This is a genomic window from Streptomyces sp. NPDC026377, assembly GCF_055567715.1.
Genome location: NZ_JBVHPV010000001.1, coordinates 548,329 through 603,140 on the forward strand (window position 1 = coordinate 548,329; position 54,812 = coordinate 603,140).

At 72.5% G+C, this 54,812-nt stretch carries 54 protein-coding genes, 1 tRNA gene and 1 pseudogene (2 of these 56 only partly in view); 23 read left to right on the plus strand and 33 right to left on the minus strand.

Features of this window, described 5'->3' with window-relative positions; translation table 11 throughout:
- From ACZ4MU_RS02320 to ACZ4MU_RS02380, 13 genes are all read right to left on the minus strand, one after another.
- A protein-coding gene (locus ACZ4MU_RS02320; protein WP_467869855.1) for an alpha/beta hydrolase crosses the window boundary here: on the minus strand, positions 1-588 show its 5' portion. The gene continues 303 nt to the left of window position 1, outside the view; 588 of the gene's 891 nt are visible here — the first part of the coding sequence; its start codon is at positions 586-588; its stop codon lies beyond the left edge, outside the window.
- Positions 589-1,063: 475 nt separating this feature from the next.
- Positions 1,064-2,254 (minus strand): kynureninase, encoded by a 1,191-nt coding sequence (gene kynU / locus ACZ4MU_RS02325; RefSeq protein WP_467869857.1) that lies wholly within the window; start codon positions 2,252-2,254, stop codon positions 1,064-1,066.
- Positions 2,247-3,245, minus strand: a complete 999-nt coding sequence (locus ACZ4MU_RS02330; RefSeq protein WP_467869859.1) for a tryptophan 2,3-dioxygenase family protein — start codon at positions 3,243-3,245, stop codon at positions 2,247-2,249. The genes kynU and ACZ4MU_RS02330 overlap by 8 nt, the downstream gene beginning before the upstream one ends.
- Before the next feature lie 101 nt (positions 3,246-3,346).
- A complete protein-coding gene (locus ACZ4MU_RS02335; protein WP_467869861.1) occupies positions 3,347-4,117 on the minus strand; it encodes a DUF3152 domain-containing protein in 771 nt (256 codons plus the stop codon).
- Positions 4,118-4,301: 184 nt separating this feature from the next.
- Complete coding sequence (locus ACZ4MU_RS02340; RefSeq protein WP_467869863.1) at positions 4,302-4,715, minus strand: DUF3151 domain-containing protein; 414 nt, start codon at positions 4,713-4,715, stop codon at positions 4,302-4,304.
- Positions 4,716-4,989: 274 nt separating this feature from the next.
- A complete protein-coding gene (locus ACZ4MU_RS02345) occupies positions 4,990-6,447 on the minus strand; it encodes an MFS transporter (protein ID WP_467869865.1) in 1,458 nt (485 codons plus the stop codon).
- 98 nt (positions 6,448-6,545) lie between these two features.
- Positions 6,546-7,577: a class II fructose-bisphosphate aldolase gene (gene fbaA / locus ACZ4MU_RS02350; protein ID WP_467869867.1), complete on the minus strand. Its 1,032-nt coding sequence runs from the start codon at positions 7,575-7,577 to the stop codon at positions 6,546-6,548.
- A 319-nt stretch (positions 7,578-7,896) separates the two neighbouring features.
- Positions 7,897-8,436, minus strand: a complete 540-nt coding sequence (gene pyrE, locus ACZ4MU_RS02355; RefSeq protein ID WP_358832219.1) for an orotate phosphoribosyltransferase — start codon at positions 8,434-8,436, stop codon at positions 7,897-7,899.
- A 10-nt stretch (positions 8,437-8,446) separates the two neighbouring features.
- Positions 8,447-9,253: an aldose epimerase family protein gene (locus ACZ4MU_RS02360; RefSeq protein WP_467869870.1), complete on the minus strand. Its 807-nt coding sequence runs from the start codon at positions 9,251-9,253 to the stop codon at positions 8,447-8,449.
- 70 nt (positions 9,254-9,323) lie between these two features.
- Positions 9,324-10,349: an SRPBCC family protein gene (locus ACZ4MU_RS02365; RefSeq protein WP_467869872.1), complete on the minus strand. Its 1,026-nt coding sequence runs from the start codon at positions 10,347-10,349 to the stop codon at positions 9,324-9,326.
- Between the two features lie 132 nt (positions 10,350-10,481).
- Positions 10,482-12,062 (minus strand): polyamine aminopropyltransferase, encoded by a 1,581-nt coding sequence (locus ACZ4MU_RS02370; RefSeq protein ID WP_467869874.1) that lies wholly within the window; start codon positions 12,060-12,062, stop codon positions 10,482-10,484.
- Positions 12,063-12,206: 144 nt separating this feature from the next.
- Positions 12,207-12,731: a DUF2617 family protein gene (locus tag ACZ4MU_RS02375; RefSeq protein WP_467869876.1), complete on the minus strand. Its 525-nt coding sequence runs from the start codon at positions 12,729-12,731 to the stop codon at positions 12,207-12,209.
- Between the two features lie 340 nt (positions 12,732-13,071).
- Complete coding sequence (locus tag ACZ4MU_RS02380) at positions 13,072-13,359, minus strand: hypothetical protein (RefSeq protein ID WP_467869878.1); 288 nt, start codon at positions 13,357-13,359, stop codon at positions 13,072-13,074.
- 95 nt (positions 13,360-13,454) lie between these two features.
- On the opposite strand from ACZ4MU_RS02380, the gene ACZ4MU_RS02385 reads away from it, so the two are divergent.
- Both ACZ4MU_RS02385 and ACZ4MU_RS02390 read left to right on the plus strand, forming a co-directional pair.
- Complete coding sequence (locus tag ACZ4MU_RS02385) at positions 13,455-14,657, plus strand: pyridoxal phosphate-dependent aminotransferase (RefSeq protein ID WP_467869880.1); 1,203 nt, start codon at positions 13,455-13,457, stop codon at positions 14,655-14,657.
- 110 nt (positions 14,658-14,767) lie between these two features.
- The gene (locus ACZ4MU_RS02390) at positions 14,768-15,904 is read left to right on the plus strand and encodes a hypothetical protein (RefSeq protein ID WP_467870608.1); all 1,137 of its coding nucleotides are present in this window, start codon (positions 14,768-14,770) and stop codon (positions 15,902-15,904) included.
- A gap of 10 nt (positions 15,905-15,914) precedes the next feature.
- Here ACZ4MU_RS02390 and ACZ4MU_RS02395 read toward each other — a convergent pair whose 3' ends face one another.
- Positions 15,915-16,460, minus strand: coding sequence for a YbjN domain-containing protein (locus tag ACZ4MU_RS02395; protein ID WP_467869882.1), 546 nt, complete (start codon positions 16,458-16,460; stop codon positions 15,915-15,917).
- A gap of 114 nt (positions 16,461-16,574) precedes the next feature.
- A complete protein-coding gene (gene clpB, locus ACZ4MU_RS02400; protein WP_467869884.1) occupies positions 16,575-19,172 on the minus strand; it encodes an ATP-dependent chaperone ClpB in 2,598 nt (865 codons plus the stop codon).
- A gap of 116 nt (positions 19,173-19,288) precedes the next feature.
- Here clpB and ACZ4MU_RS02405 point away from each other — a divergent pair, with 116 nt between their 5' ends.
- Positions 19,289-19,741, plus strand: a complete 453-nt coding sequence (locus ACZ4MU_RS02405) for a pyridoxamine 5'-phosphate oxidase family protein (RefSeq protein ID WP_467869886.1) — start codon at positions 19,289-19,291, stop codon at positions 19,739-19,741.
- A gap of 140 nt (positions 19,742-19,881) precedes the next feature.
- Here ACZ4MU_RS02405 and ACZ4MU_RS02410 read toward each other — a convergent pair whose 3' ends face one another.
- Positions 19,882-20,202: a Rieske (2Fe-2S) protein gene (locus ACZ4MU_RS02410; protein WP_283142738.1), complete on the minus strand. Its 321-nt coding sequence runs from the start codon at positions 20,200-20,202 to the stop codon at positions 19,882-19,884.
- Positions 20,203-20,600: 398 nt separating this feature from the next.
- Here ACZ4MU_RS02410 and ACZ4MU_RS02415 point away from each other — a divergent pair, with 398 nt between their 5' ends.
- On the plus strand, positions 20,601-21,530 hold the full coding sequence (locus ACZ4MU_RS02415; RefSeq protein WP_467869888.1) for a helix-turn-helix transcriptional regulator: 930 nt from the start codon (positions 20,601-20,603) through the stop codon (positions 21,528-21,530).
- Positions 21,531-21,612: 82 nt separating this feature from the next.
- Here the strand turns inward: ACZ4MU_RS02415 and ACZ4MU_RS02420 are convergent, their stop codons facing one another.
- Together ACZ4MU_RS02420 and ACZ4MU_RS02425 are read right to left on the minus strand one after the other, a co-directional pair.
- On the minus strand, positions 21,613-22,119 hold the full coding sequence (locus ACZ4MU_RS02420; RefSeq protein ID WP_467869890.1) for a hypothetical protein: 507 nt from the start codon (positions 22,117-22,119) through the stop codon (positions 21,613-21,615).
- Positions 22,120-22,132: 13 nt separating this feature from the next.
- Positions 22,133-22,516, minus strand: a complete 384-nt coding sequence (locus ACZ4MU_RS02425) for a helix-turn-helix domain-containing protein (protein ID WP_467870610.1) — start codon at positions 22,514-22,516, stop codon at positions 22,133-22,135.
- A 398-nt stretch (positions 22,517-22,914) separates the two neighbouring features.
- Between ACZ4MU_RS02425 and ACZ4MU_RS02430 the strand changes: the two genes are divergently transcribed.
- The 5 genes from ACZ4MU_RS02430 to ACZ4MU_RS02450 all read left to right on the plus strand — a co-directional run bounded on the left by ACZ4MU_RS02430 (position 22,915) and on the right by ACZ4MU_RS02450 (position 26,875).
- Complete coding sequence (locus ACZ4MU_RS02430; RefSeq protein WP_467869892.1) at positions 22,915-23,109, plus strand: hypothetical protein; 195 nt, start codon at positions 22,915-22,917, stop codon at positions 23,107-23,109.
- Positions 23,106-23,621 carry a hypothetical protein gene (locus ACZ4MU_RS02435; RefSeq protein WP_467869894.1) on the plus strand — a complete coding sequence of 172 codons (516 nt, stop codon included), beginning with the start codon at positions 23,106-23,108 and terminating at the stop codon, positions 23,619-23,621. Before ACZ4MU_RS02430 ends, ACZ4MU_RS02435 begins: the two co-directional genes overlap by 4 nt.
- Positions 23,618-23,824 carry a helix-turn-helix domain-containing protein gene (locus ACZ4MU_RS02440; RefSeq protein WP_467869896.1) on the plus strand — a complete coding sequence of 69 codons (207 nt, stop codon included), beginning with the start codon at positions 23,618-23,620 and terminating at the stop codon, positions 23,822-23,824. Before ACZ4MU_RS02435 ends, ACZ4MU_RS02440 begins: the two co-directional genes overlap by 4 nt.
- A gap of 288 nt (positions 23,825-24,112) precedes the next feature.
- Entirely contained in the window at positions 24,113-25,543 is a 1,431-nt protein-coding gene (locus ACZ4MU_RS02445; protein ID WP_467869898.1) for a vanadium-dependent haloperoxidase, read from the plus strand.
- 66 nt (positions 25,544-25,609) lie between these two features.
- Entirely contained in the window at positions 25,610-26,875 is a 1,266-nt protein-coding gene (locus ACZ4MU_RS02450) for a lactonase family protein (protein ID WP_467869900.1), read from the plus strand.
- A 138-nt stretch (positions 26,876-27,013) separates the two neighbouring features.
- Here the strand turns inward: ACZ4MU_RS02450 and ACZ4MU_RS02455 are convergent, their stop codons facing one another.
- Entirely contained in the window at positions 27,014-27,889 is an 876-nt protein-coding gene (locus ACZ4MU_RS02455; RefSeq protein WP_467870613.1) for a sigma factor, read from the minus strand.
- 130 nt (positions 27,890-28,019) lie between these two features.
- Here ACZ4MU_RS02455 and ACZ4MU_RS02460 point away from each other — a divergent pair, with 130 nt between their 5' ends.
- Entirely contained in the window at positions 28,020-28,460 is a 441-nt protein-coding gene (locus tag ACZ4MU_RS02460; protein WP_467870661.1) for a hypothetical protein, read from the plus strand.
- A gap of 25 nt (positions 28,461-28,485) precedes the next feature.
- A complete protein-coding gene (locus tag ACZ4MU_RS02465) occupies positions 28,486-28,743 on the plus strand; it encodes a hypothetical protein (protein WP_467869902.1) in 258 nt (85 codons plus the stop codon).
- Between the two features lie 145 nt (positions 28,744-28,888).
- Here ACZ4MU_RS02465 and ACZ4MU_RS02470 read toward each other — a convergent pair whose 3' ends face one another.
- The 6 genes from ACZ4MU_RS02470 to ACZ4MU_RS02495 form a co-directional block, all read right to left on the minus strand.
- Complete coding sequence (locus ACZ4MU_RS02470; protein ID WP_467869904.1) at positions 28,889-29,341, minus strand: heat shock protein transcriptional repressor HspR; 453 nt, start codon at positions 29,339-29,341, stop codon at positions 28,889-28,891.
- Position 29,342: 1 nt separating this feature from the next.
- Positions 29,343-30,521 carry a molecular chaperone DnaJ gene (gene dnaJ, locus ACZ4MU_RS02475; protein WP_467869906.1) on the minus strand — a complete coding sequence of 393 codons (1,179 nt, stop codon included), beginning with the start codon at positions 30,519-30,521 and terminating at the stop codon, positions 29,343-29,345.
- A 45-nt stretch (positions 30,522-30,566) separates the two neighbouring features.
- A complete protein-coding gene (gene grpE / locus ACZ4MU_RS02480; RefSeq protein ID WP_467869908.1) occupies positions 30,567-31,226 on the minus strand; it encodes a nucleotide exchange factor GrpE in 660 nt (219 codons plus the stop codon).
- Positions 31,226-33,079, minus strand: coding sequence for a molecular chaperone DnaK (dnaK, locus tag ACZ4MU_RS02485; RefSeq protein ID WP_467869910.1), 1,854 nt, complete (start codon positions 33,077-33,079; stop codon positions 31,226-31,228). The genes grpE and dnaK overlap by 1 nt, the downstream gene beginning before the upstream one ends.
- A 311-nt stretch (positions 33,080-33,390) precedes the next feature.
- Complete coding sequence (locus tag ACZ4MU_RS02490; RefSeq protein WP_467869912.1) at positions 33,391-34,182, minus strand: FkbM family methyltransferase; 792 nt, start codon at positions 34,180-34,182, stop codon at positions 33,391-33,393.
- Positions 34,179-35,201 (minus strand): MraY family glycosyltransferase, encoded by a 1,023-nt coding sequence (locus ACZ4MU_RS02495; RefSeq protein ID WP_467869914.1) that lies wholly within the window; start codon positions 35,199-35,201, stop codon positions 34,179-34,181. The genes ACZ4MU_RS02490 and ACZ4MU_RS02495 overlap by 4 nt, the downstream gene beginning before the upstream one ends.
- Positions 35,202-35,419: 218 nt before the next feature.
- Between ACZ4MU_RS02495 and ACZ4MU_RS02500 the strand changes: the two genes are divergently transcribed.
- The 3 genes from ACZ4MU_RS02500 (at position 35,420) to ACZ4MU_RS02510 (ending at position 40,038) form a co-directional block, all read left to right on the plus strand.
- Complete coding sequence (locus ACZ4MU_RS02500) at positions 35,420-37,687, plus strand: (Fe-S)-binding protein (RefSeq protein ID WP_467869916.1); 2,268 nt, start codon at positions 35,420-35,422, stop codon at positions 37,685-37,687.
- Between the two features lie 183 nt (positions 37,688-37,870).
- On the plus strand, positions 37,871-38,983 hold the full coding sequence (locus ACZ4MU_RS02505) for an FG-GAP repeat domain-containing protein (RefSeq protein WP_467869918.1): 1,113 nt from the start codon (positions 37,871-37,873) through the stop codon (positions 38,981-38,983).
- Between the two features lie 125 nt (positions 38,984-39,108).
- Complete coding sequence (locus tag ACZ4MU_RS02510) at positions 39,109-40,038, plus strand: Yip1 family protein (RefSeq protein WP_467869920.1); 930 nt, start codon at positions 39,109-39,111, stop codon at positions 40,036-40,038.
- Between the two features lie 75 nt (positions 40,039-40,113).
- Here the strand turns inward: ACZ4MU_RS02510 and ACZ4MU_RS02515 are convergent, their stop codons facing one another.
- The 3 genes from ACZ4MU_RS02515 to ACZ4MU_RS02525 form a co-directional block, all read right to left on the minus strand.
- Positions 40,114-40,611 carry a phosphoribosyltransferase gene (locus ACZ4MU_RS02515; RefSeq protein WP_467869922.1) on the minus strand — a complete coding sequence of 166 codons (498 nt, stop codon included), beginning with the start codon at positions 40,609-40,611 and terminating at the stop codon, positions 40,114-40,116.
- 5 nt (positions 40,612-40,616) lie between these two features.
- The gene (gene dcd / locus ACZ4MU_RS02520) at positions 40,617-41,192 is read right to left on the minus strand and encodes a dCTP deaminase (RefSeq protein ID WP_467869924.1); all 576 of its coding nucleotides are present in this window, start codon (positions 41,190-41,192) and stop codon (positions 40,617-40,619) included.
- A 119-nt stretch (positions 41,193-41,311) separates the two neighbouring features.
- Positions 41,312-41,497 (minus strand): hypothetical protein, encoded by a 186-nt coding sequence (locus ACZ4MU_RS02525; RefSeq protein ID WP_467870663.1) that lies wholly within the window; start codon positions 41,495-41,497, stop codon positions 41,312-41,314.
- Positions 41,498-41,743: 246 nt separating this feature from the next.
- Here ACZ4MU_RS02525 and ACZ4MU_RS02530 point away from each other — a divergent pair.
- Positions 41,744-41,817, plus strand: a tRNA-Gly gene (locus ACZ4MU_RS02530).
- 61 nt (positions 41,818-41,878) lie between these two features.
- On the opposite strand, the pseudogene ACZ4MU_RS02535 reads toward ACZ4MU_RS02530, so the two are convergent.
- Positions 41,879-42,185 (minus strand): annotated as a pseudogene (locus tag ACZ4MU_RS02535) (tyrosine-type recombinase/integrase); the annotation flags it as partial.
- A gap of 8 nt (positions 42,186-42,193) precedes the next feature.
- Between ACZ4MU_RS02535 and ACZ4MU_RS02540 the strand changes: the two are divergent.
- The gene (locus ACZ4MU_RS02540) at positions 42,194-42,325 is read left to right on the plus strand and encodes a hypothetical protein (protein WP_467869926.1); all 132 of its coding nucleotides are present in this window, start codon (positions 42,194-42,196) and stop codon (positions 42,323-42,325) included.
- 457 nt (positions 42,326-42,782) lie between these two features.
- Here the strand turns inward: ACZ4MU_RS02540 and ACZ4MU_RS02545 are convergent, their stop codons facing one another.
- The gene (locus ACZ4MU_RS02545) at positions 42,783-43,211 is read right to left on the minus strand and encodes an STAS domain-containing protein (protein ID WP_467869928.1); all 429 of its coding nucleotides are present in this window, start codon (positions 43,209-43,211) and stop codon (positions 42,783-42,785) included.
- A gap of 327 nt (positions 43,212-43,538) precedes the next feature.
- Here ACZ4MU_RS02545 and ACZ4MU_RS02550 point away from each other — a divergent pair, with 327 nt between their 5' ends.
- The 5 genes from ACZ4MU_RS02550 to ACZ4MU_RS02570 all read left to right on the plus strand — a co-directional run bounded on the left by ACZ4MU_RS02550 (position 43,539) and on the right by ACZ4MU_RS02570 (position 49,487).
- Positions 43,539-44,138 (plus strand): chemotaxis protein CheB, encoded by a 600-nt coding sequence (locus ACZ4MU_RS02550; protein ID WP_467869930.1) that lies wholly within the window; start codon positions 43,539-43,541, stop codon positions 44,136-44,138.
- Positions 44,138-46,018 carry a CheR family methyltransferase gene (locus tag ACZ4MU_RS02555; protein ID WP_467869932.1) on the plus strand — a complete coding sequence of 627 codons (1,881 nt, stop codon included), beginning with the start codon at positions 44,138-44,140 and terminating at the stop codon, positions 46,016-46,018. Before ACZ4MU_RS02550 ends, ACZ4MU_RS02555 begins: the two co-directional genes overlap by 1 nt.
- Before the next feature lie 10 nt (positions 46,019-46,028).
- Positions 46,029-46,883, plus strand: coding sequence for a GAF domain-containing protein (locus ACZ4MU_RS02560; protein WP_467869934.1), 855 nt, complete (start codon positions 46,029-46,031; stop codon positions 46,881-46,883).
- A gap of 11 nt (positions 46,884-46,894) precedes the next feature.
- Positions 46,895-47,626, plus strand: coding sequence for an ANTAR domain-containing protein (locus ACZ4MU_RS02565; RefSeq protein WP_467869936.1), 732 nt, complete (start codon positions 46,895-46,897; stop codon positions 47,624-47,626).
- Between the two features lie 601 nt (positions 47,627-48,227).
- Entirely contained in the window at positions 48,228-49,487 is a 1,260-nt protein-coding gene (locus tag ACZ4MU_RS02570; protein ID WP_467869938.1) for a hypothetical protein, read from the plus strand.
- On the opposite strand, the gene ACZ4MU_RS02575 is transcribed toward ACZ4MU_RS02570, so the two are convergent.
- Positions 49,458-51,584 (minus strand): ATP-binding protein, encoded by a 2,127-nt coding sequence (locus ACZ4MU_RS02575; RefSeq protein WP_467869940.1) that lies wholly within the window; start codon positions 51,582-51,584, stop codon positions 49,458-49,460. The two genes, ACZ4MU_RS02570 and ACZ4MU_RS02575, sit on opposite strands and share 30 nt — an antisense overlap.
- Before the next feature lie 217 nt (positions 51,585-51,801).
- The gene (locus ACZ4MU_RS02580) at positions 51,802-52,446 is read right to left on the minus strand and encodes a helix-turn-helix domain-containing protein (protein WP_467869942.1); all 645 of its coding nucleotides are present in this window, start codon (positions 52,444-52,446) and stop codon (positions 51,802-51,804) included.
- Between the two features lie 133 nt (positions 52,447-52,579).
- Here ACZ4MU_RS02580 and ACZ4MU_RS02585 point away from each other — a divergent pair, with 133 nt between their 5' ends.
- Positions 52,580-53,251 carry an FMN-dependent NADH-azoreductase gene (locus ACZ4MU_RS02585; RefSeq protein WP_467869944.1) on the plus strand — a complete coding sequence of 224 codons (672 nt, stop codon included), beginning with the start codon at positions 52,580-52,582 and terminating at the stop codon, positions 53,249-53,251.
- A 2-nt stretch (positions 53,252-53,253) separates the two neighbouring features.
- Positions 53,254-53,574 (plus strand): DMT family transporter, encoded by a 321-nt coding sequence (locus ACZ4MU_RS02590; protein ID WP_467869946.1) that lies wholly within the window; start codon positions 53,254-53,256, stop codon positions 53,572-53,574.
- Here ACZ4MU_RS02590 and ACZ4MU_RS02595 read toward each other — a convergent pair whose 3' ends face one another.
- Positions 53,575-54,812: the 3' portion of a cryptochrome/photolyase family protein gene (locus tag ACZ4MU_RS02595; RefSeq protein WP_467869948.1), read on the minus strand. 127 nt of this gene lie beyond the right edge of the window; 1,238 of the gene's 1,365 nt are visible here — the last part of the coding sequence; its start codon lies beyond the right edge, outside the window; the stop codon is at positions 53,575-53,577. It lies immediately after the preceding gene.

The window sequence follows — 54,812 nt, forward strand, 5'->3', positions numbered from 1 at the left end:
CTCGCACACGTCCAGCGCCAGAGCGGTGGCGAAGTCGGCGATGGGCGCGAGGGCGACGACGCCGCGGAGGGGGACGGGGGCGGGCGCGTGCCACGGGGAGGTGGGCGGCAGGACGTGGCGGGCGGCGGCCCACAGGGCGAGGTGGCCTCCGGCGGAGTGGCCGGTGAGGACCGTACGGCGCGGGTCGGCCGTGGGGAGGTGGGTGCGTACGAGGGCGGGGAGCGAGTCGAGGGCGGCGGCCACGTCGTCGAACGTGTCCGGCCAGCGTCCGGCGACGGGGGTGCCGCCGCCCTGTCTGGGCAGCAGCCCGCCGCGTCGGTACTCGACGTTGGCGACGGCGAAGCCGCGGCGGGCGAGGAAGTCCACGAACGGGGTGAGATGCCCCCGGTCGTACCGCTCGCGCCAGGCGCCACCGTGGAGGGCGACGACGAGGGGGGCGCCCGGGGTGTCGTGGCGGGGGGCGTAGAAGTCGATGACCTGGTCGGGGTGGGGGCCGTAGGGGGCGGTGGTGTCCGGGGGGACGTGGGGGTGCGAGAAGGCGGAGGCGGCTTCGGCGGCGTCCCTGGGGGTGGGGTCTTGGTCTTGCATGGGGCACCTTTCTTGGGGCGGGGGGGGCGGGGGTTCGTCTGCGGGTGGGGGTGGGTTGCCCGCGCCGTTCCCCGCGCCCCTGATAGGCCGGGGACTCGTCTGCCGGTCGTGGTCGGTTGCTCGCGCCGTTCCCCGCGCCCCTGATAGGGCCGTGCTTGTGTCGTTCCTCGTGCCCCTTGCGGGGCCCGGGCTTCGTCTGGAGGGTCCTGCTCCTGGAGGGTGGGGGGCGGAGCTTGAGTTCCAGGTGTGGGCCGTCCCCCTTGGGGGCGCGGGGAACCGCGCGACCAGCCCGCCACGGTCCGCAGGCGAAAACGGGCCCGGGGCGCAGCCCCTGGGCGGGGTGCAGGGGCCGCAGGCCCCGCCCGGAGACACGGGGACGGGGCCGGGGCACAGCCCCGGCCCCGGGGGACTGAGGCTGAGCCCCGGAAGCCCCCCCCCCGCCCCCGGCAGGGTTCAGGGAAGGGGCGGGGTGGGGCTAACCCAGGGCCAGGGACAACGCCCGCGCCGCCCTCTCCGCATCCCCAAATCCCACATACAGCGGTGTGAACCCGAACCGCAGCACATCAGGACGCCGATAGTCCCCCACCACCCCCGCGGCTATGAGCGCCCGCATCACATCCCCCGCCCCCTCACACCGCAACCCCACCTGGCTCCCCCGCTCCGCATGCGCGGACGGCGTCACCGACTCCACCCGCCCCGACGGCACGTACTCCGCCACGCACTCCAGGAAGAAGTCCGTCAGCGCCAGCGACTTGGCGCGGACGGAGTCGATGGAGACGCCCGTCCAGACGTCGAGGGCCGACTCCAGGGCCAGCATGGACAGGATGTCCGGCGTGCCGACCCGGCCCCGCACCGCGCCCGCCCCCGGCACGTACTCCGCCCGCATCCCGAAGGGGTCCTCGTGCGAGTTCCAGCCGGGCAGGGGGGAGTCGAACGAGGCCTGGTGGTCGCCCCGTACGTACAGATACGCCGGTGAACCCGGCCCCCCGTTCAGGTACTTGTAGGTGCAGCCCACCGCGAAGTCCACCCCGTGCGCGTCGAGCCCGACCGGCAGCGCGCCCGCACTGTGGCACAGGTCCCACACGGTGAGCGCGCCCGCCTCGTGCGCGGCGGCCGTGATGCCGGGCAGGTCGTGCAGCCGGCCCGTGCGGTAGTCGACGTGGTTGACCAGGATCGCCGCCGTACGCGGCCCCAGCGCCGACACCATCTCGCCGGGCGCGACCGCCCGCACCGACCGGCCGGTCATCCGCGCCGCCGACCCCGCCACGTACCCGTCCGTCGGGAACGTCGACTCGTCGACGAGGATCTCGTCCCGGTCCGACGGCGCCCGGCGCACCGCCGCCACCAGGGCCTTGAAGACGTTCACACTCGTGGAGTCGCCCACCACGACCCGGCCCGGCGCGGCCCCGACGATCGGCGCTATCCGGTCGCCGATCCGCTCCGGCGCCGTCCACCAGCCGCTCTCGTCCCAGGAGCGGATGCGCAGCTCGCCCCACTCCCGGGTGATGACCTCCTGCATGCGCGCCGGGACATGGCGCGGCAGCGCGCCCAGCGAGTTCCCGTCGAGGTAGACCGTGTCGTCGTCGAGGGCGAACAGCTCGCGGTGCTTGGCGAGTTCGTCTGCGGCGTCCAGCGCCGCGGCCTTGCCGGCCAGGGACTCAGACATGGCTGCGCGCCGTCCACAGCTCGGGGAACACGCTCTTCGTGGCGCGCTTCTCCAGCCAGGCCACGCCCGCGGAGCCACCCGTGCCGGTCTTCGCACCCATCGCTCTCCTCGTCGCCACCAGATGGTCGTTGCGCCAGCGCCACACCAGCTCTCCCACATCGGTCAACGCCTCGCCCAGGCGCACGAGTTCCCCGTTCTGGTCCCCGGCGTAGAGCTCCGCCCAGACCGCCTCGACCTCGGGCGAGGGCTCGTACCGCCGGGACAGGTCGCGCTCCAGGACCGCGGCCGGGACGGCGTGCCCGCGGCGGGCGAGCAGGGCGAGCACCTCGTCGTACAGGCTCGGCTCCTGGAGCGCCTTGTCCAGCTCGGCGTACACCCGCGGCGCGCCCCGGTGCGGCACCAGCATGGACGCCGACTTCTCCCCCAGCAGGAACTCCATCCGCCGGTACATCGCGGACTGGAAGCCAGAGCCCTCCCCGAGGGCCGAGCGATAGGAGTTGAACTGCGCCGGGGTCAGCTGGGCGAGCGGCGTCCAGGACGCGTTGAGCGCCTCCAGCTCGCGTACGGACCGCTTGAGCGCGTCCACGGCCACCTGCACGCGGTCCTCGCGCAACGCGCGCGTGGCGGTCTCCCACTCGTGGACGATGACCGTGAACCACAGCTCCATGACCTGGGTGGTGACCAGGAAGACCATCTCGCCGGGGTCGTCCGAGCGCAGGTGCTGGAGGTGGGTGAGCACGTCCGCCTGGACGTAGTCCTCGTACGGGGTCGTGCCCGCGAAGTCCAGGTTGGGGGCGTCGACCGGGTCGGCGACGGAGGCGGAGGCGGAGGCGGAGGTTCCGGGTGCAGGTGCGGGCACGGCCGCGTCGGCGGGTGCGGATGCGGGCGCGGCTGCGGCGGCGGGTGCGGGCGCGGCTCCGGACGGGGCGGCTTCCGCGGATCGGGCGGCGGCTCCGGCATTTTCGGCCGGTTCGGACATCTTTGATGACATCGCTGTCTCCTCGACGTGTCCGGGTAGCGGTCCGCCCCTTCCTTCATCGGCATCGGAGCCCCGGTCCCCACCCGCATCATAAGCACGCCCCTCCACCCTCGTCAGGGCACGGACGGGCCCTCCACGAAGCGGCCGGACTCGGTGTACGGCCAGGCGTTGGACCTGCACCCGTTCAGGCCCTTGATCTGCTGCTGCATCACCGGGGCGGCCTTGCCCGGCCCCGGGCAGGCCATGTGCCGGCGGAAGCCGATCAGGTGGCCGATCTCGTGGTTGATGATCAGATGCCGGTACGCGGCGGGCGGCCCGTCGTACTGCGGCGAACCCGCAACCCACCGCTTGAGGTTGACCACGACACCACCGGCGACCTCGCAGTTCAGCTCGCCGTGGGTGTCGCCGTTGACCGCGCACAGCTTGTCCGTGGTGGCCGGGGTGGCGATCTTTATGGTGACGTCGGCGGCGCTGTCGCCGGAGACCAGCTGGAACCGGCCGCGGCCGTGCGCGGCCCAGCCGCGGGGGTGGGCGAGTATCGCCTGGATCTCGGTGGCGGCCCGGGCGGGCGAGACGTCGGAGCCGTTCTCGACGAGGACCCGGTAGCGGCGCAGGGGGCCTCCGGTGCCGACGACGGCGCCAAAGGCGCGGGCGGCGGTGAAGGTGCCGGGCCCGGAGGCGGGCACACCGGCGCCGTCGGTCGCGGCATCGTTGTCACCCGGGCGGCACGCGGTCAGGACCGCCGCGCAGACGAGGGCGAGGCCGAGGAGACCGCCGATACGGAGAGCGCGCGGGCCGCGCCGGGCCGCGCCCGCACCATCGCTACGGGGTCGGGCCCGGCCATGTGCGCGACCGGTTCCGTTGCGGGCTGCTCGCTTGCCCAAGACAGACTTCTCCCCTGGTCCCGGCTGGAGTTGGGGGGAGAGGTGTGGGGCCTCGTGCGCCAGCGCGTCTGCGGTGCTCGCTCATCGATGAGCGATGTTCTTCGTTCGATTGTCCGGTATTCGATACCACGTGCGATCGTACCGCCCGTACGCCAATTGTCCGGGCGGTACGTATACGCGCAGATCAGCTCAGCGTGTCGGCGGCGAGCTGCGAGGAGTCCCGCAGGAACGTCGTGCAGCGCTCGAACTCGGCCTGCTCGCCGATGGCCTGGGCGGCGCGGGCCAGGGCGTGCAGCGCGCGCAGGAAGCCGCGGTTGGGCTCGTGCTCCCACGGCACCGGGCCGTGGCCCTTCCAGCCCGCGCGGCGCAGCGAGTCGAGGCCGCGGTGGTAGCCGGTGCGGGCGTACGCGTACGACTCGACCGTGCGGCCCGCGTCGAACGCGTCGTCCGCGAGCTGGGCCCAGGCGAGGGAGGACTGGGGGTACTTGGCGGCGACGTCGGCGGGGGCGGTGCCCTGCGCGAGGAGCTCGCGGGGTTCCGGGTCGTCGGGGAGGTGGGTGGGGGCGGGGCCGCCGAGGAGGTTTTCATGAATGGACATGGAGCCAGTCTGCCGCGTCCGGCCGGCAACCGGGTCTTCTCCCCCACGCTGCCCGCTCCCGCGCCCCTCCGGGGTTGCCCCTTCCGGCCCGGAGTTCGTCTGCGCCCCGGTGGGGGCTGATCGCGCAGTTCCCCGCGCCCCTATGGGTCCGCCGCCCCCGAAGAGCGAGCTCGGCCCCCCACCTCCCCGGGGCGCGGCGAACCGCTCGACCAGCCCACCGCCGCCTGCGGGCACAAACGAAGCCCTGCCCCCGATCCCCCCGCGAACAACCCCCTCACCCCTCACGGTCGCGTTCCAGCGGCGGCCCCGTCACCCCGCAACACACCCGGCACTCCGCGTGGCACCCCGTCCGCGGGCGCCGCACCGTCGTGTACGCCAGCACCGCCCCCACCACCAGCACCCCCGCGCACACCGGCATCGCCCGCCGGAACGTCGAGCCGAACTCCGTCGCCGAGCGGTACGCCGACGGGGACATGCCCGCCACCAGGGGCAGCGCCGCCACCGCGATCAGGCCCGCCGCCCGGGCGGCCGCGTTGTTGATGCCGCTCGCCAGCCCCGCCCGCCCCGCGTCCACCGACCCCAGCACCGTCGCGGTGAGCGGCGCGACCAGGGTCACCATGCCGAGGCCGAGGACGACGACCGCGGGCAGCACGTCCCGCGGGTACGACGCGCCCTCCCCCACCCGCAGCATCAGCAGCATCCCGCCGGCGCACAGCAGCGGCCCCACCGTCAGCGGCAGGCGCGGGCCGATCCGCTCGCCCAGCGCCCCGGAGCGGGCCGACAGCAGCAGCATCAGGACCGTGGTCGGCAGGAGGGCCGCGCCCGCGCCCAGCGCCGAGTACCCCGCGACCACCTGGAGCTGGAGCGCCGCCAGGAAGAAGAAGCCGCCGAACGCCGCGTACACGCACACCGTCACCACGTTCACCGCCGTGAACTGGCGCGAGGCGAAGATCTGGGGCGGCAGCATGGGGTCGGGCAGACGCCGTTCGAGGCGGAGGAAGGCGAAGCCCGACAGCACGCCCGCCGCCACCGCGCCCAGCACCAGCGGGGAGGCACCCTGCCCGGGCGCCTCGATCAGCGCGTACGTCACCAGCGCGAGCGCCAGCGCCCCCAGCGCCGCGCCCGTCACGTCGAAGCGGGCCGTGTGCACGCGCGCGTCCCTGGACTCCGGGACGTGCCGCAGCGCCACCGGCACGCACAGCGCGGCCAGCGGAACGTTCAGCAGGAAGACCCAGCGCCAGCCGGGGCCGTCCACCAGCCAGCCGCCCAGGAACGGCCCCACGGCCGCCCCGACGCCGCCCAGGCCGGACCAGACGCCGACGGCCGCCGCCCGGTCCTCGGGGGCGAAGCTCGCCTGGATGAGGGCGAGGGAGCCGGGGGTCAGGAGCGCACCGCCGATGCCCTGGAGGGCGCGGGCGGCGATCAGAACGCCCGCGTCCGGCGCGAGCCCGCACAGCAGGGAGCCGGCGGCGAACCAGACGACGCCGACGACGAAGACCCTGCGGCGGCCGTACCGGTCGCCGAGCGCCCCGCCCAGCAGGATCAGCCCGGCGAGGGTGAGCATGTACGCGTTGACGGTCCACTGGAGCACCGCCATGTCCGCGTCCAGGTCGGCGCCGATGCGCGGCAGGGCCACATTGACCACCGTCGAGTCGAGCATCGCCATCCCCGACCCGAGCACGGTCGTGAACAGCACCCACCGCCCCGCCGCCGTCCCCATCGTCACGTTCATGCACTCCACTCTCGCCGAACGCACAAGGCCCGGCACCCCCCGCGTGGGGGATACCGGGCCTCGGACGGGGGAGCGCGGGCCATGGGCCCGCGCGCCCGTTACTTCAGCTTCGTGCCGGTCGAGCGCAGGTTCGCGCACGCCTCGGTGACGCGCTTGGCCATCGACGCCTCGGCGAGCTTGCCCCAGGTGCGCGGGTCGTACGTCGACTTCTTGCCGACCTCGCCGTCGACCTTCAGAACGCCGTCGTAGTTGCGGAACATGTGGTCCGCGACCGGACGGGTGAAGGCGTACTGGGTGTCGGTGTCCAGGTTCATCTTCACGACGCCGTTCTCCAGCGCGGTCGCGATCTCCTGCTCGGTGGAGCCGGAGCCGCCGTGGAAGACGAAGTCGAAGGGGTGGCTGCCAGCGGCCTTGCCGTACTTGGCGGCGACGCCCTCCTGGAGGTCCTTGAGGAGCTCCGGACGCAGCACGACGTTGCCCGGCTTGTAGACGCCGTGGACGTTGCCGAAGGAGGCGGCCAGCAGGTAACGGCCCTTCTCGCCCAGGCCGAGCGCCTCGGCGGTGCGCAGCGCGTCGTCGACGGTGGTGTACAGCTCGTCGTTGATCTCGTGGCTGACGCCGTCCTCCTCGCCGCCGGTCGGGGTGATCTCGACCTCAAGGATGATCTTGGCGGCGGCGGCCTTGGCGAGCAGCTCCTGGCCGATGGCCAGGTTGTCCGCCAGGGTCTCGGCGGAGCCGTCCCACATGTGCGACTGGAAGAGCGGGTTCAGGCCCTTGGCGACGCGCTCGGCCGAGACCTCCAGGAGCGGACGTACATAGCCGTCCAGCTTGTCCTTGGGGCAGTGGTCGGTGTGCAGCGCGACGGTGATGTCGTACTTGGCGGCGACGACGTGCGCGAACTCGGCCAGGGCGACCGCGCCCGTGACCATGTCCTTGTTGTACTGGCCACCCAGGAACTCGGCACCGCCGGTGGAGATCTGGATGATGCCGTCGCTCTCGGCCTCCGCGAAGCCGCGCAGGGCAGCGTGCAGGGTCTGGGTCGAGGTCACGTTGATGGCCGGGTAGGCGAACTTGCCTGCCTTCGCCCGGTCGAGCATCTCGTTGTAGACCTCGGGGGTTGCGATGGGCATCTGTCCGCTCCTTGTGATGTGCGGGGTGTGCGATATGTGCTGGCCCTGACCTGGGGGCGACGTCATCGTCGCGGCCCATCTTTCCAGACTCTGCGCCCGGCTCCACCCTGCGGACGGACAAGGGGGCGGCTGTTTCACGTGAAACAGCCGCCCCCTCATCGAAAGCGCAGGTCAGAGTCGGTGGGCAGGGACGCGAGGCCCCGGGTCACCACTTTCGGAGTGCCCGTCAGTCGATCTTTCCGACTCCCCCGGACCGGTTACGACTCAGGGAACAACCGGGGCGTTCCGCCCACCGCCCCGCGCCACCGCCCCGCAGCCGTTATGCCAGGCCCAGGTCGCCGAGCTGGTAGCCCGTGAGGTACGTCAGCCCCGCCCCGGTGATCGCGTCGGCCGCGCCCCGGTCGACGATCGTGGCCACGGCGACGACCTCGCCGCCCGCCTCGCGCACCGCCTCGACGGCCGTCAGCGGCGAACCGCCGGTGGTGGAGGTGTCCTCGACCACCAGGCAGCGGCGGCCCTTGACCTCCGTGCCCTCGATCCGGCGCTGCATGCCGTGCGCCTTCTGCGCCTTGCGGACGACGAAGGCGTCCAGGCGCCGGCCCCGCGCGGCCGAGGCGTGCAGCATCGACGTCGCCACCGGGTCGGCGCCCAGGGTGAGGCCGCCGACGCAGTCGAAGTCCAGGTCGGCGGTGAGGTCGAGCATGACCTGGCCGACCAGCGGCGCGGCCTCGCCGTCCAGCGTGATCCTGCGCAGGTCGATGTAGTAGTCGGCTTCCCGGCCCGAGGAGAGGGTCACCTTGCCGTGGACCACGGCCTTGTCCTTGATCTGCTGGAGCAGGTCGGCTCGTACATCAGTCATGTCGGCCAGCTTAAAGGCGCCGCCAGCTCCAGGTCGTCGCCAGCTCCAGCGGGTCCACCGGCGTCACCAGCCGCGGCAGCGTGTTGAGGCCGTTGGGCGGGCCGGACTGCGGCTCCACGCACACCGCCTCCTCCTGCTCGTCGTAGACCACCACCCACTCGCTGCGGCTGGTCACCCTCAGCTCCAGCTGCCGCGGCCAGACGAGGGTGACGTCGACGCCGTCGGGCATGCCGAAGCAGTCGTCCCAGGGGCCGGGCAGGGGGTCGATGCGGCGGCCGGTCGGCAGATGGTCGTCCCCGCGCTCCTCCTGCCAGGCGGGGGTGAACTCCAGCCGTACGTCCTCACCGCCGAGGCTGCGCCGGAACCAGGGGTGCCAGCCGACCTGCGCCGGGAAGGAGTCACCGTACGTCTCCACACCCATGGTGATCGTCAGCGCGCTCTCGGACAGCTCGAAGATCTGCGTCACGCGGCCGGTGTACGGCCACGGCTCGGCCAGGTCGTACGTGAAGTGGGCCTCGGCGTGCCCGGATTCGGTCTCGCCGGTGCGCACCCGCTTCCATGCCGTGTCGCGGCCGGTGCCGTGGATGGCGTGCGGCGCCGCGTTCAGCGGCAGCCGGTGCTTGGTGCCGCCGTTGCGGAACTCGCCGCGCTCCACCCGCCCGCACCAGGGGACCATCGGGAACGAGCCGTACTTGTCACCCTGGCGCAGCACTTCCGTACCGCCCACCCGCAGGCTCTCGATCCGGCACCCGAGGTCCGGACGGACCGTCAACTCGACGTCGCCGGCCGCCAGCCGGACACTCTTGTCGCTACTCACACCCCTGACCCTACTGGCGCCACCGCGCCCGTCGCGCGCGCGTCGCCGTGTCCGGCCCGGGCGCCGCGGGTCAGCGGCGCCGGCGCAGGGCGCGGCCAACGACCACCGCGGAGGCGAGCGCGAGCGCGGCGGCCGGGGCCGCCCAGCGCAGGGTGGCCCCGGCGCCGGCACCGGCCGGGGCGGGCACGGGCGCGTACCGCCCGCGCGGCGGGGCGTGGTCGACCTCCTCGGCGCTGCGGCCGATCATCGTGCGCCGGGCGTGCGCGGCTTCGGCGGGCAGGTAGTCGCCGTCCCCGGGGAGGTCGAACTCCTCCTCGGCGAGCGGGTCGAGCGAGGGCGGCGGGACGGCCGCGTCGAAGACGGAGGGGCCGAGGGCCGGGTCCTCGGCCGGGTCCTCGCCGCGCGCGCCGGCGTCCACGTCCGCGTCGGCGTCCGGGGTGGCGGCCGTACCCGACCCCGAGGTGGTGGGCCCGACGGGCCCGGTCGCGGGCTCCTCGCCGGGCGCGGCGGCGTCCCGGGGCGCGGCGTCGTGGGGAGCGGTGTCGGGCGCGGGGATCTGGGGCGCGGCGGCGTCGGGCCCGGAGGCCTCCGCGCCCTGGACGGCCGCCCCGGCCTCCGTCGCGTCCGGCTCGCCGGTGTCCCCGGCCGTATCGCCGGTCTCCTCCCCGGCTCCCCGCCCGTCCGCCGCCAGCGCCGCGCCGAAACGGTCCAGCAGGCGGGCGGCCGCGGCACGGGTGCCCTCCGGGGTCGCGGTGGCCACCCGGCCGTCCGCCGCCGCCTTGGCGGTGACGGACATCCGGGTGCCCTCGTCCTGGGGGGCCAGCCGGAGCGTGAGGGAGAACGTGCCCGCGCCGGTGCCGCGCGCCTCGGTGCCCTCGGCCTCCACACCGAAGGTGTCCTCGTCGAGCTCGGTGATCCGCATCGTGCCGCGGTAGGTGATGGTGTGGCCCTCGACGCGGAGCTTCAGCCGGCCGGCGACCGGTGGCTCGCCCGCGTCCTGCTGGAGGCCGGGGACGCAGCGGGCGACCCTGGCCGGGTCCCGCAGCGTCTCACGCAGGGACTGGACCTCAACCGGAACGAACACCTCATGCTCCATGGGTAACGAGCCTACTCAGGGGCGGCCGTCCCGTCTCCGCAAACGACGCGCCGAGCCCGCGTCGCGCCGCGCCGGGCCGGGCAGAACCCGCCCGTCCGGGCCCTGCGCGGGTCCCCGGCTCCCGGGCCGCCGTCATCCCGTATAGCGCGGGTGCACCAGCGTCGACGGGACCGGCTCCTCGCGGGGGCGCTTCTCGCCGAGGGGCTCCAGCTCCGGGGCGCGCGGGGCGCCCGGCGGCCCGGACGGGGAGGCGAGGACGAAACCCCAGTCGTGCGGGGCCCGGGTGGCGCCCGAGGCGCGGTCCGGGCCCGCCGTGAAGCCCGTGAGACGGCCGGTCGCCCGGTAGGGCACGGTCCACAGGCCCGCCGCCCGGACCGTCGACTCCACCGTCCAGTACGTGTGCGTCCGCGTCGCGACCGGCCCCGCGTGCACCGCGATGCGCCCGCCCGGCGCCAGCACGCGCGCGGCCAGGCCGAAGAACTCCTCCGAGTACAGCTTGGTGCTCGGGGTGATGCCCGGGTCCGGCAGATCGGAGATCACCACGTCGAAGGGCCCGGCCGCGCGGCCGGGCCCGCGCAGCCAGTCGAAGGCGTCCGCGACGACCGGCCGCACCCGCCGGTCCTCGTACGCGTGGCCGTTCAGCGCCGACAGGGCCGGGTCGTGGCGGGCCAGGCCGACCACGCCCGCGTCCAGCTCGACCAGGGTCACCGAGCGCACGTCCGCGAAGCGCAGCGCCTCACGGGCGGCCAGGCCGTCCCCGCCGCCCAGGATCAGCACCCGCCGGTGCCGCCCGCACTCCATCGCCGGGGCCACCAGCGCCGAATGGTAGCGGTGCTCGTCCCGGCCGCTGACCCGCAGCCGGCCGTCGAGGAAGAGGTCGAGCGGCCCTCCGGGGCCGTGCCCGGTGCGGCTGCCGGTGAGGACGATCTCCTGCACCCCGGTCTGCACCGCGACCCGCACCTGCCCGCCGTACACCGCGCGCCGCGCCGCCTGCTCGAAGGCGCCGACCAGGGCGGTGGTGACCGCCAGCACCGCGAGGACCAGCACGTTCGCCGCGAGCAGCCACCAGCGGGCGCGGGGGGTCAGATCGCGCCGGAACAGCCACAGCACCAGCGCCCCGCCCGCCACCGCGTTGACCGCGCCGGTCAGCAGCGCTCCGGTCAACTGGCCCAGCAGCGGCAGCAGGAGGAAGGGGAAGGCGAGGCCGCCGACGAGCGCTCCCACGTAGTCGGCGGCGAACAGGTCCGCGACCGTGCCGCCCGGGTCCTGCCGCGAGACGCGCTGCATCAGCGTCATCAGGAGCGGGATCTCGGCGCCGATGAGCACGCCGATGCCGAGCGAGAAGGCCACCAGGGCGTAGCGCGCGCCGCCGAGCCACGCGAACGTCGCGTACAGCACCATCGCCGAGCAGCCGCCGACCAGCGCGAGGGCCGCCTCGATCAGGCCGAAGCCGACGGCCGCGTGCAGCCGCAGCCGTTTGGCGAGCAGGGAGCCGATGCCCATGGCGAAGACCATCACGGAAAGCACGACGGACGCCTGGGTGACCGAGTCGCCGATCAAGTACGAGGCGAGGGCGACCAGTTCCAGTTCGTAGACGAGTCCGCAGGCCGCGCAGATGAACACGGTGCCGAGCACGATGAACCGCGCGGTGCCGCGCCGGGGTACCGGCGGCGGGATACCACGGCGCAGGACGGGCACGGACGGTTCGATCATGATGGGAACGCTACGTCACGACTCGCTCGCATCTTGTCACCCACAAGGGTGCAACTCGCGCACGGCAGAGGGAATTACGGCGTCCCGGGTGGCGGCACCGGGGTGGCGCGGTGGTGGCGCGCCACCTCCCGCCCGCACGCGGCCTCACAGCGCGACGGGAGCCGCCGTCCGGACACCGACCCTCGTCCGGGTGACCACCAACTGCCCCTCCTGCGGGTACGCGTGCCAGGTCCGCCAGCGCACCTGGCCCTCGCTGTGCTGCGCGAGCATCGCGGTGAAGGCGTGCGGCGAGCCGGGGAACGTCCCCGCCAGGCCGTTCGGGTGGTCGGCGACCAGCGCGAGGAGCTCCTGGGCGCGCCCCGCGAACGAGCCCTCGGAGAGCGTCTCCACGCGCGCGGCGAACTCGTACTCCCACTCCCCGAGACGTTTCGCCACACCGAGGGGGAGCGGGGTGCTGCTGCCGGGCATACAGGCGACGGTCTCCGAACAGGAGCCCTGTTCCTCTTCGAGGAGCACCTGGTGGGAGGCGCCCAGCAGCCTCAACTGGAGTTTCGCTCCGGGGAGTTCCAGGTCGAGGACGGCCAGGGCGGGCAGCGGCTCCCTGCCCAGGGCCCAGGCGAGGTCGCTGGCACGCGTGTCGGTGTAGGCGGTCTTGAGAGTCGTGAGCATGGGTGGGCTCCGCAAAACGCACATGGGGAGGGTGGACGACCGGGGGCACCCCGGAACCGGTGCGAGGGGGGTAGGGGCGACCGTCTGCTCGGGTCCGCCCGGTGGGGGGAGGTTCCGTGGGCTGCGTTTCTCAACAGCGAGGGAATCATGAAGGGAGCGGCGCTCACAGCGTTTTTACCCAACTTGACGTGGTTTCCATCCCTCGGGAGGCAAGCCGGTTCACCTGTTCAGTGCGAGGGTGCGCGCAGGAGCGCCCGGCGGGGGCGGACCCGCCGGGCGCTTGGAAGGGGCGTGCGGACGGAATCGGCTGCCCCGTGTCAGCCGCGACCGCCGCACGCCGTCAGCTGGAGCCGCAGCCGCCGCCCCCGCCTCCGCAGGACGAACCGCCCCCGCAGGAGGAGTTTCCGCCGCAGGAGGAGTGGCCGCTGCCGCACGAGTGGCCGCCGTGGTGGCCGTGGTGGCCTCCCCCGCTGTCCCCGGCCCACCAGGGGCCGCCGGCCGCGCCGGAGGAGCCGCCCGTCCCGGACGAGTACCACCCCCGCCGCCACCGGCCTCGGCTCGCCCTGCTGACCTTGCCGACGACGTACCAGATCAGTACCAGCACGGCCCCCGCGACGACATATCCCATCTCCCCCACCGTCCTTCTGCTGTGTGTGACAGGGGGATGCCCTCGGCCCACGCGCGCGAAAGCAGACTTGAGCAACTCCAGAGGTTGCCCACAGGATGGCCGCCATGACCTCCAGCGCGCGTCCTCACCTCAACCGCCGCCTCGCCGAGTTCGGCACCACGGTCTTCGCCGAGATGTCCGCCCTGGCGGTGTCGACGGGAGCCATCAACCTCGGCCAGGGCTTCCCCGACACCGACGGCCCCGAGGAGGTGCGCGAGGCCGCCGTGCGGGCCCTGCGCGACGGGCGCGGCAACCAGTACCCGCCGGGCATGGGCGTGCCCGAGCTGCGCACCGCGATCACCGACCACCAGCTGCGCCACTACGGGCTGGCGCTCGACCCGGACCGGGAGGTGCTGGTCACGGCGGGCGCCACCGAGGCGATCGCGGCCGCGCTGCTCGCCCTGGTGGAGCCGGGGGACGAGGTGGTCGCCCTGGAGCCGTACTACGACTCCTACGCGGCGTGCGTCGCCATGGCGGGCGGCACGCGCGTGCCGGTGACGCTGCGGCCCGACGGCGACCGCTACCGGCTGGACCTGGACGAGCTGCGCGCCGCCGTCACCCCGCGCACCCGGCTCATCCTGCTCAACACCCCCCACAACCCGACCGGGACCGTGCTGAGCCGCGAGGAGCTGACCGCGATCGCGGAGCTGGCCCTCGAGCGGGACCTGCTGGTGGTCACCGACGAGGTCTACGAGCACCTGGTCTTCGACGGCGAGCACGTGCCCGTCGCGACGCTGCCGGGGATGCGCGAGCGCACCCTCACCATCGGCTCGGCGGGCAAGACGTTCTCGTTCACCGGCTGGAAGGTCGGCTGGGCGACGGGCGCGCCCGAGCTGGTGGCGGCTGTGCGGTCGGCCAAGCAGTACCTGACGTACGTGGCCTCCGGCCCCTTCCAGTACGCGGTCGCCGAGGCGCTGCGGCTGCCCGACTCCTACTTCGACGGCCTGCGCGCGGACCTGCGGGCCAAGCGGGACCTGCTGAGCGAGGGGCTGGCGGCGGCCGGGTTCGCGGTGTACCGGCCGGCGGGCACGTACTTCGTCACCACCGACATCCGCCCGCTGGGCCCCGCTCTCTCGCACGGCGGCGACGGCTTCGCCTTCTGCCGGGCGCTGCCGGAGCGCTGCGGGGTGGTGGCGATTCCCAACGCCGTCTTCTACGACCACCGGGACGCGGGCGCGCCTTTCGTCCGATTTGCCTTCTGCAAGAGGGAGAGTGTGCTCGAAGAGGCCGTCTCCCGGCTGAAGGCGCTCGCGGGCTGAGCTCGCGGGGCAGGCGCCGCCGAAGGCCGGGGAGGACCGACCACGCGCGCGCCCGGAGGTGCACCCTGTCCGCCGAGATCACCGCCCTTGTACGCCGGTCCGCGGACGCCCTGTCCACACCGCGCCGGCTGACCGCGCTGCGCCGGGCGGCCCCCGCGCTCGGGCTGTTCGCCGCCGCCCGGCTCACCGGGATGCTGGTCCTGGCGGGGTGGGCCTGGCACCTGGGACGCTCGCCGCGCGCGCTGCTGGCCACCGCCTGGGACGCCGACTGGTACATCAAGATCGCGGCGAACGGTTACGGGCGCACGCTGTACTGGCCGGACGGGACGGTCCAGAGCGACCTGGCGTTCTTCCCGTTCTACCCGAGCCTGCTGCGGCTGGTGACGACGGCGCTGCCGGTGGCGGGCGGCACGGCCGGGCTGCTGGTGTCCTGGACGGCGGCGGGGGTGGCGGCGTGGGGCGTCCACGCGGTCGGGGAGCGGCTGGCGGGCCGGCGCACGGCGACCGCGCTGGTGCTGCTGTGGGGCCTGCTGCCGCACTCGGTCGTGCTGTCGATGGCGTACACCGAGCCGGTGATGACGGCGCTGGCCGCCTGGTCGCTGTGGGCGGTCCTGGAGCGGCGCTGGCTGTGGGCGGGCGGCCTCGCAGCCCTGGCGGGCCTCTCGCGGCCCAACGCGGTCGCGGTGGCCGCCGCGGTCACGGCGGCGGCCGCGGCGGCCCTGTGGGACGGCGGGCGCGGCGCACGGCGCGACTGGCGGGTGTGGACGGCCGGGGCGGTGGCGCCGCTCGGCTGGTGCGGATACGTCCTGTCGGTCGGCGCCCGTAAGGGTGATCCGCTCGGCGGCTACTTCGCGGTCCAGGCCGCCTGGACGTCCCGGTTCGACTTCGGCCGGGGCTCGCTGCGCTTCGTGACGAAGCTGGCCACCGGGCCCTTCGACCTCGGCTACACGATGGCGTTCCTGATCACCGTGGCGGCGCTGCTGCTGTTCGCGCTGTTCGTGCTGGAGCGCCCGCCGCTGCCACTGTTCGTCTACACCGGGGTGCTGGTGCTGATCACCGTCGGCGGGTCGGGGTTCTTCGAGTCCAAGCCGCGGTTCCTGCTGCCCGCGTTCCCCCTCCTGCTGCCGCTGGCGGCGGCGCTGACGAAAGCCCGGCCGAGGGCGGCGGTCACGGTGACCGCGGCCCTGGCCGGGCTGTCGTTCGCGTACGGGGCGTATCTGCTGACGCTGGCCCCGATGGCACTGTGAGTGCCGTGCGTCAGGCGTCGTCGCCGGGCGCGTCACCCTCGTCGCCCTCGGCGCCCTCGGCGTCCTTCTCCAGGCCGAGCTGCTCCACGAGCCACTTGTCGAACTCGATCGAGGCGCGGACCCAGCTGACCGTCGAGGAGACGAAGTGCTCCAGGGCGACGCCGGTGCCGATCAGCATCTGCGCCTCACCGATGAGGCGGACGGCGCCGTCGTCGTGGGTGTGCGTGTAGACCTTGGGCCACAGGGTGCGGCGGTTCCAGTCGTCGATCGTCTCCAGCAGCGCGACCTTGTCGTCGATGCCGTGGGGGCGGTCGTAGAAGGTCCGCACCGAGAAGACCTGCTGGTCCTCCTCGCCGCGGAACATGAAGTACGTGCGGAACTCCTCCCACGGCGCGGCGAGGTCGCCCTCGTCGTCCACGACGTACTTGAGCTCCATCTGGTCCAGGAGCTGCTTGACCAGATCCTGGTCGGGTACGACGGGCCCGGCCGGTCCACCGGTGGGCTGCGGGCCGGGCTGAGCCCCGAAATTCGGAATCGAGGACGGGTCGATGCTCATCGTGAATCTTCCTTCGTACGGTTCCGGTCATCCTCTCCCATGCCGGGCGGGGGCTGGCAACCCCCGCCACGGGTATCCGCTGACGGCTGACCGAATCCCGGCGCGGCCATCGGGCTACAGGCTCTTTCCGGCCGCCGCCCCCACGCTCAGACCGTCCCCCACCCGGTCGACCCGGACGGTGTCGCCGTCCTTGACCTCGCCCGCCAGGATCTCCTTGGCGAGCCGGTCGCCGATGGCGGTCTGGATGAGGCGGCGCAGCGGGCGGGCGCCGTAGGCCGGGTCGTTGCCCTCGTGGGCGAGCCAGGCCAGGGCCTCGGGGGTGACCTCCAGGGCGAGGCGGCGGTCGGCCAGGCGCTTGGCGAGGCGGCCGATCTGGAGCTCCGCGATGTGCGCCAGCTCGTCCTTGGTGAGCGCCGAGAAGACCACCAGGTCGTCCAGGCGGTTGAGGAACTCGGGCTTGAAGGAGGCCCGCACCACCTCAAGGACCTGCTGCTTCTTCTCCTCCTCGCTGGTCAGCGGCTCGACCAGGTACTGGCTGCCCAGGTTGGAGGTCAGCACCAGGATCGTGTTGCGGAAGTCGACCGTGCGGCCCTGGCCGTCGGTGAGGCGGCCGTCGTCGAGGACCTGGAGCAGGACGTCGAAGACCTCCGGGTGCGCCTTCTCGACCTCGTCCAGCAGCACCACGCTGTACGGGCGGCGGCGCACGGCCTCGGTGAGCTGGCCGCCCTCCTCGTACCCCACGTACCCGGGCGGGGCGCCGACGAGGCGGGCCACGCTGTGCTTCTCGCCGTACTCCGACATGTCGATGCGGACCATCGCCCGCTCGTCGTCGAAGAGGAAGTCGGCCAGCGCCTTGGCGAGCTCGGTCTTGCCGACGCCCGTGGGGCCCAGGAAGAGGAAGGAGCCGGTGGGGCGGTCGGGGTCGGCGATGCCCGCCCGGGTGCGCCGCACCGCGTCCGAGACCGCGCGGACCGCCTCGCTCTGGCCGATCAGCCGGCGGCCCAGCTCGTCCTCCATGCGCAGCAGCTTCTGCGTCTCGCCCTCCAGCAGGCGCCCGGCCGGGATGCCGGTCCAGGAGCCGACCACGTCCGCGATGTCGTCCGGGCCGACCTCCTCCTTGACCATGGTGTCCCCGGAGGCCTCCTGCTCGGCCTCGGAGGCGGCCTCCAGCTCGCGCTCCAGGGTCGGGATCTCGCCGTACAGCAGCTTGGAGGCGGTGTCGAAGTCGCCGTCGCGCTGGGCGCGCTCGGCCTGGCCGCGCAGGTCGTCGAGGCGCTCCTTGAGCTCACCGACCCGGTTCAGGCCCTCCTTCTCCTTCTCCCAGCGGGCGGTCAGACCGCGCAGCTCCTCCTCCTTGTCGGCGAGGTCGCGGCGGATCTTCTCCAGCCGCTCCTTGCTCGCCGCGTCCGTCTCCTTGGACAGGGCGAGCTCCTCCATCCGGAGGCGGTCCACCGACCGCTGGAGCTCGTCGATCTCCAGCGGCGAGGAGTCGATCTCCATACGGAGGCGGGAGGCTGCCTCGTCCACCAGGTCGATCGCCTTGTCCGGCAGGAAGCGGGAGGTGATGTAGCGGTCGGAGAGGGTGGCCGCGGCCACCAGGGCGCTGTCCGCGATCTGCACCTTGTGGTGCGCCTCGTACCGCCCCTTGAGGCCGCGCAGGATCGCGATGGTGTCCTCGACCGTGGGCTCGGCGACCAGGACCTGCTGGAAGCGGCGCTCCAGGGCCGGGTCCTTCTCGATGCGCTCGCGGTATTCGTCGAGCGTGGTGGCGCCGACCATCCGCAGCTCGCCGCGGGCCAGCATCGGCTTGAGCATGTTGCCCGCGTCCATCGACGAGTCGCCGCCGGCGCCCGCGCCGACGACCGTGTGCAGCTCGTCGATGAAGGTGATGATCTGGCCGTCGCTCCCCTTGATCTCGGACAGGACGGTCTTGAGGCGCTCCTCGAACTCGCCGCGGTACTTGGCCCCGGCCACCATCGCGCCCAGGTCCAGCGAGACCAGCCGCTTGTTCTTGAGGGACTCCGGGACGTCGCCCTTGACGATCCGCTGGGCCAGGCCCTCCACGACCGCGGTCTTGCCGACGCCGGGCTCGCCGATGAGCACCGGGTTGTTCTTGGTGCGCCGGGAGAGCACCTGCACCACCCGGCGGATCTCCTGGTCCCGGCCGATGACCGGGTCGAGCTTGCCCTCGCGGGCCGCGGCCGTGAAATCCGTGCCGAACTTCTCCAGGGCCTTGTACTGGCCCTCCGGGTCGGGGGTGGTCACCCTCCGTCCTCCTCGTACTGTCTCGAATGCCTCAAGGAGCTTCTTGGCGGTCGCGCCCTGCTGGGAGAGGAGCTCGCCGGTCCGGCCGCCCTTGGCGGCGAGGCCGATGAGCAGGTGCTCGGTGGAGAGGTAGTCGTCGCCCAGCTCCTTGGCGCGCCGCCCGGCGTCGGTGATGACGGCCAGCAGGTCGCGGTCGGGCTGCGGCGGGGCGACCGTGGATCCGGCCACTCTGGGCAGCGCGGCGAGCAGCCGCTCCGCCCCGGAGCGGACGGCGGCCCGGTCGGCCTCGACGGCCGCCAAGAGGTCGGTGATGTTCTCGTTCTCCTCGCCCGTCAGGAGGGCGAGCAGCAGGTGGGCGGGCGTCAGGTCCGGGTGTCCGTCGGACACGGCCCGGCTGCCGGCGGCGTTGATCGCTTCCCGGCTCTTGTTGGTCAGCTCGGCGTCCACGTGCGGTCTCTCCTCCTCGGCTCGGGGGTACGAACTCCATGACTCATCCAGCGTACATAAAGTTGAGCCTATTCCGCTCAAGGTGGTGGGGACGAGTTCCGCGTAGGTTTCGGCCCATGAGCACGAGCACGGACACGGCGGCCGTCCCGGCCTCCCGCACGCGTACCCCTGTGGACCCCCGCCAGCCCGACGCGGCCTATCTCGCCTTCTGGCGCGAACGCCACCTGTGCACGCTGACGACCCCGCGCCCGGACGGCAGCCCGCACCTGGTGCCGGTGGGGGTCACCTACGACCCGGACGCGGGCGTGGCGCGGGTGATCGCCAACCGGTCCAGCAGGAAGGTACGGAACGTGCTGGCGGCCGGCGAGCAGGGCGCGCGGGTCGCGGTCTGCCAGGTGGACGGGCGCCGCTGGGCCACCCTGGAGGGCCGGGCGTACGTGCGGACGCAGGCGGAGCCGATCGCCGAGGCGGTGGCGCGCTACGCCGAGCGGTACGGGCGGACCCCGCGCGAGAACCCCGACCGGGTGCTGATCGAGATCGTCCTGGAGCGGGCGATGGGCAAGGGCTGAGCCGCGCGCGGCCACGCGCGCGCGGGGGCGCGGGCGCATCCGTGTCCGGGCAGCACAGCGGCGCCACCGTGTTCAGGTCCACGATGGCGCCGCTGTGTGGGGGAAGCGCCTGAGCGATTTACAACGACGGGGGAATCGCTTCAGGCGCTGCGGGGGGTGGCGGTAGACGACTCGGGGTCGAACAGTTGGTGGTCTCGCTGGTCCAGATTGACGAACACCATGCCGTAGCGCACGGCACAGCGAATCGGCTGCGGCGCCCCGCGCGGCCGGCGCAGGCACCGGTAGGCACGGACGTCCTCGTCGTCCTCGCGCGCGACCAGGATCGGCTCGCCGAACAGGGTGACCATCAACGAATCGCCACGGTGGGGGATAGCCGTGACGAGGTCGATGAAGTGCCACCCCGAGCGGTAGGCCGTGGCCATTTCGCGCCGGAAGACCCGGTCGTCCGGCGGGAGGCTCATGCGCTTACACCCGCGGGCGCGACCTCCCAGGTAGGCTCCACCGGAGCCGCCAGGACCCGCGTCACCGGCTTGTGCTCCCAGGTGGGCTCTCCCGGAGCCGCCACGGTTCCGTGGGACGGCTTGCTCTCCCACGTGGGTTCCCCACTCGCGGCGAGAGCGCAAAGAGCAGCCGCGACAACGGCTATAGCGCTAAGTGCTCGAACCATCCTGCTCATGGCCGATCTCCACCTCTTTATGATCATTCCCTCCCCCCGCGCATAAGACGATGGCTCACTCTGAGCGCTTCCACCAGCGAGGCCAGGCATCATGTTCCTGTAATTCAGGAGTATGAGGGGGGTGTAATCCGGTTGTATCAGGGGCACTTCGGACATAGTCATGGCCCTACAGACCTGTGCGAGATGGGCAAGACCCTCTACGCCACCGCGTTGCGTACCGGCGGAATAACTCGCACGGAAGCCCAGGCCGCTCCCTGTCTCATCGATCTCGCGCTGCTGCGGCCCGACGCGGACGACGCGGAGCAGCTGCGGCCGGTCCCTCCCTCCGTCGTCCTGAACCAGCTCGTACAGCCCCTGGAACGCGAGATCCAGGAGCGCAGGAAGCTGTCGATGTCGCTGGCCAGCACCTTCGAGCCGTTCATGGCGATCACCAGCGAGGACGCGGCCGGCACCCACGCCATCACGGTCCTGGAGGGCCTGGAGCTCATCAACGCGACGCTGGACCGCGTCATCGACGAGTGCACCAAGGAACTGCTCACCATCCAGCCCGGCAGCGGACGCAGACCCGAGACCCTGGAGTCGGGCCTGCGCCGGGTCCAGCCGCTGCTCGACCGGGGCGTGGGCATGCGCACCCTCTACCAGCACACCGCCCGCCACCACTCCGCGACGATCGGGTACGTGGAGCGCATCGCGCCCTACGGCCTGGAGGTCCGCACGCTGGAAGAGATCATCGACCGGCTGATCATCGTGGACCGCCGGGTGGCCTTCATCCCCGCGCGCAGCGACCGCCGGGTCGCGCTGGAGCTGCGGCACGAGGGCCTGGTGCAGTATCTGGTCGGCGTCTTCGACCAGTTCTGGCTGCACGCGGTGCCGTGGGAGGAGGAGGTCCCCTACGGCTCCTCCAAGGCGGAGGGCATCACGGGCGTCCAGCGCTCCATCGCCAAACTCCTCGTCGAGGGGCACGTGGACGACTCCATCGCGCGGCGGCTGGGAATGAACGTCCGCACCTGCCGCGCCCACATCGCCAAGCTGAACGCCGCCCTGGGCAGCGGCAGCCGGGCCCAGCTCGGCTATCTCATCGCCCAGTCCGGAATCCTGGAACAGGACGACTGAACGCGCTCCCCGCCCGCGAACCCGGCGGCCCGGCCGTGGAGTTCGAGCCGAGGCGGCGGTCCGTGGCGGTCCGGGGCCGTGGTCATACGTGCGGGTGGCTGCCCGGTGGGTCGTCGTCGTCCGTGGGGCGGCCGCGCTGGCGTCCGCGCGGGCGGTGCGGCATCAGGTCCCTGCCGCGCGTCTGCCCGGTACCGACGATCGGCAGCGGGTGGGCGGGGCGGCCGTCGGGGGTCTGGGGGAAGCGGAGCAGCCGCCCGGGCTCCGACGCCCGGCCCGCCTCGGGGTGCCCGGCCGCGTCCCGCCCGCCGTCGCCCCCCGGGTAGGCGTCCTCCTCCGGCGCCCGCCCGGGCCCGTCCCCGCCCCGCCGGGCGGCGCTCCCGTCCCCGTCCGCCCCGCGACTGACGCGGGCGTGCTCCTCCCAGCCCTCACGGAACCAGCGGAGCTGCTCGTGCTGGAGCTCCTGGTCGGTCAGGACCCGTACGCCGTCGAGGCCGGCGCGCCGGACCTTCTCCCCCAGTTCGATCAACAGGCCGCCCAACACCTGGGCCAGAGCGTCCTGTTCGGTTCCTGAACCGTCGCCGTCCGCCATCCCCCGCCCTCCTTCACACCCCCGGGCTGCCGGCCCCCTCGCGTCCGTCCGGCAGGAACGCCTTCGTCACGCGTACGAACAGCTCGCGCAGCTCCTCGGGCACCCCCATGCGCCGGGCGGCGTCCTCGGGGCTGAGCGGCGCCGCGCCCTCCCCGTGCTGCCCGCCCCGGCCCGCGGCGATCGGCAGATCGTCCTCGGAGAGCCTGCCGGAGCGGATCAGCATGTCCCGCAGCGGTACGCCGAGCACCGCCGCCAGTCGGCGCATGGTCTCCAGGTCCGGCATGCTCTGCCGCTGCAACAGCCTGCTCACGGCGGCCCGGTGGACCCCGGCGTCGTCCGCGAGCTTGGACTTGCCGCCCCCGCGCGGGCTGTCGATGTCGTAGTTCCGCAGCCGCATCAGGCGCTCGATCCAGGCGGCGAACTCCTCCAGCCCGTCCGCGTGGCCGCGACCGCCCTCACCGCGGTAGCCCTGCTCGTTGCGGGCGCCGGCCCGTGCGCTCGAACCCATGTGTTCGCTCTCCCTCGTCGCGGGAGACAGCGTACTCCCGGGGCGCTCGCGCGGACAGTAGGTGCGCGCCCGCACGCATGAGCCGCTTGCGGACGCGCACGCACCGTGTCACCCTGATCACGCGTTCGCAATTTGCCGAACTCGTGTTCCCATACGTGGGGAGGGGTTTGCACGTGCCCGCACATCTGACCACTCCGAAAACACCCTTGACCTCGGGCTTACCCCGAGCGGCGGACGACCTCGACTGGCGCAGGGCCGCCGCTTGCGCCAACCTCCCACAACACTCCGTGTTCGCCCGCGTCCCCTCCGACGCCGAACCGGTATTGCGAGCATGCAATCAGTGTCCCATCCGCAAGGAGTGCGAGATCGTCGTCGACCCCGCGCACACCTTCTTCGACGGGGTGAGCGGCGGACGGCTCTGGAGCAACGGCCGCGAGGTCAAGCGGCCCTGGGCGCACCCGTCCGGACAGGCGGGGCGATGAGCGGCGTCAGCGCGGACGCGGCGTGGCTCCACTCGCTCGCCCGCCGCTTCCCCGACCTCCTCGCGGAGCTCGCCCCGTCCCCCGCCGGCCCGCGCGAACGCCCCGGCGGCTCCCCGCGCTCCACCACCGCCCCGATCCGGCTGCGCATCTCCGACGCCGTACGGGACATCACCGACGGCGTGGTCGAGCTGGAGGAGGCGGTACGGGAGCGGCTCGGCCTGCGCCCCGCGGCCCCGGCCCCCGTGGTGGTCCGGCTCGGCCGCATCGTCCGGCTCCTCGACTCCGTGACGAAGGTGCCCGATCTGGCCGCGCACGTGACGGAGGAGACCCGGCGCATGGCCCGGCGCTGCGCCCGCGAGCTCGGGGACCCGGAGCAGATGATCCGGATCGGCGGACGCTGCCCCGCGTGCGCCTCGGTGTCGCTGCGCATCTTCCCCGAACGCGGTGCCGTGCTCTGTGTGAACCCCGTGTGCCGCCATGTCGTGCGGACGGCCCTGGAGGAGGCGTCGTGACCACGTTCCCGGTGTCCGGCCTGGTCTGCGGCGAGCTGGCCGCGGCCGAGGTGGCCGTCTCGCCCGCGACCCTGCGCAAGTGGGTCCAGCTCGGCCATCTGCGGTCCGCCGGCCGGCAGGGGCGCAGGCTGCTCTACCGGCTGGAGGACGTGTTCGCGGCGGAGCGTTCCGTACACCGCGCCGAGCTCCCGCACCCCCGCTGACGGCGCCTGCTCCCACACTCCGCGACCCGTGCTCCACCGGGCCCCACCCGCACCCCGGGTGGGGCCCTTCCGCTGTCCCCGCCCGCCTCCCAAATGCCTTCCTGAGCAGGCCTGTTGCGGGATCGGGCACCCCGGATCACACTGGGAGCAGCGGCAGAACCGCGCCCACATCCGGGGCGACGGGTCTGCCGCTTCGTGCTGCTCCGGCCGTTTCTGCCACGCCCCTCCGCCCAGGAGCCGGGCGCCTCGGCCATGCGTGCGGCACACCACCGTGAAAGGAGTCCCCCTGTGGACCAGATCCTGTTCTGGAACGCGGTGGCCCTGGAGGCCGACCGCACGACCCACACCACGGGCGCCCCCGCCGAGGCCGGCACCCGGGGCCCGTGCGGCGCCTCCCGGGCGCTGGCCCTGACCCATCTCGCCATGCACGACGCCTACTTCGCCATCCACCCCGGCCACGACTGCTACCTCGGCGACTCGCTGCCCGAGGCCCCGGCCGGCGCCTCCTCGGACGCGGCCGTCGCCGCCGCCGCGCACGCCACGCTCAGCGCCCTCTACCCGACCCAGAAGGAGTACTTCAACGCCCAGCACCGGGCCGCCGCCCTCCCGGCCGGACCGGGCACCGGTTCCGGCCACGCCTTCGGGCTGCGGGTCGCCCGCGTGCTCCTGTCGCTGCGCGGGAACGACCCCGGCCTCGGCGACGACGGCTACGTCTACTCCACCGACCGCGGCCACCACCGCCCCGACCCGGTCGACCCCGGCCAGAGCGTGTACGCCGCGTACTACGGCGCCCGCTCCCACCTCTTCGCGGCCACCCGCCGCCACCACCTGGACGCCCCGCCGCGGCCGGGCAGCCCGCGGTACGAGGCGGCGCTTCGCCAGGTGCGCGCCAAGGGCATCGCGACCCGTCTGGCGGGCGCGCTCCCCGAGGACCTGCGGGCCGCCCGGCGCACCCCGCAGGAGACGGCCGTCGGCATGTTCTGGGCGTACGACGGGGTCATCGGCCTCGGCACGCCGCCGCGCCTGTACAACACGATCGTCCGCAAGGTCGCCGAGGCGCAGCGCAACGACACCGCCCAGAACGCCCGGCTCTTCGCGCTGCTCAACGCGGCCATGGCCGACGCGGGCATCCTGGTCTGGGCCGACAAGTACGTCTACGACCTGTGGCGCCCGGTCGTCGGCATCCGCGAGCACGACCCCTCCACGGGCCCGGCCGGCACCGGCCGCCCGGCGCTCGGCGCGGACGCCGACCCCGAGTGGCTGCCGCTGGGCGCGCCCAACACCAACAACCCCGGCGGCAGGGACAACCGCACGCCGAACTTCCCGTCCTACCCCTCGGGCCACGCCACCTTCGGCGCGGCGGCCTTCCAGTCGGTGCGGCAGTTCTACCGCCACGGCTCCTACGGGCCGGACAACCTGGCCGCCGGTCTGGAGTTCGTCTCCGACGAGCTGAACGGCACGACCACCGACACCCACGGGACCGCCCGCACCCGGGTGGTCCGCACCTTCCCCGGCGGGCTCTGGGACATGATCCGCGAGAACAGCCTCAGCCGGGTCTTCCTCGGTGTGCACTGGAACTACGACGGCTGGGTCCCGAACGCCTCCGGCGACATGGACCTGAGCCTCAACATCGGCGGGGTGCGGCTCGGCCTCGACATCGCCGACGACATCGCCGCCCACGGCCTGCGCGCCTCGCGCGCGGCCGGCCCCGCGGACTAGGGCCCGTACGCCATGCATCTGCTGCCCCGCGGCCGAAAGCCGCATGCCCGGAAGAAGGAGTCCCCCATGGGTACGAACGAGAGCTCCGAAGCGGTGACCGACGCCACCACCGGATCCGGCCACCCCGGCGACAACCCGCCCCGGCCCCCGGCCCGGAGCGGCGGCTTCGTCTATGTGATGAGCAACCAGGAGACCGGCAACTCCGTGACCGTCTTCGCCCGTGACGTCTACGGCAATCTGACCCGCAAGGGCACCTACCCGACCGGCGGCCTCGGCGTCGGCCGCAGCTACGACCTGGAGGACACCTCCGACCCGCTGGTCTCGCAGGGCTCGCTGATCGCCTCCGAGGACCAGCGGTTCCTGTTCGGCGTCGACTCCGGCAGTGACGAGGTCTCCTCGCTCGCCGTCGAGGGCGAGCGGCTGCGGCTGGTCAGCCGGGTTTCCACCGGCGGTGTCCGCCCGGTGAGCGTGGCCGTCCACGGCAACCTCCTGTTCGCCGTGAACGCCACCGACGGGTCCGTCTCCGGCTTCCGCGTCGGCGACGACGGCACGCTCACCCCGGTGGAGGGCTCCCGCAAGGCCCTGATCGGCGGGGCGGGGGCGGGCCCCTCGCAGATCCAGTTCACGCCGGACGGCACCCGGTTGATCGTCACCGAGCGGCAGACGAACATCATCGACGTCTTCCCCGTCGACGCCTACGGCCGCGTGGGCGAGCCGGTGCGCAACCAGTCCGCGGGGCTCGCCCCCTTCACCGCCACCTTCCACGGCGACGTCCTGATGGTCACCGAGATCATCGGCGCCCCCGGCTTCCTGGGCTCCATGTCCACGTACCACGTCAACCGCGACGGCACCCTCCAGGTGATCAGCGCGTCGGTGACCACCACCGAACTCACCACCTGCTGGACGGCGAACAGCGTCCTGGACCCGGGCGTGGTGTACGTGGCGAACGCCCAGAGCGGTTCGATCGGCGGTTTCCGCGTCAACGAGCGGGGCGAGATCACGCTCTTCCCGGCCGACGGCCACCTCGCCGTCACCAGGAACTCGCACGCGACCCAGGACATGGCCATCACCAACGACGGCCTGTACCTGTACGTGCTGACCGCCGGGATCGACGAGAAGATCGCCGACCCCCGGCTGCCCACCTACGTGGAGGGGACGCCGTACTGCGACAAGATGACGATCAGCGCGTACCGGATCGAGTCGAGCGCGGGGCTGACGACGCTGAAGGGCTTCGGCGTGGCCGACGACCCGCCGCGGGTGGTCAGCCCCGGGGTACTCGCGCCCAGCGCGGGCGGCCTGGCACCGGGGTCGGAGGGGATCGTCGCGTTCTGACCCCCGGGGGGCGCTGATCCGTCCGCGCGACCGGCGTTCGCCGGTGCGCGGGCCCCGGAGGAATGGGGTCCACGGCCGTCCCGCGAACGCCGGCCGTGGGCCCCGCGCACCGGCCGTGGGCCCCGCGCGCCCGCACCCCTACGCCGCCAGGACCGCCAGATCCAGCCGCCGCAGCCGGTCCTGGTCCGCCCGCAGGGTGATCCCGGTGATCCGGCCCCCGGCGAGGGTGAACCCGATGACCACCTTGAGCTCGCCCCCGGGCGCCCACACGGCTCCCACCGCGCCGTCCACCAGGGCGAGTTGGGCGGTGTGCGCCCGGCCGTTGAACGTCCCGGCCACCGCGTGCGCGCCCCGGACCTCGCCCATCGCCCCCACCTCCACGGTCGCCCGGTCGGCCCGGACCACCACGTCCGGGTCGAGCAGATCGAGCAGCGCGTCGAAGTCACCGGCGCGCGAGGCGGCGAAGAAGGCGTCGACGACCTCCCGCTGGCGGGCCAGGTCCGCGTCCGGCACCGGCGCCGACTCCTGCACCCGGCGCCGGGCCCGGCTGGCGAGCTGGCGGGTGGCGACCGTGGAGCGGCCCACCACCGGGGCGATCTCGTCGAAGGGCACCATGAACATGTCGTGCAGCACGAAGGCGATCCGCTCGGCGGGCGCCAGCGTGTTCAGGACGACCAGCATCGCCAGGCCCACCGAGTCCACGAGCAGCACCTCGTGCTCCGGGTCGCCCGGCTCCTCGTGCCCGCGCCCGTCCACCGGCACGGGCTCGTCGTACAGCAGCTCGCGCCGGGAGTCGCGCGAGCGCAGCATGTCCAGGCAGACGCGGCCCACCACGGTGGTGAGCCAGCCGCCGAGGTTCTTCACACAGCCCGCGTCGGTGCGGCTGAGGCGGAGCCATGCCTCCTGGACGGCGTCGTCCGCCTCGTTGAGGTTGCCCAGGATCCGGTAGGCGACGGCCCGCAGGTGGGTGCGGTTCGCCTCGAACCGCTCGGCCAGCCGTTCGCCCTCGTCCACGTTCACGGTCACGTTTGTTCCCCTGCCTCACCCGTAGAGGTGACACCGACTGTATCCGCTGACCCGCCGGGCGGGTACGGCGATCAGGCGCTCAACCCCGTTGGGAAACAGGCCATTTGAGGGAGGTCCCATGGCCGCGACACCCGCGACACCCGCCCCCGGTACCCCCCGGGTCCACGCGGCCCGCGCCCAGCGCCTGGAGGCGCTCGGCCGCTCCTGGGCCTTCGAGCTGGGCGGCGAGCTCTTCGAGCTGCCCGGCGAACTCCCCCGCGCCGCGGTGCGCGCCCTGCGCACCCTCGGCGGCGACGACCTCGGCGCCTCCCTCGAACTCCTCCTCGGCGAGGCCCAGTCGGCACGCCTGCGCCGCCACCGCCCCTCACCGCACGACATCGAGGCGGTCCTGATGTGCTGGGGCCGCGACACCGGGCTCGGCCTGGGGGAAGGCTGCGCCTCGGTGTGTACGTGGAGGACAACGCCGAGGCACTGGAAGCCGCGCTCCTGCGCCACTACGGCGTGGACCTCCTGGACTGGCACCGAGGCCGGCTCTCCTCCCGCCGTCTCGCTGTCCTGATCCGCCATCTACCGAAGGAGCCGTCATGGTGACCACCGGCCAGACCGAGGGAGTCGCGATCGAACTGGAACGGCTGCGGCGCGCGGTGGAGGTCGGGTTCGCCACCACCCGGGGCGACCTGGCGCTGCTGCTCCAGCGCGCCGACCAGACCGACAAGACCCTGGGAGAACACGACGACCGTCTGGACGCCCTGGAGCGCGGGCGCTGGCCGCTGCCCGCGATCGCCGCCCTGACCTCGTGCGCCGCCCTCGCGGTGAGCCTCTGGCAGGGCACGGGCCATTGAGGACGGCCCCGGCGGGCGGCCCTTGCGGAACCCAGGCGCCAGGCGCCACGCGCCACGCACAAGGCCCGCGGCCCCCTCTTGGGGACCGCGGGCCCTTGGCGTTCGTCGAAGCCGCCGACCGGCGTCCCGACGGCATCCTGCTGCCCTAGGGCGTGTCCTTCGGCCTCTTGGGCCGCCAGACCACCAGGGCGCCGGTTTGCTGCACGTCCTGGTACGGCACCAGATCGCGCCGGTACGACGCGTGGACCTGGGCCTCGCGCTGCCGCATAGCGGCAGCCGCCCCGTCCACCGCCGCCGAGAGCTCGGCGACGCGCTGCTGGAGCGCGGCCACCTGGTTCTCCAGCTCGATGATGCGCTTGATTCCGGCCAGGTTGATGCCCTCGTCCTGCGACAACTGCTGCACCGTACGGAGCAGTTCGATGTCACGGGCCGAGTAGCGCCGGCCGCGCCCGGCCGTGCGGTCGGGCGAGACCAGGCCGAGACGGTCGTACTGACGCAGGGTCTGCGGATGCAGACCGGAGAGCTGAGCGGCGACCGAGATGACGTACACCGGCGATTCATCGGTCAGTTCGAACGGATTGCGTCGTCGGCCGTCCATCTCATGCTCCCTTCGCGGCCTGGAACAGTTCGGCCCGCGGATCCTCGTCCACGGTCGCCTCGCGGAACGCCTCCAGGGCCTCGCGCGCCTTGTCGCCGAGGTCCTTGGGCACCATGACCTCCACGGTGACCAGCAGGTCCCCGCGCGAGCCGTCCTTGCGGACCGCGCCCTTGCCCCGGGCGCGCATCGTACGGCCGTTGGGCGTGCCCGCGGGGAGCTTCAGGGTGACCGGCGGCCCGCCGAGGGTGGGCACCTTCACTTCACCGCCGAGCGCCGCCTCCGCGAAGGAGACCGGCACGGTGACGGTGAGGTTGTCGTCCTTGCGGCCGAAGACCGGGTGGCTGTCCACGTGGACGACCACATAGAGGTCGCCCGCCGGGCCGCCGCGCTCGCCCGCCGCGCCCTTGCCGCGCAGCCGGATCCGCTGGCCGTCGAAGACGCCCGCCGGAATCCTGACCTGCATGGTCCGCGAGGACTTGGCACGGCCGCTGCCCTTGCAGACCTCGCACGGGTTCTCCGCGATCAGACCCCGGCCCTTGCAGTCCACACACGGGTCGGTCAGCGAGAACCCGCCGCCGGTGCCGCGCGAGACCTGGCCGGTGCCGACGCAGGTCGGGCACACCCGGGGCGTGCCGTTCTTGTCGCCGGTGCCCGAACAGGCCTTGCACGGGGCCTGGCTGGAGAGCCGGATCGGGACCGTGGCCCCGTCGACCGCCTCGGTGAAGCTGAGCGTCACCTCGGACTCCAGGTCCTGGCCCCGGCGCGGCTGGGTCCGGGTGCCCGGGCCCGCGCCGCCCCGGTTGAACAGGCCGCCGAAGACGTCGCCGAGCCCGCCCCCGAAGCCGCCGGCCGCCCCGCCGCCCTGGGCGCCCCCGAAGAGGTCGCCCAGGTCGAAGTTGAAGTTGCCGCCGCCGGCGCCCGGACCGGCCCGGAAGCCGCCGTTGCCGAAGAGGGCGCGCGCCTCGTCGTACTCCTTGCGCTTCTTGGGGTCACCGAGGATGTCGTTCGCCTCGGAGACCTCCTTGAAGCGCTCCTCCGCCTTGGCGTCGCCCTTGTTGGCGTCCGGGTGGAACTCGCGGGCGAGTTTGCGGTACGCCTTCTTGATCTCGGCCTCGGTGGCGTCCTTGGGGACGCCGAGGACCTTGTAGTAGTCCTTCTCGACGAAGTCCTTCGTGCTCATCGACGTCCCTCCTCCCGGACGACCACTTCACCCATGACCGTCGCGTCAGCCCTCGTCCGGGCCACCGCTCTCCTCTTCGGCCTTGCCGTCTGTGCCTTCCTTGCCGTCCTTGCCCTCCTTCACCGCGCCCGGCTGGGGCTCGGCGACGGCGACCCGCGCGGGGCGGATCGTACGCTCGCCGATCCGGTACCCGGGCTGGAGGATCGCGACGCAGGTCGTCTCGGTGACGTCCGGGGCGTAGCTGTGCATCAGGGCCTCGTGGACCGTCGGGTCGAAGGGCTCGCCCTCCTTGCCGAACTGCTGGAGGCCCATCTTCGCGGCGACCGTCTCCAGCGACTCGGCCACCGACTTGAAGCCGCCGGTCAGCTCGCCGTGCTCACGGGCCCGGCCGATGTCGTCGAGTACGGGCAGCAGCTCGGTCAGGAGGCCGGCGACGGCGATCTCCTTGACCGTGACGCGGTCCCGCTCCACGCGGCGGCGGTAGTTCTGGTACTCGGCCTGGAGGCGCTGGAGGTCCGTCGTGCGCTCGGCGAGCGCCGTCTGGGCCTGGTCCAGCTGGGCCTGCAGGGCGATCTCCTTGGCTGCGTCCCCGGCCGGGGCCGCCTTCTCCTCCTTCGAGGAGTCGGCGGCCTTCGGCTCGGCGTCTTCCTGTGCGCCGGAGGGGACGTCGGGCTTCTCCTCGAAGCCCGGGGTCTCCTCAGACATCAGGCCGCGCCACCCTTCGCGTCGCCCGGCTTCTCGTCGTCGACGATCTCGGCGTCGACGACGTCGTCCTCGGCCTTGGGAGCCTCGGCGCCCTCGGCACCGGCGGCGCCCTGGGCGGCCTGCGCGTCCGCGTACATCGCCTGGCCGAGCTTCTGGGAGACGGCCGCGAGCTTCTCGGTCGCGGTGCGGATCTCGGCGGTGTCCTCGCCCTTGAGCTTCTCCTTCAGCTCGCCGACGGCGGCCTCGACCTCGGTCTTGACCTCACCCGGGACCTTGTCCTCGTTGTCCTTGAGGAACTTCTCCGTCTGGTAGACGAGCTGCTCGCCCTGGTTGCGGGACTCGGCGGCCTCGCGGCGGCGGTGGTCCTCCTCCGCGTACTGCTCGGCCTCCTCGCGCATGCGGTTGACCTCGTCCTTCGGCAGCGAGGAGCCGCCGGTGACGGTCATCTTCTGCTCCTTGCCCGTGCCCAGGTCCTTCGCGGTCACGTGCATGATGCCGTTGGCGTCGATGTCGAAGGCGACCTCGATCTGCGGGACCCCGCGCGGGGCCGGCGGCAGACCGGTCAGCTCGAACATGCCGAGCTTCTTGTTGTACGCCGCGATCTCGCGCTCGCCCTGGTAGACCTGGATCTGGACGGACGGCTGGTTGTCCTCGGCCGTCGTGAAGATCTCGGAGCGCTTCGTCGGAATCGTGGTGTTCCGCTCGATGAGCTTGGTCATGATGCCGCCCTTGGTCTCGATGCCGAGGGACAGCGGGGTCACGTCGAGGAGCAGGACGTCCTTGACCTCACCCTTGAGGACACCGGCCTGGAGCGCGGCGCCGATGGCGACGACCTCGTCCGGGTTGACGCCCTTGTTGGCGTCCTTGCCGCCGGTCAGCTCGCGGACGAGCTCGGCGACGGCGGGCATACGGGTGGAGCCGCCGACCAGGACCACGTGGTCGATCTCGGACAGCTGGATGCCGGCGTCCTTGATGACGTTGTGGAACGGGTGCTTGCAGCGCTCCAGGAGGTCCGCGGTCAGCTGCTGGAACTGGGCGCGCGTCAGCTTCTCGTCCAGGTGCAGCGGGCCCTCGGCCGAGGCCGTGATGTACGGCAGGTTGATCGAGGTCTCGGTGGACGAGGACAGCTCGATCTTCGCCTTCTCGGCGGCCTCGCGCAGGCGCTGGAGCGCCATCTTGTCCTTGGAGAGGTCCACGCCGTGGCCGGACTGGAACTGCTTCACCAGGTAGTCGACGACGCGCTGGTCCCAGTCGTCACCACCGAGGTGGTTGTCACCGTTGGTGGCCTTCACCTCGACGACGCCGTCACCGATCTCCAGGAGGGACACGTCGAAGGTGCCGCCGCCGAGGTCGAAGACGAGGATCGTCTGGTCGTCCTTGTCCAGGCCGTACGCCAGCGCCGCGGCGGTGGGCTCGTTGACGATGCGCAGCACGTTGAGGCCCGCGATCTCACCGGCCTCCTTGGTCGCCTGACGCTCGGAGTCGTTGAAGTACGCCGGGACGGTGATGACCGCGTCGGTGACCTTCTCGCCGAGGTAGGCCTCCGCGTCCCGCTTCAGCTTCTGCAGGATGAAGGCGCTCATCTGCTGCGGGTTGAAGGTCTTGCCGTCGAGGTCGATCTTCCAGTCGGTGCCCATGTGGCGCTTGACCGAGCGGATGGTCCGGTCGACGTTGGTGACGGCCTGCCGCTTGGCCACCTCACCGACGAGGACCTCGCCGTTCTTGGCGAAGGCGACGACGGACGGCGTGGTCCTGGCGCCTTCGGCGTTGGTGATGACGGTGGGCTCGCCGCCTTCGAGAACGCTGACGACGGAGTTAGTCGTGCCCAGGTCGATGCCGACCGCACGTGCCATTTCGATTCCTCCAACTGACATCTTGAGTGGAACTGACTCAAGGATGCACGACTCCCCCTCACCGGTCAACAGAGCTGAGTCGCCCGGGCTCAACTTTTATGTAGCGCTTAGGTGCGGCACGGCTTCTATCCGCAGGTGACGGGGCTGACCGCGCAGTTTTCCGCGCCCCCGAAGACGCCCCTCCGGGGCGCCCCCGGCTACCCCGAAGGGCGCCCCGAAAGCGGCGCGGGGAACTGCGCGACCAGCCCCACCGGGCCGCAGCCGGTGAACCACGCCCTCCAGGGGGCTTCAGAACCGCGGGGAAAGGGCCGTCACGCCCGGCCCGTGGGCGCCGCCTGCGCGGGGACGTGGTCCGACGAGTCCTCGCGCAGCAGGATCAGCTCGCACTGGAGCAGCCTCCCGTCCCGCGGATCCACCAACCCCGGCCACACCGACATGAGCGAAAGCCCCAGCTCCCCGCGCGCACGGGCCAGCACGTCGTCGAACCCCGCGCCCCCCTCGTGCAGCGGCACCAGCGCCGCCCCCACCTGAAGCCCGACGATCTCGTCCGCGTACGCCCCCGCGCCCCGCAGCACCTCGTGCTCGTACCCCTGCACCGCGAGCCGTACGAAGACCCGTTCGCCGGGCGCGGTGACGCCCTCCCACAGGGCGTCGAGCCGGTGCGCCTCGACACACCGCGTCCCGGTGTACGCGGTGTGCGGCGCGGCCGCGCGACGGCGGGGCAGCATCGCCAGCGCCGAGCTGCTCACGCCCGCGTCGCCCGCGATGTTCAGGGTGAGCGGCCCGCTGCGGTCGGCGAGCGCGTACGGCAGCACCGACCAGAAGGGGTCCTCCGCGGCCCGCAGCCGCAGCTCGGCGCGGGGCTCGCGCAGCGGCTCGAAGGAGACGATCCGCCCCTCGTAGCCGCAGCGCCGCAGCATCGTTCCGTACGCCCCGCTGTACGCGCCCACGTCCAGGACCAGGTCGATCTCGTACCGCCGCAGCAGCCGCACCAGGCGCCCGCCGTCCTCGTCGGCGGGCCGGCCGGGCGCGCCGAGGGGGCGGGCGAGGCGGCGCAGGGCCGTACGGGCGCGGTCGCCCATCGCGATCATGTCGATGCTCACGCCGGTGCTCCTTCGCGGGCGGCCCCGGGGGCCGGTTCGGTACGCAGGGCCGCGTCGCCGTAGACCGGCACCCGCAGCAGGGCCACCACCGCGACCACCGTGCCCAGCACGAGCGGCAGCACGGCGGCCGGGGCGAGGCGGCCGTCGTGGACGAGCAGCGCGGTGACGGTCCCGACCGCCGCGGCCAGCCCGAGGACGACGGCCGTGCCCTGCACGGTCAGCCCGCCGCGGCGCAGCCGGTGCGCGATGTGGTCGGCCGCGCCCTCGGCCAGCGCCCGGCCGGCGAGCCGCCGCGACACCAGGACCAGTACCGCGTCGGCCAGGACCACCGCGGTGAGGGCGAAGAGGGAGGCGGTGGCCCGGGCCGGGTCCGCCTCGGTGTGGACGAGTACGGCGGCGCAGGCGAGCAGGAACCCGGTGAAGAGGGAGCCGCAGTGGCCGAGGACGATCCGCGCCGGGTGCCAGTTGTGCACCAGGAACCCGGTGAGGGAGGCGGCCAGCACGCTGAGCAGCAGGGCGAGTCCGGTCAGCGCGTCCTCGACGGCGCAGACGGCGAGCCCGAGCGCCATCACCGCGGCCACCGTCCCCATCGCCCCGTCGGAGGCGTCCAGCAGGCTGAAGGCGTTGGTGACGAGCACGATCCACAGCACGGCGAGCGCGCCCGGTCCCGGCGAGAGCCCCGACGCCAGGGCGACCACCACGGTGGCGGCGGCGGTCTGCACCCCGATCCTGACCCGGGCCCCCGGCGGACGCAGGTCCGCGCCGAGCCCCAGCAGCGCCACGGCCCCGGCGGCGCCGAGCAGCGGCCCCACGCCGTCCCCGAGTTCGGCGAGCCCGAGCACCGGCCCGGCCCCGACCGCGGCGACCGTGCCCACCGCGACGGCGATCCCGCCGAGGTGCGGGGTGCGGCCGGAGCGCGCACCTCCGGCCCCGGCGCGCAGGACGGCCGCGCGGACCACCGCGGCCAGCAGGGCGGTGCACAGCAGGGCGGCGACGGCGGCGGTGAGCCCGGAGATCATGCGAACCAAGTTAGATTGTTATGTCCGTGTATGGGCTGAATAACACGATGGACATTTCAAAAGTGCCCAAAACCCCGTCCACACTGGGGACTGAGGGCCGCCTGAGCGACACAGATCACCGCGTGCGCGGCTACAGCGCCGCCGCATAAATGGGTACGCTCAGACGAGCTCGATAAGTTACTGCTTAGTAATCCCTGGCAGGCCCGAGGAGCCCCCACATGCAACTCGCCGCGATCATTGTGTCGCTGGTCCTAATCGCGGTCGGCGTAGCGCTGTTCGGCCGTGCGATCTGGCAGATCTACCGCTTCGTGCGGCTCGGCCAGCCGGTGCCCGCGGGCACCCGCACCGACGAACCCGTCCAGCGCACCGTGACCGTGGCCAAGGAGTTCCTCGGCCACACCCGGATGAACCGCTGGGGTGTCGTCGGCGTCGCGCACTGGTTCGTGGCGGTGGGCTTCTTCTCGCTGCTGCTGACGATCGTCAACGCCATCGGCCAGCTCTTCCAGGCCGACTGGCTGATCCCGGTCATCGGCGACTGGCTGCCGTACGAGATCTTCGTCGAATTCCTCGGCCTGATGACGACGCTCGGCATCCTCACGCTGATCACCGTCCGCCAGCTGAGCAAGGCCGACCGGCCGGGCCGCAAGTCCCGGTTCGCGGGCTCCAACACCGGCCAGGCGTACTTCGTCGAGACGATCATCCTCATCGTCGGCGTCTGCATCATGACGCTGCGCGCCCTGGAGGGCGTCCAGCACGGCGTGGACAGCTACGAGCCCGGCTTCTTCGCCTCGTACCCGCTGATCCTGGCGCTCAAGGGCCTGAGCCTGACGACGATCCAGAACCTGACCTACGCGGTCGCGGGCCTGAAGATCGCCGCCTCCTTCATCTGGATGATCACGGTCTCCCTCAAGACCGACATGGGCGTGGCCTGGCACCGCTTCCTCGGCTTCCCCAACATCTGGTTCAAGCGCGAGGCGGACGGCTCCACGGCGCTGGGCGCGCTCCAGCCGATGACCTCGGGCGGCAAGGCGATCGACTTCGAGGAGCCGGGCGACGACGACGTCTACGGCGTCTCCCAGATCGAGCACTTCTCCTGGAAGGGCATCCTCGACTTCTCCACCTGCACCGAGTGCGGGCGCTGCCAGTCGCAGTGCCCCGCCTGGAACACCGGCAAGCCGCTCTCTCCCAAGCTCCTGATCATGTCCCTGCGCGACCACGCGCACGCCAAGGCCCCGTACCTGCTCGCGGGCGGCGGCAAGGACATGGAGGGCAACGAGAAGGCCACGGCGGAGCAGCTGAAGGACGTCCCGGCCGCCGCGATCGCCGAGGCCGAGCGCCCGCTGATCGGCACGCTGGAGGAGAACGGCGTCATCGACCCGGACGTCCTGTGGTCCTGCACCACCTGCGGCGCCTGTGTCGAGCAGTGCCCGGTCGACATCGAGCACATCGACCACATCGTCGACATGCGCCGCTACCAGGTGATGATCGAGTCCGCGTTCCCGTCCGAGGCGGGCACGATGCTCAAGAACCTGGAGAAGAAGGGCAACCCCTGGGGTCTCGCCAAGAAGCAGCGCGTGGAGTGGACCAAGGAGGTCGACTTCGAGGTCCCGATCGTCGGCAAGGACGTCGAGGACCTCAGCGAGGTCGACTACCTCTACTGGGTCGGCTGCGCCGGCGCCCTGGAGGACCGCGCCAAGAAGACCACCAAGGCCTTCGCGGAGCTGCTGCACATGGCGGGCGTCAAGTTCGCGATCATGGGCGGGGACGAGAAGTGCACCGGTGACTCCCCGCGCCGCCTGGGCAACGAGCCGCTGTTCCAGCAGCTCGGCCAGGAGAACGTCGCGATGCTGAACATGGCGTTCGGCGAGGATGACGAGGACGAGGCGACCAAGAAGCCCAAGTCGTCCAAGAAGATCGTCGCGACCTGCCCGCACTGCTTCAACACGATCGCCAACGAGTACCCGCAGCTCGGCGGCGAGTACGAGGTCATCCACCACACCCAGCTGCTCCAGCACCTCATCGACGAGGGCAGGCTGGTCCCGGTGACCCCGGTCGAGGGTCTGATCACGTACCACGACCCGTGCTACCTGGGCCGTCACAACAAGGTCTACACGCCTCCGCGCGAGATCATGGACAAGGTCCCGGGCCTGCGCCAGCAGGAGATGCACCGCCACAAGGAGCGCGGCTTCTGCTGCGGCGCCGGTGGCGCGCGGATGTGGATGGAGGAGCGGATCGGCAAGCGCATCAACAACGAGCGCGTCGACGAGGCCCTCTCCCTCAACCCGGACATCGTCTCCACGGCCTGCCCGTTCTGCCTGGTCATGCTGACCGACTCGGTCAACGGCAAGAAGAACGAAGGCCAGGCGAAGGAGTCCGTCCAGGTCGTGGACGTGGCGCAGCTGCTGCTCGACTCGGTGAAGACCCCGGCGGACCCGGCGGCGTCCGAGGACGCGGAGCCGGCCCCGGAGCCCGAGCCGGTGAAGTAGCCGGAGCCCGGAGCCCGCCGGTCTCCACGACAACGGCACCACCACCAGTGGCCGTTCCCGCCTCGCAGGCGGGAACGGCCACTGCCGTGTTCGGCACGGGCGAGCGGTTACCCAGCGTCCGGCCCTGCCCCACGATGCGGCATCCTGTGGCGGGTGACGAGGCCGAGACGTACCCGTAGAGCCGTGGCAGGCGCGAAAAGAGCGGCGGGAGCGGCCGCCGTGGTCGCGGCGGCGGTGTGGGCCGCGGCGGGCTGCGACTCGGCCCCCGCCCGCCCCTCCGCGCCCTCCGCCTCCCGGGCGGGGCCCGCCGGGGCGCCCGTGGACCCCGCCCGGCCCGTACCCCACGGCCGCGGCAGCACCGTCCCGTACGACTTCAACGGCGACGGCCACCGCGATCTGGTCCTCGACGACCTGGCCAAGGACGAGAGCGAGCGCTACGGCGACGACGCCGGCCTCGCCGTCGTCTACGGCACGGACCCCGCCCGCGCCCTCGACCCGGCCGCCCGCCAGATCCTCACCCCCCGCCACGACGCGGCCCCGGTCGGCGGCGAGCGGCCCGCCACGTTCGAGGCCGAGGCGGCCTGCGACCTGGACGGGGACGGCTTCGGCGATCTGATCGTGACGACCGACCCGCCGTACGACGGCACCGGCCGCCCGCCCGTCCCGCTCCAGGTCCTCTTCGGCGGCCCCGGCGGCCTCACCGCCCGCGCGGTCGTCCTCGGCATCCCCGGCCGCGCCCGGTACGGCGACGACTGGCCCGGCCACCCCGTCTGCGGCGACTTCGACGGCGACTCGGCCACCGACCTCGCGGTCACCGCGACCGGCGGCCGCATCAGCTTCCTGCGCGGCCCCTTCACCCGCACCGGCGCCCCGCACGCGGCGGGCGCCCCGCTGCCCGGCGGCGGGCCGGCCCTGGCCGCCCCGGAGCCGGGTGCGGACGTGAACGGGGACGGCTGCGACGACCTGGTGGTCCGCGAGTCGGCCGCTCCGGGCGCCCGGGCCCGGCTGCTCCTGGGCGGCCCCCGCGGCCCGGCGCGCCCCGGCGGCACCTACACCTACGGCCCCGCCACCTCCGCCCGCCCGCCGCGTCCGCCCGCGACCGCCCTGCCCGGCGCCGGCCCGGCCCCCGTGACGGACGTCCTCCAGGTCGCGGACTTCACCGGCGACGAGGTGGCCGATGTGGCGGTCCGCGTCCACCGGGGCGAGACGAGCGACCTGGTGGCGGTGTACGCGGGAACGGACCCGGGCGTACGGGAGAAACCGCTGGTCCGCTTCACGACGGCGGGCTGGGGCTGAGCCCGCCGCGCCGCCGGCCCCGGCCCCTCCGGGTCCCCCTAGGGGATGTCACAGCTCAGCCGCAAAGACGCCCCGTTCCCGCCGCCCCGGCTTGGCGCCCCGTCAGAACAGGTACGTTCGAAAGCGTGGCAGGATTCAGGATGGGGCGCGGCCGGGACGACCGGAACGCGCGACGGCGACCGCAGCAGGGACAGGGGCAGGGACACGGCCAGGGAGGCCAGTGGCCCGCCTCTCCGCAGCAGCGCGCACAGCAGCAGTACGGATACGGGCAGCCGCAGCCGCGGCAGGGCGAGCCGGAGTACTTCGGCGACCCGTACGGCGGCCAGGGCCAGGGCGGCTACGGCGAGAGCGGCCATGGCCAGGGCGGTTACGGCCAGGGCGCGCCCCGGGGGTACACGCCCGCCCAGGACCCGTACGCCAACAACCCGGGCCACACCCAGGCCTTCAGCATCGACGAGGACCCGTACGGCCAGGGGGCGACCTACCGCGCCGGCGCCGTCGCGGCCCCGTCCGGACCCCGGCTGCGCTGGAAGGACCTGCTGCACGGCATCGTGACGCGGCCGGGCCCGACGTTCTGGCAGATGCGCGACTACGCCGTGTGGGGCCCGGCGCTGACCATCACGTTCCTCTACGGCCTGCTGGCGATCTTCGGCTTCGACAAGGCCCGCGAGGACGTCATCAACACGACGCTGAGCAAGGCCGTCCCGGTGGTCCTCACCACCGGTGTGGTCTTCGTCCTCGGCGGCATGATCCTGGGCGCGGTCACCCACACGATGGGCCGTCAGCTCGGCGGCGACGGCTCCTGGCAGCCGACCGTGGGCCTCTCCATGCTGATCATGTCCCTCACGGACGCGCCCCGGCTGCTGCTGGCGCTGTTCCTGGGCGGGGACAACGGCCTGGTGCAAGTGGTCGGCTGGGCGACCTGGCTGGCGGCGGGCGCGCTGTTCACGTCGATGGTGAGCAAGTCGCACGACCTGCCGTGGCCGAAGGCACTGGGCGCGAGCGCGATCCAGCTGGTGGCGCTGCTGAGCCTGATCAAGCTGGGCACGATCTAGCGGGTACGCCGGATACGGGAAGGGGCCCGGGGATCAATGATCCCCGGGCCCCTTCCCGTATCGCTTGCACCTGCTCTACGCGTCGAGGACCTGGCCCTCACGGCGTACGACGGGCGGCTCGACGCTCCACGGGAAGTTGATCCACTCGTCTGTGCGCTTCCAGACGTACTCGCACTTCACGAGCGAGTGCGCCTTCTCGTAGATGACGGCGCTGCGGACCTCGGCGACGTGGTCGACGCAGAAGTCGTGGACGAGCTTGAGGGTCTTGCCGGTGTCGGCGACGTCGTCCGTGATCAGGACCTTCTTGCCGGAGAAGTCGATCGCGTTGGGGACGGGCGCGAGCATGACCGGCATTTCCAGGGTGGTGCCGACGCCGGTGTAGAACTCCACGTTCACGAGGTGGATGTTCTTGCAGTCCAGGGCGTAGGCGAGCCCGCCCGCGACGAAGACGCCGCCGCGCGCGATGGAGACGACGATGTCGGGCTCGTAGCCGTCGTCCGCGATGGTCTGCGCGAGGTCGCGGATGGCGCCCCCGAACTTCTCGTAGGTCAGGTTCTCGCGTACGTCGCTCATGTCACTCACACCTGGGTCCGATGGAAATTGAGGAAGGACCGCGAGGCGGTCGGTCCGCGCTGGCCCTGGTACCGGGAGCCGTACCGCTCCGAGCCGTACGGCGACTCGGCGGCGGAGGTCAGCCGGAAGAGGCACAGCTGCCCGATCTTCATGCCCGGCCAGAGCTTGATCGGGAGGGTCGCGAGGTTGGAGAGCTCCAGCGTCACGTGCCCGGAGAAGCCCGGGTCGATGAAGCCGGCCGTGGAGTGCGTCACCAGCCCGAGCCGCCCGAGCGAGCTCTTGCCCTCCAGGCGGGACGCGAGGTCGTCGGGGAGGGAGATGACCTCGTAGGTCGAGGCGAGGACGAACTCGCCCGGATGCAGGATGAAGGCGTCGTCCCCGTCGGGCTCGACGAGCCGCGTCAGGTCCGCCTGCTCGACCGCGGGGTCGATGTGCGGGTACCGGTGATTCTCGAACACCCGGAAGTAGCGGTCGAGCCGTACGTCGATGCTGGACGGCTGGACCATGGATTCGTCATACGGATCGATACGGACGCGACCCGCGTCGATCTCGGCCCGGATGTCCTTGTCTGAGAGAAGCACGTCCCGAGGATACGCAGGGTGCGCGGGCCTGCCGTAATCGGACAGACCCGCGCGCGCCACGGGGGGGGGCGGGAAGGGGGCGGTCCGCCTGGCGGGCGACCCCGGCAAGCGGGCGGGGCCTACCTCTGCCCGCCCGCCACGGGGACGGCGTGCCGCAGCCGGGCGCAGCGGGGGCACCGCAGCAGCCGCCCGGGGCCGATCCGCTCGGTCCCCAACTGCTGCATCGGGAACATATCGGTGGTGAAGACGTGCCCCTCGGCACAGCGGACGACGGTGCGCTCCAGCGAGTCCATCAAGTGGCTCAAGTCCCTTCCCCAACAACAAGCATGGACGGAGGAACCACCACATTAAGGGATGAACAGGACGCCACTCCCAGCGGCACTCCGACACCGCCGCCACCCAAACGACCACCCAGCACCGTACGCCCCAACTCCGGCCCCCCACACCCGGATCCCGCCACACCGAATGCGAGAAGCCCCCGGGCGGATACGCCTGGGGGCGGGGATGGGGTAAGGTGAGCAACGATGCGAGCCCCTTCGGGGGAGCGTTGCGCGAGTGTAGTTTAATGGTAGAACATGAGCTTCCCAAGCTCAGAGCGCGGGTTCGATTCCCGTCACTCGCTCCATGACAAAGGCCCTGGTCGGTGACCGGGGCCTTGTTTGTTGTCTGGACCACATCAGGGCTTCCTGCACCAGATCCGCACCAGATGCTCGATCATCCGACGCGGCAGCCTTGGCCCGCTCGGCACGGGTCCGGGCATCCATCCCCGCCGCCACCTCCCGCTGACGCTCCAACGCCGAGTGCTGGTAGATCAGCGCGGCCCGCTCGGAGGACTGCCCAGCACGCACCGCCCTTCAGCGACGCCCCGGACTGGGTCGAGAGAGTGTGCCCGGTGTGGCAGAGATCGTAGAACCGGAAGTCGGCCAGAAACCCGACCTGGCACGAGCCGTGCCGCCGGACCACAGGAGACCCCTCTCTCGGCTTTCCAGCATCTCAGTGAGATGGAAGGGGGCGAGTACCGCGAAACCCCCCGGTGCCGCGCGGCGTGGGACGCGGTGGACTACCAGGACCGCATGGCCTTCTCCGGGGTGTGCCCCGCCAGCCCCGAACAGGTGCTGATCCCGATCGCCTGACCCGCCGAACGCTTGAGCCGGTCCGGCCCATCAACCGTTCGGGGGAGGCTTTGTCGGCGGCCGTCGCCGTCGCCCTTTCATCGGCGACGGCGACGGCCGCCGGCGCGCGGAACAGCCCCCCTCATCACGGGATCCGCGCGCGCGGATCGTCCTCGCAGCCAGTGGGGCATCGCGGGAGTGTGGCCCCAACTCGAAGAGACCGGGAGGACGCGGGCCGGAGTCCGTTCACGTCCGTTGCGGGACGTGCTTCCGGCCACTGGAAGAATGTGTCTCTCCCGACCCGGGGGCACGGGGTCGGAAACCGTCCACCGCACAGGCCGGCACTGCTGCCGCTGATTCGGTGGGCGGGAAGTTCCTCGACCAGCAGCCTAGGGTGGGTTGCCCGCTGGCAACAGGACACTAATCAGCCGAATCATCAAACTGCCCGTCGGGAAGCAGCGGCCGCGCGGATCCGGCCTCAACTCGCGGACGTGCGGCGGCCGAGCGCCCCCTCCAGGGTGCCCACCACAGCGAAGACCTGGTCGAGCCCCAGAATCCGGAGCATCTGGCGGACGACGGGACCGGGGCGGAGAAGTGTCAGACGGCCGCCCCGCTGCTCGACGCGTCGCCGTGCACGGCACAGCATCCCCAGCCCGGAGCAGTCCAGAAACTCGACGGAGCCGAGATCGACAACGATGGCGGCATGCGGACGGTCCGTCAGGACGTCCATCTCGGCGGTGATGCCGAGGACGACGGCCATGTCGATCTCGCCGAGCAGTTCGACGACGGTCCGCCCTTCCGTCTCGCGGACGCGGATCTGGCGGACAGAAGGCTGCGGGACGGAAAGCTGGGGGACAGAAAGCTGGTGGACAGAGCAGTTGACAGAAGGAACGGGCTCCCGGGGCATCGCGCCATCTCCGTGGGGGTTCGCGAGATGCCCGCCTCGACAGCGAAGCGGGCGTCAGTGGAGGTCCTCGGCCACCGGGAGCACGGGTGGCGACGGGGTGACTCTAGGCCGCCCTGGGCCGGAAACAGGCTGCCCTCTCGAACAGAAACGGTTCGCCTCGAAAGATATGCACCCGTTCGGGTGTATATCTGCGAATAAGCTTGATGAGTCACCCCGAGGGTGCATCTGGATCAGGCGGTCATCCTCCGAGCCACCGGACGTCAGCACGGGCGTCCATCGGCCGCTTCGGCTCCTCACCCACCGGGCCGGTTCCGTTACGCTCGTGATGTGACGCGCGAACGTTCATCCGCAGATCATTACGGCGTCTTCGCCGTCGCATCGTCCGCGGGCGGCATCCAAGCACTGAGCGCGGTGCTCGGCGCCCTGGGCCCCGAGCTGCCGGTGCCCGTGCTCCTGGTCCAGCACCTGGACCCACGCCACCGGACGGTGCTCGACCAGGTCCTCGCCCGCCGGACCGGGCTTGTGGTCAAGATCGCGGAGGCCCGGGAGCGCGTGCGGCCCGGCACCGTGTACATCGCCCCTCCCGGCCAGCACCTCCTCGTCGACTCCGAAGGGTTCCTGAGCCTGTCCACCGCCGACCCCGTCCACTTCGTCCGTCCCTCCGCCGACCTTCTCTTCGAGTCGGTCGCCCGCGCCTACGGTCCGGCCGCGATCGCCTGCGTACTCACCGGGACGGGCCGGGACGGAGCCACCGGAGTCGACGCCGTGCGGGCGCACGGCGGCACGGTGATCGCCCAGGACCCGAAGACCGCGGAGTTCGCCGGGATGCCCCAGTCGGCCGTGGACACGGGGGCGGTCGACTTCGTGCTACCTCTTGAGGAGATCGCCGCGGTCGTACGCGGACTTGTCGAGCCCGAGAGGCAGTGATGGGCGGACCGCAGGACGCTGAGGACGACGAGGCACTGGAGGAGCTGCTCACCTTCATCCGGGACGCCCGCGGTTTCGACTTCACCGGCTACAAGCGCTCGACGCTGGCCCGGCGCATCCACAAGCGGATGACCGACGTCGGCATCCGCTCCTATCCGGACTACCAGGATCTCCTGGAGACCGACGCGGACGAGTTCAGCGCCCTGTTCAACACCATCCTGATCAACGTCACCTCCTTCCTCCGCGACCCGGAGGCGTGGACCCTCCTCCAGCACGAGGTCGTCCCCGAGCTGCTGGAGACACTCGACCCGGATCAGGAGATCAGGGTGTGGAGCGCGGGCTGCTCCAGCGGCGAGGAGGCCTACTCGCTGGCCATGATGTTCTCGGAGGCGCTGGGCATCGAGGAGTGTCTGCGCCGGGTCAAGATCTACGCCACGGACGTCGACGAGGAGGCACTGCGCGAGGCCCGTTCCGGGCTGTACACGGCGAAGGCACTGGAGTCGCTCCCCTCGGACCTGCGGGACACGTACTTCGAGCAGAACGGCGCGCAGTTCAGCTTCCGCCTCGACCTGCGCCGCCGGGTCATCTTCGGGCGCCACGACATCACCCGTGACGCCCCGATCTCCCGGCTCGACCTGCTCGTGTGCCGGAACACGATGATGTACTTCAACGTCGAGGCCCAGAGACAGATCATCGACCGCTTCCACTTCGCCCTGCGCCCCGGCGGGTTCCTCTTCCTCGGCAAGGCCGAGATGCTGCTGAACGACGGCGAGCGGTTCGAAGTGCTGAACATGCGCCAGCGCGTCTTCCGGCGCCGGGCCGGCAGCAAGGGACCGGCCTACCACCCGGCCCCCCTGAAGATCAGGGCCGCCACGGGCGGCGAGGTGCACTCGGTGGCGCGCACCCGCCAGCTGCGCGACCTGGTGCTCGACGCCGGACCCACCCCGCTGATCGCCCTCGACGGCGACGGAACCGTCGTCGCGGTCAACAGCCAGGCGAGGATCCAGCTCGGCCTCACCACCAGCGACATCGGCCGCCCCTTCCAGGACCTGGAGGTCTCCTACCGGCCGGTCGAGCTCCGGTCCCTGATCGACCAGTCCACGCACGAGCGCCGGACCCTGCGGGTCAACCGCGTCGAGCGCCGGGGGGCCGAGGACGTCCAGTACTGCGACATCCTCATCCAGCCACTTTCCGGACCCAGCGGGCTGCACGTCGCCACCGTGATCTCGTTCACCGACGTCACGGTCGCCACGCGGCTGAAGGCCGAGGTCAAACGGGTCCGGGAGGAGCTGGAGACGGCGTACGAGGAGCTCCAGTCCACCAACGAGGAGCTGGAGACCACCAACGAGGAACTCCAGTCCAGCATCGAGGAACTGGAGACCACCAACGAAGAACTCCAGTCCACCAACGAGGAGCTGGAGACCACCAACGAGGAACTCCAGTCCGGCAACGAGGAACTGGAGACGATGAACGAGGAAATGCGCATCCGCACCGACGAACTGGACGAAGCCAGATCGTTCCTGGAAGCGGTCCTCACGAGCATCGCGGCGGGTGTCGTGGTCCTGGGCAAGGACCTGAAGGTCAAGAGCTGGAACCGGGGCGCCGTCGACCTGTGGGGACTGCGCGCCGACGAGGTGCTGGACCGGCCCTTCTTCGACCTGGACTTCGGCCTGCCCACCGAGGAGCTGCGGCCCGTCGTGGAGCGGTGCATGGAGACCCGCGAACGCTCCGGCCCGATCGGCCTGGGGGCGCTGAGCCGCATCGGCCGCCCCATCACCTGCGACGTGTTCTGCTCCCCGTTCGGCGGGAACCACGGCGGCGTCGTCCTGATGATGGAAGAGAGCCGAAACCACACCTCCCCCCGACCCCCGGCGGCGTAGCGTCGTACTCATGGACCCTCAGGGGCGTGGGGAGAACTTCGGTCTGACAGAGGTGGCCCGGCAGCGCGCCGCGCTGGCCCGGGACCGGGCGGACCGGGCGGACGCGATCGCCGAGCGGCACGAGTTCCTGGCCACGCGGCCCGGCCAGGAGTTCCACGCCCAGATCGCGAAGACACATCGCAGGACCGCCGAAAGCCATCGCGCCTCGGCCCGCCTCCAGGACGGCTTCGCCCTGCGCGCCGCGGCTTGGTCCGAAGGGCAGAGCGCCCGGCCGCGGTTCATGACGGTGGTCGCGGAGACGTGCGGTACCGCGAGCGCGGCCGTCGCCCTGCTCGACGCCGAGCAGAACCAGCTCGCGTTCGCCGCGTCGGACCAACTGGCCGGTCTGGCCCAGGACCTGGAGTACGTCCTGGGCGAGGGTCCGGGCCGGGAAGCGGCGGCGGGACAGCGCCCTGTGCGGGTGTCCGGGCCCGAGATCGAGGCGCGCTGGCCGTGGTGCGGGCCTTCCCTGCTCTCACTGGGCATCGCCTCGGTGGCCGCCGTACCGCTGCGGGCGCAGCGCAGCTGCATCGGCGCGTTGACGGTCTTCGGCACCCGGCCCGCCGACACCGCGACCGCTCAGCTCGCCGAGGTCGCCGAGGCCCTCACCCACATCGTGCTGCTGGACCCCGACGCCGACCCCCACCTCTACGGCGGGACGGACATCCGGGCCACCGTGCACCAGGCGGCCGGCATGGTGGCCGCGGGCGCCGGCTGCTCCGTCTCGGACGCGCTGGCGCTCATCAAGGCCCGGGCGTTCGCCGAAGAGGTCTCCTGCGACACCGTGGCCCGGCAGGTCGTACACGGAGACCGGAAACTCATCTGAGAAGAGGTGTCATGACACCCGAACAGCGGCTCGCCGACGCGTTCGTGGCGCTGGCCGACAGCACGGCGAACGGTTCGTCGGGCATGCCAGGGCCGCTGAACGTCCTGGCCCGCCGTGCCCCGGCCGTGCTCAACATCCGCGCCGCGACGGTGGTGTTCGCCCCGGGGGACTACGACGCGGCGCGCGCGGCCGGCTCCGACCCTCAGGTGTCCCGCCTGGAACACGAGGCCATCGGGTGGCGGGAGGGCCCCGGTCACGACTGCCACCGGGCCGACGCCGGTCCCTGGTCCCAGGCGGCTCTCACCGGCCATCCCGCCAGGCAGCGGTGGCCGCACTACACCCCACGGGCGCTGCGGCTGGGCTACACCCACGTCGTGGCCCTCCCCCTGCGCGAACACTCCGTGACGCGGGGCGTGCTCACCCTGCTGTCCGGTGCACAGCACGCCTTCCCTCCCGCGACCCTGGTTCTCAGCCGGTCGCTCGCGGACTTCACCGCCGTCATCATGGAACGCGCCCGCGAGGCCGACCGCAGCCGTACGCTCGCCGCTCAGCTGGAACAGGCGCTGGCCAGCCGCGTGGTCATCGAACAGGCCAAGGGCGTGATCGCGGCCCGCCGGGCGGTTCCCCTGAACCAAGCCTTCGAACTCCTGCGCAAGCACGCCCGTTCACGCCAGCGGTCGCTGAGGGACGTGGCCCTCGAAGTGACCGAGGGCCGCGCGGATCCCGGTCTCACCGACCGGTGAACCCGGCGCCGCGGCCCCGCCTCCTCGCACCCGGACACACCGCCGGCCGCTGGTGGCTAGGGTGACCCGAGACAGCGGGGACGCTGCGCAGCCAGTGGGAGGGGACGAGTGGGGGTTGCTGATCCCTTGCCGATACGGGTGCCAGTGGGGGAGGGCTCCCACCGATGGAGCAGTCGGACTACACCTCGCAAGGTGTTGCTGGTGGCGCACAACGTCACTTCCGCCGGACGACTCCTGGACGTTCTCCCGCTGTTCCGCGATGACTTCCGCGTACAGATGCTGGTGACCTCCACCGGGTCTTCCGCCTTCCGGTCGGGTCTCCAAGAGCTGTTCGCCGACTGGGAACTGCCCGTGGTGCCTTGGGAGCAGGCCCGGTCATTGCCGGTCGACCTCGCGGTGTCGGCCAGCTTCGGTGGAGAACTTCATACCATTCAGGGCAAATTGTGTATTCTGTCACATGGTGTTGGATACACTAAGAAGCTGGCAAGGCCGGGAGCCGGGAGCCGGGAGCCGGGAGCCGGGAGCCGGGAGCCGGGAGCCGACCTTCGGTCTGTCGGCGGACTGGCTCCTCCATGACGGCAAACCGTTCGTGGACGGTCTCGTGCTTTCCCACCCCGAGCAGCTGGCGCGGTTGCGCCACGCCTGCCCGGAAGCCGAAGAAGCGGCGGTGCTGGCCGGGGACCCCTGCTACGACCGGATGCTGGCCGCACGGCGGCACCGTGAGCGATTCCGTCGTGCCCTCGGAGTACGCCGCGGGCAACGCCTGGTGGTGCTGAGTTCCACGTGGAATCCGGAAGGGTTCTTCGGGAGCGGCGGCGGTGAGGACGTCCTGCCGGGCCTGCTGCCCCGGCTCACTGCCGAGTTGCCCGCCGACGACTACCGGCTGACCGCCATCCTGCACCCGAACGTCTGGTACGGGCACGGGCCCGGCCAGGTCCGTGCCTGGCTGGACCAGGCACGCCGGAACGGACTGACCTTGATCGACCCCGTGCATGCCTGGCGGCAGGCCCTGCTGGCCGCCGACGTCGTCCTGGGCGACTTCGGCGCGGTCTCCTACTACGCGGCGGCCCTCGGCACCCCTGTGATGCTGGCGGCCACCGGGCGGGACCGATTGGACCAGGAGGCACCGCTCGCGTCCTTCGTGCGGGACGCACCCCGGCTCGATCCGCACCGTGACCTGCACAAGCAGGTGGAGGAGGTGGTCGCGGCCCACCGACCGCTCGCCGGGCCGGCCGAGTTCGTCAGTTCGGCGCCCGGCGCCTCGGCGGCTCTCTTGCGGCGGAACTTCTACGCTCTGATGGACCTTCCGGAGCCGCAGGCCCCCGCACTGCTGGAACCGCTGCCCCTGCCGCCGTACGATCCCCCGCTGCGTACCTCGCCCCTCCATGTACGGACGGAGGTCCAGGGGGCCGTGGTCAGGGTCGAGCGTTCCACGGGGCACCCCTACGAGGCTGACGGCATCGCGCACCTCGCCGTGCACGAGGACACCCTCGACCCCGGCGTCCTGGAGTCGGCCGATGTGATCACCCGGGAGGGCCGGCCGGACGATCCCCGGCTGGGCAGCCCCCAGGCATGGACCGCCGAGGTCCTCGGCCGGTATCGGCACTGCCAGGTCGCCGCGTACGTGATGGGGCCGCACACGTGCACGGTCCGCAGCCGGGAGCACGGCGTGTACCGGCTGTCGGCCACCGCAGAGTCGGATGCCGATCCGGCGACGTACGCGTCCGCGCTGGCGGCGTGGCTCGCCGCCGGCGGCCGGGTGCCCCCCGGCGGAGCCACCCTGCGGGTACGGGTCGCCCGTGGGGTGCACCCGGTGGCGGTCCAGCCCGTCCTACCGTGCGACCTCGCAGCGCAGCCGTAGGGCCGCGAGGTAGCCCAGGTGGGGGATCGCGGCCGCCGGAAGCAGCCGCTCCGCGGCCGCGATCCGCGTCAGTGCCTCAGCGTTCTCTCCCGCATCGTGCAGGGTCTCGGCCAGATCGGTGAGAGCGCGGGCCTGGTTGTACGGTTCGCCCTGCTCGGCGAAGAAGTCCACGGCGGCCTCCAGCAGGCTGCGCGACTCGCTGAGCCGTCCCATTCCGCGCAGGGCCCGTCCCTGGTGGCGCTGGGACAGGGCACGGGCACGCGGAAGGTCGTGTGCGCCCTCGCCCTCCGGCCCGATCGCTCCGTAGAGGGCGTCTGCCGCGACGAACCGCTCGTGTGCCGCCTCGTACAGCCAGCGGTTCAGGTTGAGCAGGCCCTGCAACTCCACGGACGATGCCTGACCGAGCAGGTGACCGGCCTCGCGCTCCGTCCTGGCCGCGGCGGCCGCCTCCCGGTCCGCCTCGTCCCACCGTCCAAGCTCGCCCAGACAGTGGGCGAGCTGGAAGTGCAACGCACCCGCGATACGGGAGGCCGGCCGGTACTCATCGGCGCAGCGGGCGGCGAGGCGCAGTGCGGGCAACACGTCGTCCCAGTGGCCCGCCTTGAGCTGGAGGGGCCACAGCGCACGCGCCAGCCGCAGCGCCGTGCCCGTGTGCGCGTACTCACGGGCGACGAACACGGCACGGACCAGGTTCCCGGCCTCGGCCGTCAGCACCGCCACGCCCTCGGCCTCGTCGCGGTACCGTTCCCCCCGCTCGGGTGCCGGCTCCGTCCGCCAGCTCTGGGGCAGGGCCGCGTGTGCCGCGTGCAGCGCCCGGTTCAGCAGGAGGTCCAGGGTCCGGGCGACCGCCGCCGAGCACTCGGGGATCCCGTGCTCCGACCCAGCCGTGTCGGCCAGATGGCGCCGCACCTCGTGCCGGAACCGGTACCGCTCGTCGGGCAGGGGTTCCATGAGCTGGGCGTCGGCCGCTTCGGCCAACATGCGGGCGGCTTCGTCCTCGGCGACGCCCGCGGCAGCCGCGGCGAGCGCCGGCGTGACGGATGGCCAGCCGCCCAGGGCCGTCAACCGGCACAGACGCGCGGTCTCCGGCCGGACCCGGCGGCAGCCGGCCTCGGTCGTGGCGCGTACCGGATCGCTTCCCGGGGCCCCCGGCCCGGGATCCAGATGGTCCGGCTCCGTGTCCTCGGTCAGCAACCGCAGGGCTGTCGCCCTCACGGCGAAGGCATTGCCCGCACAGTGCGCCAATACGCCCGGCAGCCGCGACTTGGCACGCGCGATCCTCTCCCGGCCCGCGATCTTCCTCATCATCTCCAGCGCATCGCGGTCGCTCAGCCCGCCCACGGGGACGGGTTCCGCCTCCAGCGCGAGCCGCGGCCCTGACACGACCACCAGCAGGAAGACCTCCGGTGTGGCCGGGACGAGACCGCGAACCTGAGCGACCGAGGACACGTGATCGACCACCACGATCATCCGACGGCCGGCCGTCAGCCGCCGGTAGAGCTCTTCCCGGGCCGCCTCGGTGGGCGGGATCCGCTCGGCCTCCAAGCCCATCTGCCGGAGCAACCGCAGCAGGACCACGGACGGCGCCGGTCCCGGCCCTCCCGATCCGTCACGAAGGTCGACGTAGAACTGCCCGTCGGGAAATCGGTCCCGGCACACAGCACCCAGGTGTAAGGCCACCGCGCTGGTGCCGATTCCCGGAGGGCCGTAGAGCAGCGCGACGCGCGGACGCCCGGCGGCCGGGCGGGCAGCTTCCCGTTTCAGCTGCTTGATGACGTCTTTGCGGTCGGTGAAGTGGCGGGTGGCCGGCGGAAGCCCGCTGCCGGCGGGGAGCCGGGCGTCGGACTGCGGAAGGCTCCGCAGCAGAAGCGACCATTCCTCTGCCTGGCGCCGATCGTCACCCAGGCGGGCGTGTACGTGACCGGCGAGCGACTCCCAGCCTTCCCTGGTGGTGGGCATCGGCGTCTCCCGTCCCGTGGCTCTTCTCGCCAGTGCGCCGGCCGACAGCAGCAGTTGCTTGCCCATTTCACCGGCCGCGCCGTTGCCCACCGTGGTGAGGAACGCGGTCAGCGCACTGAGCGCGACGATCTCCAGCACGTGGGCCCTCCCCTGGTTCCCGATCTGCCACTGCCGGACTGTAACCCTGGACCTGCGGCGCGGGGAAACATTCCGATCAGGCCAACTCCACGCCGTATCCACCCAGATGAGTACCGGGCCACGGCACTTGACCAAGCGTGGCAGGGAAGGACCGCTCCATGTGCCGGAAGGCGAACGTTCGCGCGCGCCGCCTCGGTACATCCAGAGCCCGAGCGGTTCACTCCCCCAGCACCCGCCGCGCCAACACCCCCAGGCCCTCGGCGATCTGATCCCTGCTCAGGCCTCGTTCGCGTTGGTGGCGGAAGAGTTCGGGGGTCAGGGGGGCCAGGAGGTGGTCTGCCTGGGGGTGCGGGGCGGGGAGGCGGGACGCGTGGATCAGGTGGGTGATGTGGGCGTGCCAGAAGCCGTACGCGCCCGTGGCGAAGCGGGCCGGGCCGGTCTCCGCGCCCAGGGCCAGGGGGAGGTGGGCCTCCAGGAGCCTGGTCATCTCGGTGTAGAACGCGGCCAGCCGTTCGGCCGGGGCCGGGGGCGGGGCGTCCGGGCGGCCGGGGCCCAGAGGTGGGGCGCCGCGGAGCAGTTTCTCCTGGAGTGCCCGCTCGTGCTCGTCCAGCAGGGCCCGGGCGATCGCCGCCCGGTCGGGGTAGCGGCGGTAGAGCGTCCCGCGGCCCACCCCGGCCGCCTTCGCGATGTCCTCCATGGTCACCGAGGCGGGGTCGCGTTCGGAGAAGAGGCGTTCGGCCGCCGCGAGGATCCGGGCCCGGTTGCGGGCGGCGTCCGCCCGCTCGGGCGGGGCGGTGGGAGCCCCGGCCTCCGCGAGCAGCGGCAGCGGCGGCAGCGGCCGGGGCGGTGGCGGTTCGCTCATGGCAGCAGCCTAGGCAAGAAGTGGACACCGCGTCCAGTTAGGCGTACGGTCCGGACCGAAGCTAAGTGGACGGCGTGTCCACTTAATGGGTCATCGGGCGTCGTCACGCCCTTCACCTGCCACGGGAGCCCCCATGCCGCACCTCCTCCACCTCGACTCCAGCGCCCGCCGCGACTCCTTCTCCCGGCAGCTGGGCGCCACCTTCGCCCGCACCTGGCAGGCCGCCGGCGGGGGCGCCGTGACCTACCGGGACCTCGCCGCCGAGCCGGTGCCGCCGATCGGGGAGGCGTGGACCCGGATCTGCGACACGCTCCTGCGCGAGGGCATCACCGACATCCACCGCTACGGCGAGGCCGTCCGCACCGACGAGGAGCGGGCGGCGTGGGCCGTCGTCGAGCCGCTGCTCGCCGAGCTGGTCGCCGCCGATGTCGTCCTCATCGGGGCGCCGATGTACAACTTCGGCGTCCCGGCCGCCCTCAAGGCATGGATCGACCAGGTCACCTTCCCCAAAATGGTGCTCGCGCCGCGCAAGTTCGTCGTCGCCTCGGCGCGCGGCGGCGCCTACGGGCCCGGCCTGCCCCGCGAGCCGTTCGACCACCAGGGCCGCTACCTCCTCGACTTCTTCCGCGGTCACTACGCCGTCGAGGACGGTGAGGTCATCAGCGCCGAGCTGGTCAACGCGCGCGTCGACCCCGCGCTTGCCGCGCGCCTCGGCGAGCAGCGCGAGTCCTGCGCCGCCGCCACCGACGCGGCCCGTGAACTCGCCCAGAAGCTCGCCCACTTCACCGTCGCGCGGGAGGACTGACCGTGCCATGGATCTGGCTTTTGCTGGCGGGGGTCGTCGAAGTCGCCTGGTCGCAGAGCATCGGACCGACCGAGGGGTTCACCAGGGTCCCGCAGACCCTGCTCTGCCTGCTCCTCATGGTGGGCGCGGTCTACCTGCTGTCCCGCGCCATGGCGGACCTGCCCGCGGGCCTCTCGTACGCGCTCTTCACCGGCATCGGCACGGTCGGGGCGATCGTGCTGGGCGCGGTGGTCCGGCACGAGCCGCTGGGTCCGGGGCGGGTCGCGGCCCTGGCGCTGATCGTGGCGGGACTCATGCTGGCCCGGCTGACCGCCTCCGCCTGATCACGCGGTCCGGCCGTGCCCGCGCCCCCGCTCGAACCGCCCCCGCCCTTCCCCCAGTTCGACCAGCCGGCCCGGGTAGCCCGTCGCCTTCGCCGCCTCCGGAGGGAGTTTCCACGGCTCGTGGACGTGCCGGTCGGCCACGTCGGCGAGTTCGGGGATCCAGCGGCGTACGTACGTACCGCGCGGGTCGAGGCGCTTGCCCTGGGTCACGGGGTTGAGGACGCGGTTGGGGCGGGTGTCGGTCCCCGTTCCGGCCGCCCACTGCCAGTTCATCTGGTTGTTGGCGATGTCCCCGTCGACCAGGAGGTCGAGGAAGTGGCGGGCGCCGATGCGCCAGTCGGCGTACAGGGTCTTGGTGAGGAAGCTCGCCGCCAGCAGCCGGCCCCGGTTGTGCATCCAGCCCTCGTGGGCGAGCTGGCGCATTGCCGCGTCGACCAGGGGGTAGCCGGTGCGGCCCGCCCGCCACGCCTCGATCTCGCGTTCGTCGTCGTGCCAGCGGTCGCCCCGGGGACGGTAGTCCCCGCCCGACGCATCGGGGCGGGCCGCGAGGACCTGGTAGTGGAAGTCGCGCCAGGCCAGCTGCCGTACGAACGCCTCGGAGCCCGGCGAGGACCCGCGCCGGGCCCGGTGGACGAGCTCGGCCGCCGACAGGGCGCCGAAGTGCAGGAACGGGGAGAGGCGGGAGGTGGTGTCGGCCGCCAGGTCGTCGTGGCCGTCCTCGTAGCCGTCGAGGCCGGACGCCAGCCACGACCGCAGCCGCTCGCGGCCCGCCCGCTCGCCGCCCCGGGCCAGCCCCGGCGAGGTCCCGCTCACCTCCGTACGCGGACGCAGGGGTTCCGAGGCGACCTCGGGGACCCGCACCCGGCGCGGCGGCGGGACCACGTCCCGTACGCCCTGCTGGGTCCAGCGGCGCAGGTACGGGGTGAACACGGCGTAGTGGTCGGCGCCCGCCGGGGTCACCTCGCCGGGGGCGAGCGCCGTCACCACCGCGTCGTGGACCACCAGCGCGCCCGCGGGCAGCGCGTCGCGCAGCGCTGTCTCGCGCCGCACCGCGTACCGGCTGGGGCCGCCCGCCAGGTGCACCCGGCGCGCGCCCGTCCCGGCCACCACGGCGCGCACCTGCTCCACCACGTCCCCCGAGCGCACGACAAGACGTCCGCCGCGCTCCCGCAGACCGGTGTCCAGGTCGGCGAGGCAGTCGGCGAGGAAGGCCCGGCGGTTGGGCGCGTCGAAGCCCG

Bases quoted from the DNA above. Each gene is read 5' to 3' on its own strand.
- ACZ4MU_RS02420 (WP_467869890.1), bottom strand. From the start codon at position 22,119: ATGGCGGACGGCGACGGTTCAGGAACCGAACAGGACGCTCTGGCCCAG.
- ACZ4MU_RS02470 (WP_467869904.1), bottom strand. From the start codon at position 29,341: ATGGACGGCCGACGACGCAATCCGTTCGAACTGACCGATGAATCGCCG.
- ACZ4MU_RS02560 (WP_467869934.1), top strand. From the start codon at position 46,029: ATGGACCCTCAGGGGCGTGGGGAGAACTTCGGTCTGACAGAGGTGGCC.
- ACZ4MU_RS02565 (WP_467869936.1), top strand. From the start codon at position 46,895: ATGACACCCGAACAGCGGCTCGCCGACGCGTTCGTGGCGCTGGCCGAC.
- dnaJ (WP_467869906.1), bottom strand. From the start codon at position 30,521: ATGAGCACGAAGGACTTCGTCGAGAAGGACTACTACAAGGTCCTCGGC.
- fbaA (WP_467869867.1), bottom strand. From the start codon at position 7,577: ATGCCCATCGCAACCCCCGAGGTCTACAACGAGATGCTCGACCGGGCG.
- ACZ4MU_RS02385 (WP_467869880.1), top strand. From the start codon at position 13,455: ATGGCCGCCATGACCTCCAGCGCGCGTCCTCACCTCAACCGCCGCCTC.
- ACZ4MU_RS02330 (WP_467869859.1), bottom strand. From the start codon at position 3,245: ATGTCATCAAAGATGTCCGAACCGGCCGAAAATGCCGGAGCCGCCGCC.
- grpE (WP_467869908.1), bottom strand. From the start codon at position 31,226: ATGTCTGAGGAGACCCCGGGCTTCGAGGAGAAGCCCGACGTCCCCTCC.
- ACZ4MU_RS02380 (WP_467869878.1), bottom strand. From the start codon at position 13,359: ATGGGATATGTCGTCGCGGGGGCCGTGCTGGTACTGATCTGGTACGTC.
- ACZ4MU_RS02465 (WP_467869902.1), top strand. From the start codon at position 28,486: ATGGTGACCACCGGCCAGACCGAGGGAGTCGCGATCGAACTGGAACGG.
- ACZ4MU_RS02410 (WP_283142738.1), bottom strand. From the start codon at position 20,202: ATGAGCCTCCCGCCGGACGACCGGGTCTTCCGGCGCGAAATGGCCACG.
- ACZ4MU_RS02345 (WP_467869865.1), bottom strand. From the start codon at position 6,447: ATGAACGTGACGATGGGGACGGCGGCGGGGCGGTGGGTGCTGTTCACG.
- ACZ4MU_RS02370 (WP_467869874.1), bottom strand. From the start codon at position 12,062: ATGATCGAACCGTCCGTGCCCGTCCTGCGCCGTGGTATCCCGCCGCCG.
- ACZ4MU_RS02435 (WP_467869894.1), top strand. From the start codon at position 23,106: ATGAGCGGCGTCAGCGCGGACGCGGCGTGGCTCCACTCGCTCGCCCGC.
- ACZ4MU_RS02495 (WP_467869914.1), bottom strand. From the start codon at position 35,201: ATGATCTCCGGGCTCACCGCCGCCGTCGCCGCCCTGCTGTGCACCGCC.
- ACZ4MU_RS02375 (WP_467869876.1), bottom strand. From the start codon at position 12,731: ATGCTCACGACTCTCAAGACCGCCTACACCGACACGCGTGCCAGCGAC.
- ACZ4MU_RS02365 (WP_467869872.1), bottom strand. From the start codon at position 10,349: ATGGAGCATGAGGTGTTCGTTCCGGTTGAGGTCCAGTCCCTGCGTGAG.
- ACZ4MU_RS02545 (WP_467869928.1), bottom strand. From the start codon at position 43,211: ATGCCCCGGGAGCCCGTTCCTTCTGTCAACTGCTCTGTCCACCAGCTT.
- ACZ4MU_RS02540 (WP_467869926.1), top strand. From the start codon at position 42,194: ATGGAAGGGGGCGAGTACCGCGAAACCCCCCGGTGCCGCGCGGCGTGG.
- ACZ4MU_RS02460 (WP_467870661.1), top strand. From the start codon at position 28,020: ATGGCCGCGACACCCGCGACACCCGCCCCCGGTACCCCCCGGGTCCAC.
- ACZ4MU_RS02405 (WP_467869886.1), top strand. From the start codon at position 19,289: ATGAGCACGAGCACGGACACGGCGGCCGTCCCGGCCTCCCGCACGCGT.
- ACZ4MU_RS02515 (WP_467869922.1), bottom strand. From the start codon at position 40,611: ATGAGCGACGTACGCGAGAACCTGACCTACGAGAAGTTCGGGGGCGCC.
- ACZ4MU_RS02580 (WP_467869942.1), bottom strand. From the start codon at position 52,446: ATGAGCGAACCGCCACCGCCCCGGCCGCTGCCGCCGCTGCCGCTGCTC.
- ACZ4MU_RS02340 (WP_467869863.1), bottom strand. From the start codon at position 4,715: ATGTCCATTCATGAAAACCTCCTCGGCGGCCCCGCCCCCACCCACCTC.
- ACZ4MU_RS02425 (WP_467870610.1), bottom strand. From the start codon at position 22,516: ATGCGGCTGCGGAACTACGACATCGACAGCCCGCGCGGGGGCGGCAAG.
- ACZ4MU_RS02500 (WP_467869916.1), top strand. From the start codon at position 35,420: ATGCAACTCGCCGCGATCATTGTGTCGCTGGTCCTAATCGCGGTCGGC.
- ACZ4MU_RS02395 (WP_467869882.1), bottom strand. From the start codon at position 16,460: ATGAGCATCGACCCGTCCTCGATTCCGAATTTCGGGGCTCAGCCCGGC.
- kynU (WP_467869857.1), bottom strand. From the start codon at position 2,254: ATGTCTGAGTCCCTGGCCGGCAAGGCCGCGGCGCTGGACGCCGCAGAC.
- ACZ4MU_RS02585 (WP_467869944.1), top strand. From the start codon at position 52,580: ATGCCGCACCTCCTCCACCTCGACTCCAGCGCCCGCCGCGACTCCTTC.
- pyrE (WP_358832219.1), bottom strand. From the start codon at position 8,436: ATGACTGATGTACGAGCCGACCTGCTCCAGCAGATCAAGGACAAGGCC.
- ACZ4MU_RS02415 (WP_467869888.1), top strand. From the start codon at position 20,601: ATGGGCAAGACCCTCTACGCCACCGCGTTGCGTACCGGCGGAATAACT.
- ACZ4MU_RS02450 (WP_467869900.1), top strand. From the start codon at position 25,610: ATGGGTACGAACGAGAGCTCCGAAGCGGTGACCGACGCCACCACCGGA.
- ACZ4MU_RS02555 (WP_467869932.1), top strand. From the start codon at position 44,138: ATGGGCGGACCGCAGGACGCTGAGGACGACGAGGCACTGGAGGAGCTG.
- dnaK (WP_467869910.1), bottom strand. From the start codon at position 33,079: ATGGCACGTGCGGTCGGCATCGACCTGGGCACGACTAACTCCGTCGTC.